Source organism: Acinetobacter brisouisimilis (genome assembly GCF_000368265.1).
Lineage (GTDB): Bacteria > Pseudomonadota > Gammaproteobacteria > Pseudomonadales > Moraxellaceae > Acinetobacter.
The window spans coordinates 1,052,326-1,109,996 of the sequence record NZ_KB851219.1; the positions used below are offsets into that span (position 1 = coordinate 1,052,326).

Sequence of the window (57,671 nt, forward strand, 5' to 3'; positions counted from 1 at the left end):
CAAGTTAGGATATAACTGAGCAAGCTGCTGATATTGCGCTTGTGAAATGAGCGGATTTTTAAAGAAACTTCCGACATTTGGAAATTCTGCTGGATCGGGTAACTTGCTTTGGCGAATGGCAATGACCTGTTTTTGCAGATTTTCTGCGGTTTGTTCTTCGCCAACTGCCTGACGTAAATCACCATATGCCAGTTGTAAATCTGGTATTTTACGTAGCTTAAACGTCACACCAACAATTACATAACGGTTTGGGTGCTCTTTAAAAACACTATGGCGATAAGAAAAATGACACTGCTCGGCAGCAAGTTGCGTTAATTGTTGTAGCTGACGGTCATATACATGTACCTGCTCAATAAATTCACCAACCTCAACGCCATATGCACCAATATTCTGTACAGGACATGCGCCAACCAATCCAGGAATCAGGGCTAGATTCTGTAAGCCAAACCAGTGATGCGTCGTGCTATACAATACAAACTCATGCCAGTTTTGCCCTGCTCCGACATGTACAGAAATATGTGAATCGGTCTCTGCCAGCACCTCGATTCCCTGAATATCCATATGAATAATCAAGGCATGCACATATTCAGGCAATAAAATATTACTGCCGCCAGACAAAATCAGCACATTTAACTGCTGTGAACTGGCATAGTTCAAAGCGTCTTGTAACGCTTGCACAGACGTCACTTTGACATAATGCGAAGCAACTGCCTGTAAATGTAATGTATTGAATGCTTGTAGTTGAAACTCTTGTTGAATTTGAATCACTGACACAGAACCTTATTGTTTTTGTGAAGATTTAAATACATTTACCCATGCCTGACTAGCAATTTCACACTGATCGAGCACACGTTCAAACCCTTCTGCACCACCATAATATGGATCGGCAATCGCTTGGCGCTGTAGCTCGGCTGCATGTTCAGTCATCATATAAACCTGAGCACGAAGCTGAACAAATTGCTGTTGGGCTTGGTATTCAATTTTCTGAATATTTTTTAGATTTTGTTCATCCATCGCCAGAATTAAATCAAAATCCAGAAAATCGTTGAGAGATAACTGCCGCGCACGTAACACTGACAAATCGTAACCGCGCTGACGTGCATATTGCTGACTACGTGAATCAGGCGCTTCACCAATATGGTAGGCTGCTGTTCCAGCAGAATCGACATGTACATTCAATTGATGCTGTTGGCAAAAATGTCGCAATACAGCTTCGGCAGTGGGAGAACGACAAATATTTCCCAAGCACACACACAAAACCTTATAAGGCTGTTGCGAAGACATGTCTGACCTCAATAATGGCTTAAATATCAATTGTATTCTTTTCATTTCCACGATGAAATACAGCTTGATAGACTTTATTTAAACAAATGCTATTTCTTGTAAAAAAACCAACAAGACTATTCATGCTTGAGTTCAATCTGTTGAATATTCCCGTCGAAAGTACTCAACAGTTGCTGAACCACCTGATCCTGATGGATGAGTTCGGCTGCTCGCTGCTGTGCTTTTTCACGGCGCAAATGCTGCATGGCATAAGGCGTTACCTCTGTAACGTCACCATACTGGACTGAAAAGCGGGTATTTGCCCACTGATCTTTCAATGCCTGCTCTAAATTGTGCTGTTGCTGGGTTAAAAGCTGTTCATACTGCTGCGGAATATGAAAGGTACTCACACCATCAATCTGACCATGCATTAAGCCGTATTGCGCCAGTTCCTGCACCGCAGGTGATAATGCACTATTTCTAAACCAGTATTCCCATTTTTCAACCGTCCATTCCCCTTCAAGTTGTTGCTCAGGCAACTTTAAGATGTCCTGCGGCATCAGGTTTTGTGTAACAGATGGCTCACTCGCGGTCAACTGCTCAACAGACAAAACTGTTTCGGGAGCAGGCTCTGCAAATAAACTCAATGCCTCGCGTTGATCTGGAAAAACGGGTTGTTGCTCTACAGCCAACTGCGGTGCTGGATCAGCATATTCAGGTTCAAACGGAAACAGATTATCTTCAGCATAAATATCTGCGGCAATCACAGTTTGCTGAGCGGAAGGTAAATCCACTTCGATCAAAGTACTTTCATCAAGTGCATCAAACTGTACCAAGCCTTGTGGCAAATCGGCTTGTGACTGTTCTTCATCAATCAGCTCAGGCTCAGGCTCAGGCTCAGGCTCAGGCTCAGGCTCAGGCTCAGGCTCAGGCTCAGGCTCAGGCTCAGGCTCAGGCTCAGGCGAGACTAGCGCATTCGTTTCAAAAGCTACAGTCACAGATGAAGCTTGTCCTGATTCAACCGTTTGCATCACTTCATTGTTCTGTAAAGGTCGAAATGCCAGTAACCGCAAGATGCACATTTCAAAACCTTGCTCCTGAGTCACCGCCCATGTCAGTTCAGAACGTCCTTTACAGGCAATCTGATAGTACAACTGCAAATCCTGAGCAGAAACCAGTTGAGAAAGATTTCGAATTTTTTGATTAATTTCTTGGCTGTATTTCAAGCTCAAGTCTGGCAAATACTGCATTAATGCCAGTTCATGCAACGTTGAAATGAGCTGATCCAACACCAGCGCCACATCCAGTGCTTGCTGACGAAATTGCAGCAAAAGCTGACTGACTTGTTGAGGCTGGTTTTGGTGAATTGCCAAAATCAGATCATAAATAATCGAGCGGTCAATCAATCCAAGCATGTCTTTGACATCTTGGTGTTGTACCTTACCCTGACCATAAGCAATCGCCTGATCGGTTAAAGACAACGCATCACGTAATGACCCCTGTGCAGCTTCGGCAATTTGCCAGAGTGCATCCTGCTCCGCCTGAATCTGTTCTTTAACTAAAATATGGTCCAGATGGTGATGAATTTCACTGGCATCGAGTGGGCGCAGGGTAAACTGCAAACAGCGCGAAATTACGGTAATCGGCAGTTTTTGTGGATCGGTAGTCGCAAACAAAAATTTGACGTGTTCAGGCGGTTCTTCGAGTGTTTTTAATAACGCATTAAAAGAATGCGTAGACAGCATATGCACTTCATCAATCAGATAGACTTTGAAACGCCCTTGTGTTGGTGCGTAAGGTACGTTGTCGAGTAGTTCACGGGTATCTTCAACTTTGGTACGCGATGCTGCATCAATCTCAATCAGATCAATAAAACGACCTTCATTGACCGCGCGACAAGTGGCACAGGTCTCACACGGTGTTGAGGTTACCCCTGTTTCACAGTTCAAGCATTTAGCAAGAATCCGCGCAATCGTAGTTTTACCCACTCCGCGCGTCCCAGTAAACAAATAGGCATGATGCAAACGTCCACGTTCTAGCGCACTAATCAGTGCTCTAGCCACATGGTTTTGTCCGACCAACTCATTGAAATTACGAGGACGGTATTTTCTAGCAAGAACTTGATACATGTATGCTCCTTTCCACCTCGCTAAGCATACTGTTTTTTTAATCAATAGTGAATGCAACTGTATTTATTCGTTTAAATAGCAACTCATTCTGCTCAAGATTTAAATCAAGCGCATTAAAATGCTTAGACTATTTAAAAATCAGGGTATTCCTTTACCCGCATTCAATTCCCATAGAAAAATTTAAATCGTTATAAACTGCTAATTTGTCCAACTACATGTGGTTTATGTGATTTGGCGCTACGAATAAGAAACTGACTCACTGTCTTGCTTTGTTGATGTGTCAATAACTCAACATCCGAAGGTAAAAAGACAGGCAACTTAAAACTGACATCTGCCTGATATTTTTCAGGTAAACTCAGTGCAGCCAGTGCCTTGGCTTTGGTCCACATGCCATGTGCAATCGCCTGTTTAAAACCAAAGGCTTTTGCTGTCAGTGCATGCAAATGAATCGGATTTGCATCGCCTGAAACCAGCGCATAACGGCGCCCTGTATTTTCATGGATTGACCAGTGATCTTGTAACACCCATTCCAGATTGGCTTTTTCAGCAGCTTTTTCAATCACTGTCTGAGTGTTTTTTTGTCGTGCCAGATAAGTACTGACACCTTGCATCACCAGTTCATTCCCCATATACACTTCGGTAATAAACTCAAACTGCTGACCTTTATGATGCGGTTTCAATTCACCAAAACGACAAACTAGTCGATACTGAAAATTTGCTGCCAACGGTTTGTGCTGCGTCACCTGATTATGGATATGCACCAGACCTAAAACTGCAAATGGAAAAGCTTCCTGCGTCATCATCTGCATTTGCAGGCTCTGCGACAGCACCGCAAAATAGATCGCAGGCACATAGCCATTATTGGCAAAACCGCAAATCTGGTTATAAGCACGTAAATGTTTGGCATCGACATGGAACGCATCGACCACATATTCCACTTCAGGCAAACGCTGCTCTAGTTTTTTATTTTTTAAGATCAACCCCTGAATCACTTTTGGATACGCAAAATAGGGTTTCGGAAATTGGCTAAAATGGCGTGTTCTCATGATGCACCTGTTTTGATTATAAAAATGGGGGATGATTTTGATCCCCCAAAGTTCGCATGATTTTAAGCGCCAAGCAAGCTTTGTCCGCATACCCGCACGATATTGGCATTGACTCCAGACGATGCTGCTGTGGCAAACCATGCAATAGTTTCAGCAACATCTACAGGTAAACCGCCCTGACTCATGGCATTCATACGGCGACCTGCTTCACGAATTGCAAATGGAATCGCGGCGGTCATTTGCGTTTCAATAAATCCTGGCGCGACTGCATTGATAGTCATACCATTTTTTAAATGTGGTGCTGTATATTTGACCAAACCAATCACACCCGCCTTGGAGGTCGCATAATTGGTTTGCCCCAAATTACCTGCAATACCGCTAATGGATGACACGCAAACAATTCGACCATGCGCATTAAAGGCATCATGCTCAAGCAGATAATGGTTAATCTGTTCAGCCGCAGACAGGTTAATGTTAATTACCATATCCCAAAGCTGTTCTTTCATATTGGCAAGAGTTTTGTCGCGTGTGACCCCAGCATTGTGCACCAGAACATCCAAACCACCATGTTGCTGACAGGCCTCTGCAATTTTTTCACCTGCATCAGCAGCGGTAATATCCAGTGCCAGTGTCGAGCCACCAATACTTTGCGCGACCCGATCTAGGTCTGCCTGTTGCTGTTCGACATCCAGACAAATCACATGCGCGCCATCACGTGCCAGAACATGTGCAATCGCTTCGCCAATTCCACGACTAGCACCTGTCACCAATGCGGTTTTCCCTGCTAACGGCTTGGTCCAGTCCACGGCGACCACATCTGCTTTTTGTACCTGTACCACCTGCCCTGACACATAAGCCGAACGCGGTGACAAGAAAAAACGTAAGGTCGATGCCAAGTTATCAGTCGCGTCTGGGTCAGCATAAACTAGTTGTGCCGTAATGCCTTTTCGTAATTCTTTGCCTAAAGACTTTACAAAACCAACCAGTGCACGCTGGGCAATCGCTTGTGCCACACTGTCTGCCTTATCAGGGTTTAAGCCTAAAATAATCACTCGACCCGAGAGCTGGATTTGCCGCATCAGTGGATGGAAAAATGCATAGACAGCTTTGAGTTGCTCAGTGCTACGAATCCCTGATGCATCAAAAACCAGTGCTTTGAATTTTTGTGTGTTATCTTCTGCTGAAAAAATACTGACGTCCAGATCTGCCTGCTTGGCTTGGGTGATCAGCTCTGCGTCATCGGCAATATAAGTATTGGCATGGATTTGTCGTAATGTATCCAGAATGGAAGCTGTAAATACTGCCTGCGGCGTTGTTCCCAATAAAACCGCACCTCGCACCACTGGCGTAGCCGTCTGATAACGCTCTAGAACGACTGGTGCAGGCAAACCCAAATGCTTGATGACAAATTTACCAATTGGTGTTTTAAAGAAATGCTGGTATTGATCAGTCATAATTATGTTCTCTTCACTTCGGTGAATCATATAGATACAGCATGAAACACATTTGAATGGGTAAATAATACTGAAATTATCATACTGAAATTGCGTATAAGATATGTTGACTTGAATCGTTGTTATTGTGTCATTTCGGTCAATTGCCCGAGTTGTATTCTATGCTATGGTAAACCAAAATTATCTCTAATTTCACTTTATTTTCCATCCAGTATTTTTCAATTTTTTGCATAGGAACACCGTTATGAGTCAGACTATTCGTCGTGTTGCAATTTTGGGTGGCAACCGGATTCCTTTTGCCCGTTCCAATGGCCCATATTTAAAAGCCAGTAATTCTGACATGCTCAGTGCGGCACTCAATGGATTGATTGAACGTTTCCAGCTACAAGGGCAACGACTCGGGGAAGTTGTTGCTGGTGCGGTCTTAAAACATAGCCGCGACTTTAACCTGACCCGTGAATGTATCTTAAATACACAACTTGCAGCAGAAACGCCCGCTTATGATTTACAACAAGCCTGTGGCACTGGTCTACAGGCAGCCTTTGCCGTTGCCAATAAAATTGCGCTTGGGCAGATTGAAGTCGGCATTGCAGGTGGTGTAGATACAACTTCAGATGCTCCTGTTGCACTTGGCGATGGTTTACGCAAGGCATTGCTTGAACTCAATATTGCCAAAACTGCAAAAACCCGCTTACAGGCACTTGCCAGCATCAACTTTAAGACCCTGATTGAAGCTCCGAAAAATGGCGAACCACGTACAGGGTTGTCTATGGGTGAACATGCAGCTCTCACTGCTTTAGAATGGGGAATTTCCCGTCAGGCACAAGATGAACTCGCGGTTGCCAGCCACCATAAACTGGCAGCAGCATTCGATGCTGGCTTTTTTAATGACCTGATTACACCATTTCTAGGGTTAGAACGTGATCAAAATTTACGCCCTGATTCATCTTTAGAAAAACTGTCAACCCTGCGCCCTGCATTTGGTAAAGGTGACAATGCCACCATGACTGCAGGCAACTCAACCCCGTTGACCGATGGGGCTTCATGTGTACTCCTCGCATCGGAAGAATGGGCAAAAGCAAACGGGCATGAAATTCTTGCTTATTTAACTTTCTCTGAAACTGCGGCGGTTGACTTCGTCCATAAAAAAGAAGGCTTGCTCATGGCACCTGCTTATGCCATGCCACGCATGTTGGCACGTGCCAATCTGACCCTTCAGGATTTCGATTTTTATGAAATTCATGAAGCGTTTGCTTCTCAGGTTCTCAGTACCTTAAAAGTATGGGAAGATCCAGAATTTTGCCAGCAACGTCTAGGTTTAGCTCAACCACTTGGGCGTATTGATCGCAGTAAGCTCAATGTCAATGGTTCGTCTTTGGCAGCTGGGCATCCATTTGCAGCAACAGGTGGACGAATTTTGGCAACCGCTGCCAAACTCATTCACAAAAAAGGTTCTGGGCGCGCACTCATTTCGATCTGTGCCGCAGGTGGGCAAGGTGTGACTGCTATCGTTGAGAAATAAACCTAAAAATAATCTTTATACAAAGTAGCCTTATGTGACACGCAAGGCTACTTGTTTGTTTTTTATAGCAAGCTTATTATTTTAAAATAAGGATAGATTGAAAATATAGGATGGAATGATAGCAACGCACAGGATGTGTCAGATAAACAGCAGATAAATCATAATAATAGAAGAAATAATGCATTTGTTGGTTTGAAAATTGCACTATTTTAGAAAAATATCAACAACGAGAAGGATGAGATTATATGTATAAAACTGATCACGTTGTTAAAACTTGGAAATACAGTGCGAGTTCGCATTATTTAAAAATTTTTTATACTGATGGTACGGCAGTGCTGTTTTATTCAGTGCCAACTTTTGTTTATGACAACATGCTCCGTGTGCAGAACAAAACTGATTTTATAGAAAGATATTTAACTTATAATTTACATTTTTCAAGTGTTGCGCTTGCTTGAACACTTGAACACATGATTCTATTCAAAGAGACCCATCTGCATCGCTCGGCAGATGATTGATTTTAAAGTTGGTGTCAGCTTTTATTATTTTCCGATAAATTCTGACACTGACCAAGCAATCCATCCCATTTAGGCTAGACTTTGCACCAATGCAAAACGTGGGCACACCGTACCATCTTCTAAGGTCACCTGTTCTATAAACATCTCCAGTGGGCGAATCCACATCGAATAATCACCATATAGACATTGATAAACTACATGCGCTTCTTGCGTTTCACTATGCTGTGCAACCGAAAAAACCTGATACAGTTGCCCTTTGTAATGTCGGTAAATTCCACGTTGTAACTGCATTGAAGCCTCCTGAGAAAATCAAAATGAATGTTGTGGTTGGTGGCAAAGTTCGATCACGATACTGGCAAAATTAATCGCCAATTGTGACGGGTTTTCCATCCGATATGCTAGCGCTAAACTGACATGCGGAACAGGTGCTTGCAAACGGCGATGTTGAATACCCGCCAATTGCACCTGCATGGCTGACTCAGGTACCAGTGATACACCTAGATTTGCTGAAATTAAAGACAAAATTGAAACCAGTTGTGGCGCTCTCTGCCCTATTTTCGGATCAAAACCTGCCTGCAAGCAGGCTTGTACAATCGCATCGTACAACCCCATGCCCGAAAATGATTCAGGAATCATAATAAATGGATCATCTTTAAGTTCCAACAAGGCCAAATCACCCTGTTGCTGTGCAACCCGATGATGATGTGGCACAACCGCCACCAAAGGTTCATCAACTAACTGCTGGATTTTTAATGCTTCAGGTTGTGGGTCAGAAGAACGTAGAAAAGCGATGTCGACCTGTTCATTTAACAGTTTATGAATCAGCGTGGCAGAGTTGGCTTCTTCGATTTTAACCTTTACTTTAGGGTAAGTTTTCTGAAATTCACGAATCGCCGCAGGAATCAGCGGATTGAGTGCGGCTGTTCCTGTAAACCCCAAATTAAGCTGCCCCTGTTCACCGTTGGCAACCTGACGCGCGATCTGAATCGCTTCATCTGCACGTTGCTGCAAAGGTTGCACCGCCTGTAAAAATGCCTGTCCTGCTTCTGTTAAGACAATGCCATGTGCATTTCGATGGAACAGTGCTGCACCAATTTCATTTTCCAGATCACGAATTTGCATACTCAGCGGTGGCTGACTAATTTTTAAACGTGCAGCAGCTTTGGTCAGGTTTTTTTCTTCTGCCGCCACCAAAAAATAACGAATATGCCGAAGTTCCATATATAAAACATATCAAGGTACACATTTAAATATATTAGAAAAATACCCATCAAATTGCTAGATTAAATGTTACTAACTTCTCCCTGCAAAATCCCAGCAATCGAGCATTCATCATGGCGAGCGATTCCTCATCCAAATCCGTTCAGGTTTCAACAACAGAAACCTGGACAGATTCTAATCACACAACTTCTGTGTCTACGTTACGTCCTCCATTTAAAAATGTCTGGATTCAGCAAGGCTCAAAAGACTACTATCGCGCAGGCGGTGCATTGTTTTTACTGGGCTTTGCCAGCTTCTCCCTGATCTATTGCGTGCAGCCACTCTTACCCGCTTTTTCACATAGCTTCCAGATTAGCCCTGCAACCAGTTCTTTAGCACTCTCTTTGACCACGGGTTTACTGGCTTTTTCGATTGTACTTGCCAGTGCGTTTTCACAAGCCTTTGGGCGTCGCGGCATTATGTTTGTCTCTATGGCTGTCGCATCGGTATTGAATATTTTGGCTGCATTTATGCCGCAGTGGCATGCTTTACTGATTGCCCGCGCACTTGAAGGTTTGGTACTTGGCGGTGTGCCTGCTGTAGCAATGGCATGGCTGGCAGAAGAAATTGATCCTGCACACTTGGGTAAAGCCATGGGCTTGTATGTTGGTGGTACAGCTTTTGGCGCGATGATGGGGCGGGTTGGAATGGGGCTGGTCAGTGAGTTTTATTCTTGGCGTATAGCACTTGGCGTATTGGGCGTGATCTGTCTGCTGTTCTCTTTCGGGTTTTATCAACTGCTGCCAAAATCCCGAAATTTTGTCGCTCAACCAGGTTTTCGGATTGGTTTTCATCTTCGTACGTGGCGCAAACATTTGGGCAATATTGGTCTAATTCGCCTATATGCTATCGGTTTCTGCTTGACCAGCATTTTTGTCACGCTGTTTAACTATGCGACATTCCGTTTGTCTGATGCACCGTATTCATTTAGCCAAACCACGATTAGCATGATCTTTCTGGTGTATGCCTTTGGCGTGGTGTCATCTTCAATTGCAGGAAGTCTTGCTGACCGTTTTGGTAAACGCCCACTTATGCTCAGTGGCTTCATGATTATGGGTTTAGGCGTGGCATTGACTTTGGCAAGTTCGATTTTTGCGGTAATCCCAGGGATTATTTTGGTAACCACGGGCTTTTTTATCAGTCACTCGGTGACCAGTGGTTGTGTTGGCCCAACCGCAGGCGAACATAAAGGTCATGCCGCATCGCTCTATCTTTTATTTTATTATATGGGTTCGAGCATCATTGGTTCTGTGGGTGGCTGGTTCTGGCTACATGGCGGTTGGCTCTCTATTGTTGCTCTGACTTTGAGCTTTGCTATTTTGGGCAGTATTTTGTCTTTACTGCATGTAAAACGTTAATTTTAGGTTGTTTATGCTTTCTCCTCTCCCAACTGTAGTTTTTATTCCAGGCTTACTTAACGACGAAAAACTGTGGCAGCATCAGACTGATGCCTTGTCACAGCATATGAATGTCATGATTGCTGACCTGTCTCAAGACGACAATTTACCAGCTATGGCAAAACGGATTTTGACTCAAGCACCAGAAAAGTTTGCTCTTGTTGGGCTATCAATGGGTGGTTATGTTGCTTTTGAAGTGCTGCGTCAGGCACCTGAACGTATTACAAAACTCGCGCTTTTTGATACCAGTGCTCGCCCTGACAGCGTGACCTCAGCAAAACATCGTCAAGCGACCATTCATTCGCTTAAAGTCGGGAAATTTATGGGGGTCACTAATAAATTGCTCCCACAGATTATTCATCCTTCTCGCGTACATGACCCGATTGGCGAAGAAATCAAGGCCATGGCTCAACGTATTGGAGGCAGCGGATTTATCAATCAGCAAAAAGCCATTTTAGGGCGAATAGACTCTCGACCATTTTTAGCCGATATTCACATTCCAACATTGGTGGCTGTTGGAGAAAATGATTTGGTTACACCCGTCAAACTGGCTCAGGAAATGCACGAAGGCATTCAGAATTCACAATTGCATATCTTCAAACACTGTGGACATTTGCCACCACTCGAATGCCCAGAGGAAACCACAGCATTGTTACAACGCTGGCTTGCCAGTTAAATGATTGGCATTGCAGGTTTGAAAAGGCTTGCAATGCCTTTGGCTTACTCTAAAGGTCGTATTGTTCAATCCATCAAAATGTTTGAGGCTATGCTAATCCCGTTCGAAAAATGTAATTTTCACTTTTTCGCTGAGGGAAATATCTACACTGAATTTCAATACAAAGACAAATCAGAGGAACGCAGAATGAAACATAGTGTTGTCATCAGTGCGGTTATTGTTGTGACGGCGTTAATCGGTTGTACAAAACAACCTGATCCAGTGTCAGGAGCACACAACGAGCAAGCACAAAATCAATATAAAAAGACCATTGATACCGTGAAGCTTAAAACTCAACAAGCTAACGATCATGTTGCAAGCTCCATTAATAATGCAGACCATCAGTAATCTTTCTCTCTCACATTTGATAAACAGTTGACCAATATGTCTATTCTTCAACAGCTTAACCTAGAGTATCCTATTTTTCTGGCACCGATGGCAGGCGTTTCAACGCCACAACTGGCTGCACAAGTTTCCAATGCAGGTGCATTAGGTTCACTTGGACTAGGCGCCAGTGATTTGGAAAGTTGTCGTAAGCAAATTCTAGAAACCCAAGCGCTAACGGACAAGGCATTTCAGGTCAACTTTTTCTGTCATCGCAGTGAGACTGTCGATCCACAGATTGCACAGCAATGGATCGAATATCTACAGCCACATTTTGCGCAGTTTGATCAACCTGTACCACAAACATTAAATTGCATTTATCCAAGTTTTTTAGATTCAGATGACTACCTGAATCTGGTGCTTGAGTTACGCCCTGCTGCGGTCAGCTTTCATTTTGGCATTCCACATCAGCATCAGATTCAGGCACTCAAAAATGCGGGCATTGTGACGATGGTGACCGCCACCAATTTGAGTGAAGCTCAAGCGATTGAGCAGGCAGGCATTGATATTATTGTTGCTCAAGGTGTCGAAGCCGGTGGACATCGCGGTATTTTTAATGCAGATAGCGATGCTGCAATGACGACTATTCACCTAGTGCAATTGCTACACAAATATTGTTCAATTCCAATTGTGGCAGCAGGTGGCATCATGACAGGTCAGCAAGCTCGTTATGCATTAGACTCAGGTGCATCTGCTGTGCAGTTAGGTACAGCATTTATTCAATGCACGAGTTCAAATGCCAGTACCATGTACCGAGAAGCGCTATTTGACGAACCGATCACGCAAATTAGTGCTGCAATTTCAGGTCGCCCCGCTCGTGGGATTATCAATGACTGGCATAAACAGATCGACAGTATTTACCGACCTAAAATTCCAGCTTATCCATATACTTATGACTTAGCAAAACAACTGCATACTGCTGCAGCAAAGCATAATCATCATGGGTATGCTGCATTTTGGGCAGGCGCTCATGTAGCAGAAATTCGACAACTCGAAGCACATGAACTGGTGCAAACCCTAGTCAAAGAAATGCACTATGCTTAGGGTCTGTTAACATTTCACAGTTCTAATTAATGTGTCACCAGTAAATTGACCGATTCAATTTGGACATCATCCATATTTTGCCCTTGATCAAGCAATAAGTTGAAATAGTCTTCAACCACTTTGGCTTGTTCAAGGGTTGATTCTACCTTATACATATTTTGTCTAAACTCATTGCTCGAATGTAGTCCTTTGGTGTACCAGGCAATATGTTTTCTGGCAATACGGCAACCTGAGTACTCACCATAAAATTCATATAGCTCACTCAAATGCCCGAGCAAAACAGTTTTCACTTCCTCAATGCTTGGTGCAACCAAATGCTGGCCTGTTTTTAGATAGTGAGCGATTTCACGAAAAATCCATGGTCGCCCTTGTGCTGCTCGGCCAATCATTACAGCATCTGCACCTGTATAGTCCAGCACGTATTTGGCTTTTTCAGGGCTGTCGATATCACCATTGGCAATCATGGGAATGTTGATATGTGCTTTGACTTGTTTAATCAGCTCATAACGGGCTGTATTTAAATACATATCTTCACGAGTGCGCCCATGCAAAGCAAGCGCAGCAATACCCGCCTGCTCTGCACGTTTGGCAACCCGCATGATATTTTCTTGCCCGTTTAAATAACCAAGACGGGTTTTTAAAGTCACAGGGACATCAACTGCAGCGACCACCGCATCCAAAATACGCGCCACCAAATCTTCATCTTGCAATAGCGCCGAGCCTGCGAGTTTATTACAGACTTTCTTGGCTGGGCATCCCATATTAATATCGACAATCTGTGCACCATTGGCAACTTGATAGCGTGCCGCCTCAGCCAGTTGCTCTGGATCTGAACCTGCAATTTGTGCAGAAATTGGGGCAATTTCACCATCGAAGTTAGCACGGTACAGGCTTTTTTTGCTCATGCGTAGCGTTTTATCTGCAGCCATCATTTCACTGACAGCATGCCCCGCACCAAAGTACTTGCACAGTGTTCTAAAGGGCCTATCAGTGACGCCTGCCATCGGCGCAACCCAAATTTGGTTACGCTTTGTCTTATCAAACAATTCTGTAATTACTTTGTTTTTACTCAATTTTCCAATTCCTATATTCTCAATCATTTTCCAACATTCTTGACTATTCTTTTATATTTGTTGCACCATAGTTGCACCATATTTTTTATATGGTGCAACTAATATTCTATGGTGCAAAAAATATGGGAACAATTACAAAGCGAGAAGACTCCAATGGCAAAGTACGATTTCGAGCGCAAGTACGTGTGCAGCGGAAAGATTTACCTGTGTTCCAAAAATCTAAGACATTTACCAAAGAATCATTAGCAAAAGAATGGATCAAAAAGCTAGAAGCAGAAATTCAAATTAACCCCGATATTTTAAACCCAGAAACTAAAACTGTGTCAAAAACTTTGGATCAATTCATAGAACGATATATCGAAGAAATTGGGAACGAATTTGCTGGGACGAAGAAGTCTGCACTAAAAAATATCTGCAACTATGATATTGCCCAAAAAGACGTGTACTCTCTTTCACGTCAAGACTTTTCAACTTTTGCAATTGAACGACGTAAAGGTAACCCAATGGAAATGCTCGATGGTGTTAGCCCATCGACTACATTAAAAGATCTTTCACACATCTCCAGTGTTCTTGGCCACGCCGAACTTGTTTGGGGTGAGAATGTTGTAAATGCCAAAAATGAATTATCTCAGGCAATCATCGGTTTAAAAAAAGCTCGTATCGTCACAAAATCAAAAGAGCGTGATCGGCTGATTACAACAGAAGAGCTTTTCACACTCACAAATCACTTTTATAAAGGCTGGAAGCGCGTCCGTAATGCCATTCCAATGCACTTAGTGATGTGGCTTGCAATTTATACTGGTCGCCGAGAAGGTGAACTGTGTGAAATGCGGCTTGAGGATTTTGATCGTAAAAACAATCAATGGAAGATCCGAGATGTTAAAAATCCTGATGGCTCCAAAGGCAATCATAAGTTTGCACATCTTGAGCCAAATGCCCTATTAGTCATTGATGAATTACTTGAACCATCAACGCGGAGACGAATGCTAGAACTTGGTTATAGTGACGAACTTTTACTACCTGTTAATGTTCAAACTGTTTCTGATTACTTTCGTAGAGCCTGCAGATTAAATAGCATTACAGATCTCAGGTTCCATGACTTACGACATGAAGCAGCAACTCGTTATGCTGAAGATGGATTTACCATCCCCCAGCTTCAAACGATTACTCTTCACTCATCCTGGGGAAGCTTAAAACGCTACGTAAATCTGAAAAAACGTGGAAAACGTATTGAGTATCAGGATGCTATTAAGTTTGCTAAAGAGCAATATGGCGAAAACTATTCAAAATTTGCACTTAAACAACGCTATGTATCGGCTGCTGATATTGCTGATGCAGAAGAAGTATATGCAGCGATTGAGTCACCAGATAATCTAAATACTGACTATCCTTTTGTTGAAGATCTACTAAAGAAATTCACAAAATCATTCAGGCCAACAAAAAGCGTGATTGATTCATATAAAGAGAAATCAAATATCCAGAATATTTTTTCATGGAATGAGCTGCAGCAGAGCTTTATTGTACCTTACATTCAAAATGCCTGGGAGAACTGGCTTTCAGAAAACTCTAATATTCCGTGGGATCTATTACCTGATGATGCAACACATTTTGGGATCAGAGGTTTAGATATTTTAAGGATAGACGACAATCGTATTCACAAGTGGGAACAAGGCATATCCACATGGATTGATATAACTCGCTATTATAGTTTCGACACAACAAACCTTATTCAAAGACCTTAATAATTTATATAGGATCAAGACATGCTACCTAAACACTTATCAGACCAAGGACTCACCCAAAAGTTAATTCCTGAACGCTTTATCCCTGAAAAACCAGAAGAACTAAAAGACAAAAATGTTGAATACATCTTTGATAGCTCAGATTCTTTCAACTTAACTTACGATGAATTAGTTGAAATCGTAAGTAAAGCCCGTAAAGCTGGACCAAGAATGGTTCCAGTTTTAGGTACGGTAAAATAAAGGCTTTTAAATTTTTTAAAGAGTTCATACACAATGTATGAACTCTTAATGATAGATCGACATTAGAATCAATTAACCCGCTCATACTTGAGGGTTTTCTGGTGGATCTATTAGTAATGGAATTTCAAAAGCATTATCTTGAAAATCCGTTAAAAACATTTTACATGCTGTACAGCGCTCAGCATACTTTAAGCAAACGTAGGAAATCCAAAGTGAAATTGCAGGCAAGGCAATCATTAAAAATATGCTTACCAGCATGCCGTTTTCATAATATTTTTCCATCCAATCAATATATTTATTCACCATGATAAATGGAATTAGACCAAGTGAAGCACAAACAAAATATCCAACAAGCCTAAAAAAAATCCCCCAATTAGTATATTTAGGTGTAAATCCTATAACTTCCCCTAATGAGTTTCTCTTTCTATTTAATAACCCCCTGATTTTGGCATATTCTCGTACCCAAAAATCAGCATTCTCATAATTAGAAAAATATTTTGCTTCATGATAAGTTAGATTATCGTTATTAAAGAGTGATTGAGCCATTCTATCTTTATAAAGTATAGGCTTTTTGTTCAGATCGCTGTTATCAAAATCTTCAGCCAGTTTCAGAAGCTCACTTCTTATTTCTCTACCATTTTTTAAATGTGCTAGCTTATTATTTAAATATGCAATGATTATTGGTAAACAAAAACCAGTAACTGCAGCAACAATTTTTAAAAAAATCTCTAACATATTTTATTCTTCAAAATACTTATGACAGCCCTGCATAAATTCTTCACTGGTTTTAAATTCGGAAAATGCTGGATCCTTAGCATACTCACATTGGCCTTTTAACTTCAACTGATTGTACTTAGCAAACATATAGCCAGAGTAACCGTCAGTTCCTTCTATATAGCCTGCCTTAACATCCTTATGAGTAGCTTGAAAGTGCAGTGCCCCAATAATGATTACAGTCGAAATGACCATGATGGTAATAACGTCTTGTGTAAATGTTGAAATTTTCAGAATCTTACTCATTTTTTATTCCTGTTTTTATAGTCTTGAATCATTTGTTTTGTTACATCTTCTTTATAGCAAAGAGTTTCATATCCCCCTGCTCTCGAATAAGCACTACGCTTCCCACAACGACTACCATTTCTAGCAGAATTATACGGGCAAGCACATGGGCCAGGATACGAGTCTATTGAATCCTGAATGATTTTTTCTTTAATCAGATCATCACTCACTGAATGTATTTTTTTCGCAGAAACTTCAGATGAGGTAAAGATGAGAACTGTAGCAAGCAAAAAGAGTATTTTTTTCATTGTATGCTCGACTTATAAAGAATCTTCTAACTTATAATATTATAAATTTTCATAATTTTTACATTTAATCCTATAAAGTTAATAAGGAAAAATCATGCAACTTTGCCATGGCGGAAAAACACTTGATAAGAAAATTACCGAATTAGTAACTGCTCATGAGAACCTTTCATTCGCTGTTGCTTGGGCAAGCACTGATACAATGGCATTCAATACTATCTATGAAAATAGAGAAAAAATTTCAAAGGCTGTTATAGGTACTCATTTCTATCAAACACATCCTGATGTAATTGATAAGTTTATTAACTCTGAAAAATGCCATTTTGTACTACAACCAGATGGAGTATTTCATCCAAAGGTCTTTCTATTTTGGTCTCAAAATTCTTGGGATCTTCTAATTGGTAGTGCCAATTTAACAAAGGGTGCTCTAACAACTAATACAGAACTTTTAGTTCATATAAATTCCAGTGATTCAACTAAGGAGTTCCGAGACGAAGTCGAACACACTATTTCAAGTTTTTGGGAACAAGGTAGTGTAGTTACTCGTCAAGAAGCTCAAAACTATAGAAACTTATGGAATACACAGAAGAATTATCTAGTCAGAGTATCTGGTAACTATAATAATGAATCAGATACTAATAAAGTAAAATCCCCTTTACTTTCAGATATCATGACAAAGTCATGGAGCGATCTTTTTACTGCTATCAAAAATGATCCATATCCTAATGGTTTTCAAAATCGCTGTGGCTTACTCAAGTTAAGCAAACAAACTTTTGAAACAAAGAAAATATTTAGCTATATGAGCAAAGATGAAAGATTAGTCATTTCAGGACTTCCTAATCAGCTTTATCCAGAAGCTGGTTGGTTTGGGAGTATGCGAGGATCAGGATCTTTTTTTCAGGCAATCAATCAAAATAATCAACAAATTTCAGATGCATTAGATGAGATCCCATTAGAAGGTGCAGTGACTATTGATCATTACAATGCTTATATTCAGAAGTTTGAAATTGCATATGAAAGAACTGGTATTGCTACAGCTACCAGATTACTTGCACTAAAACGACCAGATATCTTTATTTGTGTCGACGGTAAGAATAAAAAAAATCTGTGTAAGGATTTTGGAATATCTCAAAGCAAAATAAATTACGATACATATTGGAAAGAAATCATCTGTCGCATTATGGATTCAGTGTGGTGGAACTCTCCTAAACCAACCAATGAGATTGAGCAACAAGCTTGGAATGGGCGAGTAGCGATGCTAGATGTTTTATTTTATGACTAATAAAAATTCCTAAGCCCTCAATTAGAGGGCTTCTCTCCACTTGCTACAACGTCCCACGATTCCTCTAGTCGCTCTGTATCAATTTCGTGGCCATCAGCCGATTTTGCGATTTCTCCACCTGCTGTTGCCATTTCTTCGAGTACGAGATTGCAGGTTTTGGCGTACTCCGCAATGGCTTCGCTGGAAGCACTGGACATACGTTCGTTTGCACGACTGATTTGCTGTGACAGCCCGCGATTAGCCACATCAAGAGCACTAGCGGCAGCAGCCGCATCTTGTATTTTTTTACTCGCATCCTGTTCTACCTTTAAAAGTTTTTCAGCCCATTTTTGCTGTTGTGTAGCAACCGTAGTCTTTGCTGTTTCAATTGCTTCTTTTTGGTCTGCTTTGTACTGCTTTAATTCATCTTTGGCCTGATTCACCTTTGTTGCACATTTAGCATCAGCACTATTCAAGTCATTTGCCAAGCTGTTGCTCTGCCATGTTTGGAATACACCATAAAGTGCAAGGACAATGATCAAAGACCAACGCTTATTTGACATGATCCAAATAAAAACTTTGACTAGAAAATCCCAAATCACTTTTATAATTAAAAGAGCTGTTGTCATGTATTTGCTCCCAAGCATTTCTCCATACGGGCATGCTGACGATGCCAAACCCCAGCACAGCCACGATCTATACGACAATCAACTTTTTTCCCACCGACACGACTAAAGCGCCAGTTTTCCAATGATTTACAGGCTTGAATGTATTTCCCTTGTTTTAAGTTGCGTAACATCGCTGAAGATGTCCATGCAGGTGTCCCGAACTGGTATGAGAAGTCGGCATAGAGATCGTATTCATCTTGAGAAAGCTTTATACCCTGCAACGATTTGTTAAAGACTTTGGCATCACGTGCATAGTGTGCCGTTAAATATTCAATGCCTTGTTTTTGGGTAATTGGCTTGTCTGTAATTTTGATCTTTGAACCATCAGGTTTTAGGGTAGATCCAAATCCTTGTGTCACAACACGACCTGTATCGTAGTACGGCTTTGAACGCCATCCTTCATAGCCTGTTGTAAATAACACACCACTTGTACCAATAACAGATGTGAGTAAAACAGCAAATTTAGTCTTGTTTGACATCACACTCCCCTTTTTCTTTCATTACTTCAATTTCATGTAATTCTTGTGCTCGTTGGTCTGCTTTGTATTTGTAATACCAGGTTACGAGGAACCCGAAAAAACTCACGACTAGACCGCCTATTGCTGCCAAAATACTGATTAATAAACCAATATCTAAACCACCAACCGATGTAATTACCCCTGCTGCGCCACCTGCTACGGCAGTCTTTGCTGCTACTGCTGTCATGCTGGCAGCCGTATCAATTGCTTGTTGATCTGCCACGGTTTCCCCCGATTTCTGGCAATAAAAAAAACTCCACGTTTGAACGTAGAGTTTTATGGAGTAGTGAATATTTAGCGAGGCTTACAGGGGTTAGGACTTAATTGTCAAAAGCAAAACGTCCCTCATCTAAGATCTCATGATGTTTTTTCGGAATATAAACACCATTTTCAGAATGATTGATACGGCGCATACGGTTACGATAACTTTGCATCGCATTTGGCTTGGTGATACGGCGTGATGGATTCTTAGCATTAAAATTCTCAATATCTGCCCATACCTCAGATAATGTTTCTTCATCATCATTCATTTTGGCTCGAGAGAATTGTGCAAGTAGTTGAGAACGTCTAGCCTGTAATCGCTGATTCATCTGATAAATAGCGGATTTTCCTTCTGATGCAGTACGGACATCGGATGGAGAAAAGCCAAGTGTCTGACCTACAATTGCCATTGTTCCGACTTCATCCAAAATACTGATCCCTGTTTTATCTTGAGCACCTTCCATTTGGTAACGCATAGATTTTAAAGGTGATTTTAAAGCAACAGGCAACATATCTTCTAATCCACGCTCAAAATTGCCATCACTAATATTGTTCATGCCTTTTAAAATACCAGTCCCAATTCCTGCAACTGGTCCAAGTGCGCCAGCCATTGCTGATTCAGCCCAACGCTGTCCCTCTAGCCCTTCTTGTACATCGGGTAAAATCAGGCTACTGAGTCCAACACGCCCAGATATATCCCACGGCGTAGCACGTGATACCCCTTTAGCGATCATGTTCGATACTGTGTCACCAAACATATCCGCAAGCATATTGCGTAATGCAACCTCTGCATCCCACGGCTCATCATCACTGCCACCAATCATCGAGGCACCAGCCAATAGCATACCGACCAATGGTAAACCGAGTACACCCAATGCCAAGGCATGAGTCATCAATAGACCTGCCAAAGTTTTTCGTGCTTGCATCCGATCTTCGGGATTTTCGGCTTTAATTGCTTGATATGCTTGGCGTGTCAGTAAATAAACCATGTTCTGACCAAACTGTTTAAACAAGAAAACGACTTTGGCCACATTGCCTTGCATAAGACGTGGACGGTTACCCGAACTATAATCAAAATGGCTTTGATAGGTTACATCGGCTGCCTGATCGAAAGCCTCAGCATGACTTGCACCACTTTCTTTAGCCAAGCGATAACTTGCCATAAAGGTTGCAGATCGGTTAAAGCGTTCTGCATGATGGAATAGAAAACTTGCCCAACGCATAATCGGACGTAATTTCCACATCACACCACTATCTTCACCCTGAGCAATACCAGCTAAATCATGTGCTTGTGTTACATCAATCACACCACGGCTCACAGCTTCATTGTATGCCTGTAGCTCATCACCAGTGAGAACTTTGGACATATCATTCTTGGCTTTAACTGCTTCCTCAGAAGCTTTGATTAATGCCTGACTAGACTTTTTCAAATTCCATTTGGCAGCCATCACAGGCAATGTAACCAATGGTGTTTGCAATAAATTGACAACTGCTGATGCTGGAGATAAACCAAGATAATATAAAAAACCGACACTGGTGAGCGTACTTGAGAGTGGATTCGATTTTGGGTTCATCAAGTTTTCATGGCGCATGTTCATTTCATTAATGACACGTTGCGCGGTTGGCTGGTCATACTCAGGATTATCTTTGGCTTGTTCATCTGCATATTTCTGCATATCCGAGAGCTGCTCATCGAGCAGATCCGAGTAACGCAGTTTTGCAAGGTATCCTGCACCATGAAACATGTTCTGAGCGAAGGCACGACGAGCATCTTGGCTAAAGCCAGCAGTACCCTTACGATGAATGCCATGTTTTGCCCAAGATAAATCAGGTAAAGAAGCTAAATAAAGCTGTGCCAAAGTATCTTCCAACTGTGCTTTTTCACTGGCTGAAATGCCTAAATTATCCAACTCATTGTAAAGATTCGACATAAAGCCACGACCTACCATGTCACGGCTGGCATTGTAATCTTTATTTAAAACGACTTTATCGACTTTACTATTTGGGTACTTATTAATAAGTTCCTCACGTAAAGCCTGTGCTTCCGCCATCGTTTCGGCACGGCTCACACTTTCAACCTGATCCTTGGCATTCCGTACAATCACTACATATTTACCGAAACGTGCCAATGGGAAATACACGCCTTTCAATTTATGGAAAAAGTCTGCATCCATTTGTTGCAGTAATTCAGCCTTACGCTGATTGCCCATACTGGCACGAAGGATCCGTTCACGGATGGCATCACGGATATTCCGATGTTGCTTAGAGTAAGCATCACGTGCATCTGTGTAGATTTTCTGTGCTTCAGGAGTTAATCCTTCAAAACGCTGTCTTAGAGCAACATATTTCAGGTAGTTATCGCCATTTTGATGTAGTTTTGCAGGATCAATCTGTGCCAAAGTTGAATCATGCATCAATTCAGCCAAGGCTTGCTCATCACTCAATTTAGCCCATTCACGGACTAAGGTGTCGGCTTCGGCACCAGCATCATTTTTATCGGCATCCATTTGAGCAGCCAAGTTATTGTACTTGGTCAACTGCGGCAAAATCTTATGATAGATTTCAGTCAATTGACGGCGACCTAATGCCTGTAAACCAATGCCTAGCCAGTCTTTAAATGTGTATCCCATACGCTGTTGAATGGATTTCACAGATGCATTCTTAATACTTTCACTCAGTTTATTAAGTGACTCATTAATATCAAAATTACGGCTATAGAGTTTGTCATTTTCAGCTTTGGATTTCTCAAAGAAATTGACAACATCATCAGCGGTGAGTACACTTTGATCAGAAGCCTTACGGTCTACTACTCCCCGCAATTGGAGCGGGGGAAGCGTCAGACCAGTGAGGCTTTTCTTTTGATTAAAATAAATTACATTCCCTTTCTCATCTTGGTTTTTAATCCAAGTCACAAAGTTATTTTTACTATATACACTAGCAATTTCATTAAAATGATACTTACCTTTTCGCTTATCAAGATGAATTGCGGAAATGAATGGCTTTCCATCTGTATCCTGTAGATTTGTTACGATAACCAATCCACCTGCTGTATCTGATTCCAATACCATTACAGGATTGGTAATTTCACCAAATAGTTGTTTTGCTTGCTCTCTTGTTAATTGATGTGCAGAGTCCTGTTTACCATCAACACGCCCCATAATTTTTCTTAAAGTTTGTTTATCCAGTTCTAAAGGCAAATTCTGAATATTCAAACCTTCACGGACAGCATTTAAAGCAAGTAATACTGGTGGCATTTTCATCTGTACAGGCTGTGGATAGCTTTGTATAGACTCCGCCAATCGGTCAATTTCTTTAGCTATACGTTGCTGTTCTGACTCAGTTATTGAAAAAGCATCTGTAAATACAGGCGACTTGTCCTTTTCACTAAAGCTAATATTTTGCTGATCAGTATGGTTAGCAGACTTGTTGATCATGCGCTCAGCCAGTGCCACCATGTCATCCTGATTCAGATTGATATTCATACCAAGACGATCAAATAGCCATGCTTTTACATTTGAGATCAAGTTACCGATAAATGATTTCAGTGCTCCCTTCTGAATCGCATTTCTAATCTGCATGTGGCTGGCAAGTGATAGTAAGTAAGGGAGATATTCAAGCTTTTGAGTTTCAGGATCTGATTCACGCTCAGCCAGACGTTTTGCTTCAGTAAAAGCTGGATGACCACGGCGAACCATTTCATCAAACTGTTTCATTAAGTTTGCATATTGTTCCTGGTTCATCATGTTCTGAAAACCGCCATGACCACCTAACTCATGCAAGAATGTCGGAATGATGCTTTCATCTGTCAAAGCATCTGCAATTAAAGTGACTTTGCCATTTTGGTAAAACCCTTCGATTCCTTGCTGATCATAGGTTTCAAGAATTTCTAGTTTGCCTTGACGTTCAAGATCAGAAATTAATTTTTCACCATATTTTTCAACAAGCTTAGCGCGTACTTGATTTGTTGTAGTAGCTGTTCTACGTTGGTTGCTTGCTTCACGGCTATATAATTTTATATTTCCTTTCTCATCCTGTTGATATTCAATGGTACTGAACAAGTTATCAAAGGCTTCAATAATCGGAGATTCTTCATCAGGTTTGAGGTATGGATAACGGTCTTCATTCTTACCATCACGTTTCCATGCTTCCCAGTTTTTAACATTGGCAAGGTAATCATTGGACATACCATTTAATGCCATTTTGCTAATCACATAATTTTCAAATGACCTTGCGCCCATCTCAATAATACTGGACCAATACCCTTTCTCTGCACGATTGTCTAATGCACTGGCACGCTTTTTCATCGGAGAACCATTCAAGGTTTCTACCAAATTAGCAAATGCTTTTTCAACTACAGGGCGCACACCTTGTGGATGATTTGGATCTTTTTGCCAGTTTTCAGGGTTAAAGTATCCAGATTTTGGATTTTGCTTGTGTTTTCTTTGTAGTTCGGCATACGTTAGTCCCAAAGATACTTGTGTCTTATGCCGATACATGGCTTCAGGTTTATAAGTGATGTAATGATCTTCACGGCTAACCGACTTACTCTCACCACGTTGACGACTAAAATAATGATCCAAAGCATGAAACCATTCATGCGCCAACGACCCTGCACCTTGGGTTTTAGTAAGATTAATCACCACTTGGTTAGGCTCATAATGTGCCATTGCTCGACCACTACCACGAGCGCCGAATGCCAAACCTAACTCACCGTTTAAACTAATAGCCTTGGTTGGAATATTCAGTATTTCTGCTAAATCATGCAAAGCATCATAGGTTTCATTCAGCGATTGCTGCCTTTCTTGTTGATGTACCCAATTACCAAACTGTACTCCACGAAAGCCAAATGCATCCATGAAATCCTGATTGCTGGCATCACGTCCCTTACGCCAGTCTTTACCTGTGCGTCCGCTGTTCTCATGATTACGTATATCGCCTTTACCAACATTATCTTGAGCTTTAATGTCTTCCCAAGCTTGAGACAATATCTCAAGATTATTATGAATATATTGTCGTACCTCAGTTATAGGCGTATCAGATAAAAATTCTTTGAGAGGTCGCTTCTCTTTGTCCGCTTTACGTGTAATAAATCGAGAACCATCTACTTTACGGCGATAAATATAGAAATCTCGGGCTTCAAGCTTCGTTTTAACCTTAACTTTCGGTTGCTCAGAACCAAGTTTTTCCAGAATTTCTGCTTTGGTTACAGCATCAAGAATACTGCCAGTGGTAAACCTTAGTGTTTTGCCATCAATCTCAATGTTGGATTGTGGGATTGTGATTTTATGACCATCCTTGTCATATTGATATGCATAAGGATATTCAGAGACTTTGCCAACTCTTGACCATTGCTCAATAGGAACATCTTGCAACAGCATAACTTTATGAAAGCTGCTACTTAATATCTTATTGCTATCAGCTATGGTTGATAATTCATCAAGGCTCAGGTTACCAAATTTACTCACTGCATCTCTTGCAGCAATAACTTTGTTTACCCATGACTTAACCTTGTACGATACTCTTGGTTTAGATGGCAATTCACTACGCATCACAAAATTAAGTGCAGCACGGACCTTATTATCATCTTTTTTATAGGTATCCTTATCCCAAACTTTAGACAAAGGCTGTTGTGCAATATCATCTGCAGATGTTTCGGTAGATATACCAATCCCTATATCTTTTTTCGCTCCTTCAATCTTCTCACCAAAGTCTTGGATCACTTCTTTTAATTTTTGACTAGGCTTATTATTTTTATCTTCTGAAAGCTTTTGATTTTCTATTATTTTTGACTGAGTCGGCGATCTTGCATCAGGCTGGCTAGGTGTTTGTCCTTCTCCTGTTGTGCTGTTTTCTCCAGCATTTGAGTCATTAGCTCTCTCGCTTGTAAGGAGGTTTTGTTGCTGTTTACTTTTTTCTTGGTTAGAGAGTTTTTCATTTACGCCTCGAATCAGTTCTTGCCCTGTAAGTTCAGGTTCACCAAAAATATTTTCACCAGCTTTGGTTTCTGTCGCTAAATTAACATAGTATTTCAATGCACTCGCAACAGAATCTCGGCCACTGGCACGGTTGTAGTTTTCACCACGGAAAAATAAGCGGATAAAATCCTGAGTCACAGGATCAATCTCACCCTCAAAAATATCACCCTGCTCAATCACTTCTGAAATATGTGTATCAGTTACACGTGCATGGCGCACCAAATGCACTGCTTCAACCAAGTTAGGTGTCACATCAATACGGCGTGAGATTGTGCCATTTTCTGATTGTTCACGCATGAGCGCCCAATCACCCGATACATCAAGTAAAGCGTTACCAATCGCCTTAATATCGCTATCGGTATTTTCTAAAATTTCATGTAGTAAGCTTTCATCACTGTAGGCTTTATATAGTAAAGCCCCTTGAATGCGACGCACCCCATTTTGGGATAATGAGCCATCATCCAAGATCATATTACCAACTTCCGTATGACCAATAATCTGGGACATGAATTGACGGACGAAACCTAAGTTCTTTGAGAGTGTTAAATCACCACCCTGATATTGACTCAAGATTGCATCATCAAGTTTTGCTGCATCACTTTGGGCCTGTTCCGTAGCACTCAAGCTTAATGTATTCGATGTATTGGCTTCTTTAGTAAATGCCATGCGGTCTTGCATAGACATTGGAGTCATACGCTCACGTACCAATACAGGATGCTTCATTCCTGTGATGTCATGACCTTCGGATTTTAACCAGTTACGATAATGCTCTGCCTTACCTTGAGCATAAGCTTGAGTAATGGCCAAGGTACGACCATTGCCACTTTCAATAATGTTGTCACTCGATACAATTGGTGCACCATTAGATGCACTTGGGCTTTTACCTAATAGATTAGGTTTAAGATCATTGGCAATTGAATTGATTTGATGCAGTGATGCCAAGCGTGTACGGTCACGTGGTTGTAATTCTTGTGGGTAGGCTTCATTCACCGCACCTGCCGATGTATTAGAAGCAATTAAATCTGATGCTTCAACCACTTTAGGGCGTACCTGAAGATCACGACCTGCTGCCGTTGTAACGGTTTCAGTTTTATCATCAAACTCTGCTGAAGGTTTCGTAGTATCGCCTTCTTTCAACCATTGCTTAAAGCCATTCATGGTCATTGCACGAATGTGTCCAACATTCCAATTTTTATCGAAATTCGCTTGATATGCCTTGGTTGCCGTATCCTGATCATTAAAACCAAGCATGACCTTATGCTCATCAAACTTTCCAGTTTTCTGATCAATTTGGTCTACGATATATACATGCTGTGATTCCAGATCAGGGCCGATATAACTATCAACGTGATCACCGTCCGCCCCCATGGTCTTTTTAATATAGCCGTAGTGGTCAGTCATGGTATGCCGCCACTCTGTACCATCAGGACGTTGCCCTGTACGGTCAGATCCACGTGGGTTTTCAATCGAAATATCTAAGCCATGAAACTGGACATGCCCTTTCTTATAATTTCCAGCTTCCTTTTGTGCCTGTGTAGGTTCAGGTAGGTTATTTTCAGGGCTAGTTGCTGCTGCATGTGCCGAAACATCTAAATTATTCGCAGTAGATGCAGAAACATTTGCTTTTAATTCATTGATTTGCTTTCTTAGCTTGGCTTTCTGGATGACATTTTTTTCATTGGAAAGCTGATTCTCTAATGCGCTTATTTGATCTTGAGGATCATATACTGTCTGACTAGCAGCTTGATCCATAGATTGGTGAGCATCACCCAAAGCCGCTTGGCTTTCACTTGTTGCTGAAATTGCTGTCTTACTATTTTGTAGATTGTCTTGCGTGGATTTTGAAACATTATTATTTGTTCCTTCTAAGAAATTATTAAAATCAATCAATGAACTTGGGTATTCACGTTGTTCTACACGTCCTGTTTTGGCACTGGTGAGCTTTACAATCGCTTTATCACCCGAAGCATCAGGCCCGACCTGAACATCGCTAAATGAAGGGGAATTTTTGTAGTAGATAAGATCTGTTGCAGATCCTTTACCAGTTAAAGATGCTTTGGGATCTTCTAAGGTAGATTTATCGCCCTGATATTGCTGAACAGCTTGTTTAGCAACATCTTGGGCATAGCCCACTGAACCCACAGCTTGATTACTACTGAAGATTGGTTTTACTGTAGCTGGAGTGGCAGATTCATTTTGTTTAGGTGTGATTTCAAAGCGTGATTTATCTGCTTGAGTAATCTGATAATCATTACCAAGTTTTTTCTTATCAATAAATGCTTGTGCTTTTTCTTGGCTACCAAACCATTTGTTTTGACCATCTGAACCTAAAATTGGCTCTGCAATTTTTGTTGGTGCTGTCGTTGCTGCACTTGTTTCAGTGCTTCCGACCATTGTATTCGCTGTATTGGTGTCATGCTGTTGAGGAAGTGATTTGCCTCTATCGTCAGTTTGTGCATTTCCTTGCTGTACTGCTGCATCTGTAAAGCCTGTTGCAAAGGGTTTTTCATTATTTTGAGTCCCCATTAGTTCTCGGTAATCATTCGGCACTACATTACCAAGTGGAGTAGTGGCTTGATCTTGCGTTTGCAGCTCTTGTGTAAAACCTGTTTGCAATGCTGGTGAAGCACCAGAATCCACTGCCAAAGCTGCTGCCGATGACATGGGACCATCATTTGGATTAATGCCCATTTGCTCCGATGGTTTTTGTGGTGCATTTAAATATGTGCCATTTGGCGCAGGTGGTGTATTCGGTCCATTCGGTGGAGTATTAGAAGGGTTTGTATCTGCAAAACTATCAGGTGCACCAAAATTAGAATTATTATTGTTATTTCCTAATAAATTTTCTGCATCAGTAGATTGTTGATCATAGGTATAGGCTTCGCGTTGTGGATTATTTTGTGATGGCATATCTTGGCGTGGAATATACTCGCCATCAATTGCCTGATCTCGCATACCAAGCTGAGGAATATCAGAATTTTGAGTCTGGCCAGAATTTCCCTGTTCAACAGAATCAGAATGATTACTATGTCCACCATGCATAGGGCCAGCCGCAGCACCCATTGCCATACCTGCCAATGTACCCATGACTGCAGCATCTTCAATGCCATCACTCCAAGGTTTGCTTAGAGCTAAATTTTGTAGGATCTGCTCAGATACAGACTGCGGTAATTCTTCTAATAAGCCTTCATGTAATGCACCTTCAATAATTTTACGAGGTACTGATTTGGCTGGCATACTTGCAATTTCACTGGCAACATCAGTTGCACCAGCACGTCCACTTGCTAAGAGAGTATTAGCATCACCGATACCCAGCTTTTGAGCTACTCGCCCACCAGCCAAACTGAATAAACTTCCTAATGCACCAGTACCAACAGAAGCTAAGCTTTGATTTGCCGTAAGGTTCCCATCTACCGTATTTTGGCGGATCTGTTCAGCTTGTGAACCAGCCATTGAAAGACCTTCACCAACCGCACCAGCAACTACAGGGTTGGCAATACCTGTCGCTCGGCCCATTGCACCACTGGCTAGAATAGATGGAACAGACTCAACAACGGAGTTAGCGATTAAAGATGGATTCTTTAGAGCAACCTTAGTCTTATCAACGACCTTATCAACCCAATTCCCATCCTTACCTGCATCAGAAAACTGCTGCTGTTGTGCTTTATACTGATCGGTATGTAGGTTGCTTAAAGCCTGTTTCGCCTCATTTGGGCGGAAACCAATTGCACCATCTTTATTTTCTAAGGTTTTTCCGACAGCACCATAGGACATGGTATCCATGATACCAACCACTGACTCAGGTACAGCGATAGCACCCTTTAATGCAGATACCCCCAAATCTTTAGCTTGTCCAAGAAAGCCTTTTTTTGCTTTTGTTTCACTTAATGGGGGAGAAATTTCTCCTTTATCCCAATTGATCTGATTGGGTTCTTGTATATTTCCTTTTTCCCAATCGATGTTTTGATTCGACATGACATACTCCTACTAGGTATGTCATCTATAATTCTTATTTTGGTATTAAAGGTCATGCCTTAGAGGGGGTTGAAACAATCCACCCTGCACATTATCATAATATTACTTCCCATAATATATAGAAAATACAAACAATCTAATGAATAAGCCTATACTTTTAAATATTTTTTTCTTAATAATCGCAATCCAATCACCTCATATTTTTGCTCAAGATTTTTATAAATGGATAGGTAAAAATGGAACAACCAACTACACAAAAACACCTCCACCACAAGGTGCAAGACGTGTAGAAACAGTAAAAACATATAGTTCAAAACAGAAATCGGTAGTTTTTAATCAAAATTATAGTTACAGTCAAGTTAATACCTATAATAAAAATTATAAGCAGCTAAACAATTCTGATCGCAACATTACATCAAGAGAACGGACACGATCCGCTGAACAAGAAGCCATTATACGTAAAGCTATAGCTGTAGCATTATTAGCAGAGACTCAGTAGATATGAATATCCTGATCTATATCAAGACATAAAGAAGCTATACTTTTTTAACTAAAATAGCATCAATTGATCTATTGCCTGTTTTTGATTCTCGATGTGGTTTAACTTTTATTCCTAAAATCAAGCTATTATCATCTAAAAAATCATTTAACTCATCAAATTCACTCGGTGTATAGTCCTCAAAGAATTTCACACCATTTGAATGTAAAGCATCTAACTCTGCAAAAATCATTTCGTAGTTGATCACTAGCTTATCTCTTATTATCTGGATATATCATCTTCACAAGATCATCACTATTATTCAATATACAAGCTAAAGATAAACGACAATATGTGTCGTTTATCTTTATATAAATTATTCCTTATTGAGGGTTCCATTTTGTACCATCCCAAACGGCTATTTTATCCCCTACTTTCGAGATAGTCCCAACAGCTCTTCCAGATGATGGGTTATTCCCAGTATTCACATATTGCTGTGTCTTAGTATCAAACAATCTTTGTGGTTGAGTGAGTGTCCCTTGCGCCTTATCGTCCCACTGTTGTCCACCACCAACAGTAATAAAACGATCTTTACCAGAAACTGATTGATCACCGCCGCCTGAATAACGCTGGATCTTCTGCATAATTGACTGGCGATCTTGATCGGTTTTCGCTGCATCATATTGATTTTGTAATGACTCTATTCGAGCAGCATTTCGGATACCAAAGCCTTCCTTAGTTTCAGTTAAATTCATTTGACGATTTTTTAAGCCATAATCTGCATTAAATTTCTGTGAATCTTGCGCCAAACCAGCAAAGTAACGATTATTTTGTCCTCCTTCTTGCAGATCTGCACGGTAGTTAGCACCCGACTGCCCCATTGCTTCACGCTGTAATGCTGCTGCATTATTCGCATCAGTCTTATAAACATCGTTGGCGCGATTATCATAGCCATTTTGCAATTCTACGATTTGATTCCGTTGGCTTGCTGTTAACCCTCTTGATCCTTGTATTGGTTGACTTACATCATCAATTCTCTTTTGCAATGTATCAGCAGCTTGACCACTATTTCCCAAACTATAAACACGTGCACCAAATCCACCGCCATTGCCAACAGAAGCTTCACGCTGTGCAATTGCATTTTGAATCTGTTGTTCACTTGGTCCCATTTCACGAGTATTGGCAAACATATTGGCAACACCACGCGGATCATTAATCGGTTTTACATTGGCAAAGCCACTTGTAGCCATTTCAGCGACTCCATTTGCATGTGCCTGAGCTGCTGCATTTGGATTCGCGTAGCTAAAACTATTCCCTTTTTGTTTGATGGCATAAGGATCTGCATTTTGCTGTACTGCAGGTTGAGTTTGTACTGGTGCTGCTTGTGTCTTTGGTGCTGCTGAAGTATTTCCACCAAATGGGTTATTTATAGTTTGTGACTTATTGTTTTGTTGTTGGTTAAATGCTGGTTGTGCTGCATTGGCTTCTTGAGCAATACGTTGTTTATCTGCATAAAAATGCCCTGCTTGACCAAATGTCATAGCATTTCCTAAGTCTGATGCATACCCCAAAGCACGTACCCCAAAATCTTTAGCAAACCCTTTCATGGTACCTAAATCTTCTGGTGACTGATCACCTAAACCAAAGCGTTCTCGATATTGCTCGCTTGGTGTAGCAGCATTAGCAAATAATGCTGATGCTGCGCCTAAATACCCAACCCCTTTAGCCATACGTCCATTTGCTAGATCACGTGCTGATGATGCCATATTTGAAATACGTGCACCAAATCCACTACCACCTTGTTGTGGCGCGGCAGAGGTATTTGCTGTTGGTGTAGATGATGCAGCAGTATTTGTATTTACTGCTGGTAATTGTCGTTCAATAGGCGTGACATCACGCATTTGAGGACCATTTAAGCGATTTTGTTGAGCACGGCGAATGTCATCAGCCGATGGGTATGGACTGGATGGTACAACACCGCCATTCGCAAAAAACAGTTCTGGCTTTAAACCAAATCCTTGCTGATCTGGAACATTGGTATGTGTTGCATTCTTCATTTGGTTTAACACTTGTACACCAATGGCATGTACCTGTTTTGGTGTTAATTCAAACTCACCATTGCTAACATTAACTGGAATCCCTTTACCTTTACCTTTACCCTTTGGCATACCTTTAGCCATAGGCATCATTTCGCCTTCAGCTATATCATCAGCTTTCATTTCTGATTTTTCATCAGCTAAGCTTTCTTTTGATTCTTCTGCTTTAGGTTCACCTATTTCTTTTAAGACATCTTCACCAATATCATTAGTTGAGTCGGCTGGCATGATGTAGCTGCCTGCTGGAACCTGTTTTTTAATATCATCAGAAGTGCCTGTTCCAGTACCTTTAATCAGTCCTGATCCATCTTTCTTAGAACGCTTTAAACCATACATGAGTAATCACCAAAAATTGCAATATCATGTATGGTTTAGTTTTTATGCTTTTTTCTCCAGCCTTACAGGGATTAGTAACTGTAGTTATAACTGGTACTCGTACTGGTACTGTTACTATTACTGTCATTAATTGATCCACTACCGCTAATACTGGCTGAAACATGCATGGCTGACATTGCACCTGAAGCAAGTTGTGCATGTACCTGACCTGTTGCTTTTACTGCTTCAATCGCCAGCTGCGCTTTTTGAATGGCGTTTTGCATCTTAGCTTCATATTCCTTGAGCATCATTTCAGCATAAGCAATATTAGTACGGACGTTCATATCCATATACCGTGCCTGTGTTTCGGAGTTTGCGATTTGCGTACGCAAATTCATATCAACATATCGAGCATGTGTTTCAGCATACGCAATATTTGTCCTAGCATTCATATCAGCATAACGTGCTTGCATATCAGCATTGGCAATATTAGTACGCATCTTCATATCGATATACTTGTTATAGACATCTGAATTTGCAACAGTAGTGCGTAATGCAAGATCTGCATAGCGTTGATGGGCTTCTGATACCGCAATCGCAGTACGTGATTTCATATCCGCAAAACGTGCCAAAGTATCTGTATTTGCAATACCAATACGCATACGCATTTCAGCGTACTTAGCTTGGGCATCGGCATAAGCAATTTTAGTACGCGATGAGGAATCAATAGCACTCGCCTGAGTGCTCAGTTTTGTGGTTTCTACACTGGCTTTCGCTTTGAATGCTTCAACCTGTGCATTAAAAACTGCTGTCTGATTCTGTGCTTCACTCATCTTCGCATCAATGCCAGTTTTATATGCCTCAATATTGGCTTGATACTCAGATAGGCGAATCTTTGCAGCTTCCATGCGTAGATCTGCTTCTTTACTCTTAATATTAGCTTTGGTTGAAACACCTTCAACCGTTGAAGCATACATACGCGCCAGTGAATCATACATTCCTGCTTTGGTCGCTTCTGCTTTGACCTGTGAATCATATGCATCGATCTTGAGTTTTTCACTGTTGACCTGTTCAGAATATGCCTGAACTTCAGTTTTATAGGCATCAAACTTCGATTGAATCAAAGCCGCCTTAGCAGTTTGCCCCTGTACCAATGCTTTATAAATCTCAATATTCGATTGTACGGCTTCGATTTTTGCTTTAAAGACATCCACTTTTTGTTGATTAATCTGACCAATCACGGACTGTGCATCGAGCATCGTTTTATACGCCGTGATCTTAGAAATTGTTCCTTCAATTTTGGTTTTATAGACATTAATCAACGACTCAAACGCCGTATTCTGTGCATTGAATAGACTGATCTGAGCATTCAAAATGCTGATCTTGCTATCAATCTGAAACTTGGCCAACTGCATGATATTCCCAACATATGCCAGCCATAGATCTTGTTTCATTTTTTCCAAGGCAATGCCTTGTTCTGTCAGAAAACGGATATGTTCAAGCTGCTTGTCAAAAGCCTGAATCATGATGTCACGATTCAACTCAGCCGCTTTCAAACGACCTTGCTCACGGATTACGGCGATCTGTTTATCTAATGCACCTTGCGGCAATGAAAAACCACGGCTTGCCCATGTTTCAGTGATTTCCTGAACCGACTTTTCAGTTTCAGCATTATCACGTTCTCGCGCCCGGTTAAATAGCGCGTCTTCCACCGCTTGTGGCAAGCCTAAACCGACGTGGGAACCTTCTAACCATTGGCGGATCTCAAGCACTAATGGCTTAATAGCATTGTCCACGTTTGCCTTGTAATAATCCTGAGTCACTACCCCTTTAGCATCTGCCAAGATTAAATCCAAGTTGTCAGGCATCGTGACATTAAAAACTGGTGCAGTTCCTTCAAAAATTGGTACTTCTTCATACTTGAATGTTGGTAGGTTGACCTTTTCCAAGACACCCATATCAGGCAATACCACCTGTGGCACATCAGGAATGACCACATCATCTTTAATGACTGGACGAAGTGGTAAATCAAACTGCGTTAATGCTGGTGCTGTTGGTAAATTTAAGATTGGAAATGCTGGTGCATCAGGTATATCAAAATCACTTAAATCTAACGATGTCAGCAAGTTATCTAAATTAACTTTGTCAGGTAAATTACCAGTATCAATGTTACCAACGACTAGATTTGGTAATGTTGGTAAATTAATCGTGGTATCAAGGTTTGGGATTTGGCTTACATCTAAGAATGCTGGTGTGCTTAGATCATTCGTCAGTATGGGTGCATCAGGAATGGTAATATTTAAGCCATCAAATGTTGGTGCTGACATATCCTTTGGCTGCTGAATATCAACACTAATGTTTGGTACAGTAGGAAGATTGGCATTCAGATCAGGAATAGGAATACTTGGCATCGGTGTAAAGTTGCTACTACTTGGCGTAGGTAGATTTTGAGGTTCAGCAACAGCATCAACCTGAATATTGGTTAATTGTGCTAATACTTTCGATACTTCTGCGGTAAATCCATTGGATAATTGTTCAAAATAAGCCATCTTATCTTGAACTTGAGTAATTGACTCCTGATATGCATTTTGATATTTACTATCTGCCATGACTTATACTCTCCGCTTGGTTGCAGCAAGATCAATGTTTAAGTCATTGATATAACCATGCTCACCACTGATATTAATTTCAAAACTAAAATGACGGCCACGCAAGCCACGCCCAAAGAGCACTCGCCCATTGGTTAAATAGTCTGCTTTTTCTGAAGGTAAAGAATAAAAATAGGTCTGCTTTGACCCTGTTTGAGTTGTACCAACCCCAACTTGAAGCTGTGTTGTAGTACCTGATAATTCATATTCAAGGTAGGCTGCAACAGGATGCACCAATTGACCACGCCCTAAATCAATCTTGCCTGTGACCAATTTACCTTGTACTGGCATCTGTGCATCCAAACGATACACACCATCATCAGCCACGCCATACAGCACACCGTCAATCACTGCTAGATCTCGATAGTTATATGCGTCATAACGGCTCATTGCCCAAGTATCAGCATTGGCAGTCCACGCATAACCATCTGTTGGCTGGTTTAAGAGAAGATCATCAATAAAGACATAATCTTGAAGATGTTGCTTTGCTGTTAAACTGCCTTTGGCCACATCACAAATGATCAGTTTATCTGTAATATGTTGTGAGAAAGTAATTGATGATTGAAGCTTATCTGTAATCGCAATACGCTCATTAATATGCTCAATAAGTTGCACATATTCAGTCGTTCTATCGGCAACTTGTAGTACATCACTGATAGTATCTAACTGAACAAGCATACTTTTATCAGCTATATGAGCCTTATCTGTGATCAAGACTTGTGCCTGTTTAAAGCTTCTGTCATGGTCAGTAACATGTACTTGATCAACTATCATTGTGCGGTTCTTATCAATGATAGTATCCGTAGCGGTCAAATGATCAGTAATGACATCGGAACGACTTAAATGGTCAGTTATGCTATCTACAATAGAACATTGCTCTATAGCGAACTGAGTGCGATTAACCACCTGTATCACTTGATCAGCAATGACACATTGCTCCCTAACGACTTCAGTATGATTAATCGTTTGATTTAAATGATCACTAATCCTGAAACTATCTTCGACAAGTTGTAATATGCTGTGTGTGGCATTCTCAGAAATATGAACTGACTCTATAACAAAATCATTATTCTCAGTTGAAGAATTATTATCATCACTTTTAAAATTAAAATTGATTAAATCTTTAGAAGTTAAAGAAATATTCGCTATTTCTGGAAATTTAAAATTCAGTAGGTTTATATCATTAATTTTAAAATTAAATTTGATTAAATCTTTAGAGGTTAAAGAGGTATTTGCTATTTCTAAAAATTTAAAATTAAGCAAATCTGAATCATTATATTCACTCATTGATCACTCCAATAAATTGCTGATTTGTATTATCAGCAGAAAAAGCGGTTACATCTTGTGATTTAAATACATTGGATGATTTTCCAAGTCTAATACTGGCATATGATTTAGTTCCAAAGACAACCCTACAGCTATCAACATAATATTTACCGTTTTCATTCTCAAAAATGTCGCCTGAATCACCCTCTTTATATGCAATCTGACTTGCAACACCTAAAGTGTCACCACGAACGGTATATTTTTTAGGAGAGTATGTGGCACTTATAGGTACGTTTTTATAGTCACTTGTAGGTGGCTTATAACCATCCATCGTATAAGGAACTAATTCAACTTCATCACCAACTTCTGCCAATGGTCCACCCGATGTATAATTTTTATTACCACTGTCACCCAATCCACTCACTACAGCCTTATTACCAACTGTTCTAAATGAATATGTATAACGATCAGACATTTCTTGAGTTGCTGTTATATACCCGATGCTCTCTCCACGCTCTCTCTCCATTTTCTGATGAACAAAACTATTTCGATCAAAATAAGGAATAAGTATGGTAGATGCTTGGCTAAAGCTTTGATGTGATGTGATATATAGCTTTGGTTTAAACTGATATCTTTTATTGAAGCCATCTGACACAACCAACTGAATCTCGCCAGGAACAAGATTACATATTTTTTCAAATTGCGGTTGAATTGATCTAAAATCAAAATCTGTCGTATAAAAAAGCCCAACTTGATATGACCAACCATAAGTTGTTGTCTTTTCAAAGGGAATATGTAGTTTTGTATAGCCTTCAACCATATCAGGTATAGGCCATGCCACTGGCTTTTGGAATAAAGACCAGTCAACGGCATATCTTATGACTTTTAAAGTATTGCCAACATAGTAGCCATACATGATGGTATTGCAGTTTTTTCTTTTATCAGAACCAGTAGGTCCACTAAAATCAAAGTATTTAAAAGGTACGTTACTATCGCTTGGATCAGGAAATGCAATCAATGCACTACTGTTTTCATGGGAATAATTATTTCCATATTCTACATAATCACTACCATACAAACTATTATTACCATCTGATATTCGTGGAATTCTAATTGCCGTACTGCCATAGAAATCGATTGAGTAGTCATAATATAGAAACCCTTTATCAACCATCGTGATATCTGCAACATGGTTTGCTATAGGTTGAAGTTCTAAGTCATTCCAAAATGTAATTTCATTATCTACAGAAATTATTTCTAAATTCGCTCTCTCTATTACGATGTCAAGCGATGCTCTCAATTTGTAGAATATTGGCTTTGCTTGTATTGAATCATCTTTTAAAAGATATAAAGCTGCTTGTAGATTATTTAAATATTCTGAAACCTTAGCAACATCATCACCAGTAATAGTTACTTGTTCAGCCCAACCAAACTTAGATAAAGTAGGCTTTAATGAAATATTGATATGATAAGAATAACCGACCTTATATCCATCTTCTATATTGTAGCAGGTGTTAAAACATTCACTTCCTTGTTTATTGAATGACCATCCACAAGCATCACTGTACGCACTATTTTTATAAAAATCATCTGTATCACATAGTCTTATAATGACACCTGCTCTACGCCATGCTTCAAATTCTTTTTCATCAGTAGGGAAAGATTCCCCACTTGGTAATGCTCCAAATCTATCTAAAATTGTAATTAATTCAGTATCACCCTTATCAAAAATATAATGTTTAAATGCTTTTGTTGCAGTCGCAGGGATAATAGGAAATGGCATTGCATATAAACCATCCTTAGATACTTGTAATAACCACGGCGACTCATCTGTATCAAATCCTACGGCATGAGTTTTAGAAAATTTATAATCATATTGGTATTTCCCTGATGCAATTGGAAAACCCTTATATGCTGGCATTCTTACACCATTAAGTTCTTTTTTTATATCATTCAAAATACTATTGGGTAAAAACATCTGAATATCTTCAAGGGTTTTATCCTTAAAGTTAGTTTTCTTTGGCTGCTTTCCATACCCACCTACAATTTGCATAACTTCAGCCATTGCCCCACTATACCAAGTTGGGCGCTGTAACTGGTACTGTATCGATGCTCGTTCAAATTCAGGCACGATATCTTTATTTATACCGATATTAAATCTATTGAGTTCAATTTGTTGTTTTGGTAGTTCAGCATCATCACTGTAATGGACAAGTCGTTTTCGAGTTAATGAACTGATTTTTAGTGATACTTTATTTCCATTTACTAACTCATTATTAATACTTCCACAAAACAGCATAGGGATATCTAGTTTTATAATCTCATCTAATTTTTCATCCGTATCACTCGGATTTTTATAAATAATAACTTTAAATATTCCACCCATATATTGCACGATAAAACGCCCACCATTTGGTAGGTCATAATATCTACGCATACTTTCAAGTTCTGATACTCGTTTGAAGTTCAAAAAACGGCGAACGACTGCATCAACATAAAGGCTATCTTGAGCAGTCAGTTTTCCGCCACCTTCAACAACAAGACCATGTGGCTGAGGACTATACATCGCTAAACTGTGAGATCTAACTCATAACCAATTTGGTAAACATCACCATTTTGGAAAGTACGAGACGCTGCATATTTCGTTGCAGATACCAACACACCACTTGTACCACCACGTGTACTATTGGTTAATAGTGCTGCACCTGTGACGTTTAAAGTTGCTGCTGTTGCAATCGTTAAAGATGCTGTTGCTGCCATATTGCTAATTGAACCACTTGAAGCTTCACTTGGTGTCCATACAGGACGTTTGGCATTGGTATAGCCTTCAGTTAGGCTGATAATTTCGGATGCAACTGATGGAAAATTTTCGGCTGTCCAGTTGGCTGCTGGTGCTGCTGCCCCACTAAACAGCGCCAAGTAATAACCTGCAGGTTTAGCAGTATTACCTAAAGCAACATTTAAAATATGAGCTAAACCTTCATTGACAACAATGTTTAATGTATATGACCATTCACCGTCATTGATGCGATCAAAGTATTTACCTTTAACCTGAATGCCTTGTCGTGGGAAATAAAGTCCATTTTCTGTAACATCATAAAGGTCTTTATCTAAAGATTTCTGAAGTTCTTTGCGTAGTCCGTACTTCATATTCGCAACCTAAGTCAGCAATAAAATTGCCCTTAGGTTACTGTAGTTATAATTCTTCTCCCTAGCCTTACAGACCTACTGAGTTTTGCAGTAATTCCCTGAAGCTTTCCAGCATGGTATTGGGTGATCTGCCCTGTTGCTGTACCCAAAACAAACCCATTCTCAGCAAGCCATAGCGCACAGTTGGCATTCTGAGAAACATCATCCCCAACTAAGTCAGCATCCACTAAAATACAGCTATCATAAATTGGGGCTTGAGTTGATTTTCGGGTATAAGTCATATCCTTGGGTTGAGATCCTGTCAGAAATACAACATGGTCCGTTTGCCCTACCCAAATTCCACCATCTACTGGCTGGATGAAGGTAATCCGCTGCGGCATCATCATATAACCATGACGTTCATCATAGAGGTGATATGCCATGGGTTCAGAAAACTTAATTACATTTCGATCTGCGGTAATCAGGCGACCATTCCAATACTTCATAAACTTACCACTTGGCATAGGTGATAAGTGCTGAAACTGTGCCATTTTCCCTAATCGGCTAATCTCATGGATAGATACTTGGTTGGTCGATACTGGATAAGTCCCAAACTTGTATAACTCTCCGCCATTACGCTGTGTCACATAGATAGCAACGTCTGTCACAGTATCATCAAGGCAAAAAGGCAAAGTAACATTGATGCTCAAGTCATTGGTCTGGTCATAATCACTCTGGCCAGATAATTCGATATGAGTCATTGCTGATACTGCTGATTCAACGCCATTGCGTAACCAGGAGATAGCGACACCGTATTGACCTGTTTTAAGCGTACCATTGCCGTCTTGCTGTAATAACGCCGAGGCTGGCGTATCAATAGTTAAAGGACTGATAGTAAAACCATTATAAGAAAATAGACCTCTTGAGCCATTGATATAAACCAAGTTATTGATCACTTCAAATCGGACATTTTTCCCAACAAATGCCAGATTCTCAGAGGTCCATGTTTGTGGATTAACTCTAACAAGTTCGCCGTTGAGTGTTGCAAATACATCTTGATGTAATGGACTTTGCCAAATATTCTCATATTTTAACGGCGTGACAAGTTCTCCACCTTTACGCAAGTGCAGCTTACCTGTTGCTGAAATATCAATATTCAATGCATCACGTACAAACAAAGTAGGTGAATCACCACCACGCTTTAAGGCATCATCATCCTGAACATTATTCATACCAGCCAGTGGAAATAGTTTCTCTGCCACGACTAAGCTCCTTTTCTGAATTGCATCACTGGTACTTAAGCAAGATCAGGGCTAACGATGCAGCCCTGATTATTATTAATTGCTTAACCGTTACACATTGGATTCACCGCGAGGGCATGTTCCCCAAACTGGATAATGCTGTGAAGTGAGTGGACATAGATCACCAGTGAAGTTATCAGGCAATACAGTCACATTTGTCATACACCACTGTGATAAGTCTTGGTTAAATGCTCTTGCACCAAATAACATCTCAGTCAAGTTGTGAGCATTTTTCATATTCCAGCCTGAAATATCTTGGTTAAATACTCGGTTGCTTACAAACATACCATTGAACATATAACCATTAGACATATCCCAAGACTTGATAGAGTCATTATTAAATCCTGAGCTTGCAAACATACCTATGAAGTCATTAACCTTACTTACATTCCAGTTAAGTGGTTGATTAAATGCGTATGCTTCACTAAATATAGAGTTAAGACCTGTGATATTAGATACATCCCAATTTGAGATATTCGGGTCATTGAATATGCTACATGTGCTAAACATGCTATTTAGTGTCTTAACATTAGGACATTGTGTAGGTACATGTACGAGATGGTCAGTAGGGTATGATTTAACAACTTTACCCATCTCGACATATTTACCACCTGAGTGATTAATATTTAACAATGCTCTTGTAGGATACGAAATAACCTCTATCAATGCAGGTCCACCAAATTTAACCGTATCATTCTCACCATAAGCAGGGTCAATAATACAGAGTGCTATCCCTGCTCGTTCAGAAGAAACATTTACGTATGGAGTACTGAGATTAAAAATATCGCCATTAGCAAATTGGATTTGCTTAATGCCTGATGTAACCGCCATATCAGCATTTAATAGCACTTTAAGAGTATTCTCTGCTGTGGAGGTTAGTTTAACTATTGAGATTGGATTCATACATGCGGTATAGGTAGATCCAAACTGTACGGTTGTGCTAGGCATCTCAACAGATTCAACCGTCGGGTTATAACCATCGTCAGAATTAGATACAAGAGATACATTCGCATATTCGCTACCATCTAATGTGGCTGCGCTGGATAATGCTTTAACCTGTATACGTAGTGGTTGATTAGAAATGTTTTCAAGCACAAAGAAATAAGCAGGGTCATAACCAAGAGCAGGGCTGTGCGCTTCATATGGACGTACAGTGAAGTAATTGCTTAAGTTTGCTTGAATATAGTTATAGACCGTATCGTGGAAAACTTCATCCTCCACCATATCAATACGGAATACTTGCTCATTTACTGTTAGTTCTATATACAATTCTGGAACATTTAACCCAGCGTCAACCATCATCAAAACCTGATTGGTTGCATCGGCACACGTAATACCCATGAGGCTGTAGCCTTTCAATGCAAATACGACATTTCCGTTATCTTCATCGTAAGATAGTGTTGTGTTTTCATTTTTAAGGCTTAAATCATTAATATCACCTGTATATCCTACAAGTTGAATTAAATGATCTTTAGTATCCAAGTTCTTAAAGTTGATATAGTAAATGCCATTTATGCGATCTGCTGAGAACGAGATCATGCTATGAGGGAAATTTTCAAAATCCCCAGAACCTTGTTTAGTACAAGTAATACCATCAATGATAATGGCCGAAATGCTGTTATAAAGCATGTATTCGCTGTCGTTCATCAACTGAACTGTGTTAGTTGCACCATCAAAGCTAATACCCTTAATATTCCCTGTTCTGACATTCTCAGGGCTTAAATATCCAGATAATTTGCACTGAATTGTACCATTATCAAGAATTTTGGCTGTTGGGTTGCCATAAAGATTAATTTTTCCCACATACTGCATATCAGGAATTAACTCAATATTTCGTGCTATATCTGCATTTGTATAGATATATAAACCAGCATCACCAAATTCAACAATAAGGCCATAATTAATCAGGACATTTGCAAAATCTTCTAAGAAAGTTGTATCTTCAGAAGCACTAATTCCAATGTCCACACCATCAACCTTCATGCGCCAAGTAATTTTAGTGTTGTTCACCGCATCGGTAAGTGAGCCAACTTCATACTGCAAATCAGGCGCGATCAAAATGTAAGATGTTGGCTCAAGAATCACTGTCTTAGATAAACAGAAATCAGCAGCCCTAAACATAACCACATAGTCTTTATCGGTTGACGTATTATCAAGGTATGATCCACTATAGTCGTGGCTACTCTCAAGTGTAGTATCAATTACATTACCATCGGCATCATATAGCACATACGATTTGTTTTTTTGCTTAACCTCATCAATAGTTCGGGTTGGGTCAACATATAAACATAGGTCAGAATCAGCTCTAAGTTTTACTCTTAAATCTTCATCTATGTTCATTCCAATAACTAAAGATGCACCAGTAGCTGCAGGTTGGAAAATGATATTTAGCTCTGGAAAATCATAAATACCAAGCCAATCGCCACCATTAATACTTGCTTCAATAATCCGAGGATTGAAATCAGAGGTCATCTTAAATTCTGTTGAAGCACCTACACAACTAATAGGTATAGAGCCATTATTTATCGTGATTCTATCGTGAACAATTCCCTCAAAATCTGGTGCATCATCATTATCAAGGCAAACTAGAAATACCTTTTCACCGTCTTGTGCAGTATGTATTAATTCATAAGCACCATTCTGATCACTAATAGCACTGCCTAGTAATGCACCATCAGTTCGCCGAAACATAAATAATTGGCAGTTTGCCAATACTTTACTATCAGGATCTACAACATTACCTTTAACAGTTTCACTCATGTGTTACCTCGCCCAAAAAAGAATATTTAAAAATTTATGAATAAATTCAAGGCATAAACGGTTGTACGACTTGAGGTACATCTTCACGGGTAATACGGCGTAGATCACTGTCAGGACGTTGGCCAAAGTAATCCGTAAATGCTTGTTCAGCGATTGCCGCCCGATTCGCATCAAAAAACTCTGCATCAGGTACACTAAATGCCTGAGATAAAGCCCACTGAATTAGATGAACATGGTGAAAACCATTAATTTCAGGTTCATCGGTATCATCCTGCATATCAACCAATGGCACACGATAGCCTTCTAATTGCAACTCACCATCAATATTAGGATATGGCACTAGGCGGATCGCCGTATCATCTTGAATTAAAAAGCGTGGAAACTCTGACATCGACTTCCAATCTCGATAATAAGTACGATCAAGATTTTCAGCCGATGTGACAGAAATAAAAGAACCTACTTGACCATCCGCAGGTTCAAACCAAATACGGCTTAATTCATATAAAGATGGGTGCAATGGATAATGTGCAGTACCTGCTGTGACAGCAATCTTACATACAGCATCATCTTGGCTTTCATGCAGCAAACGCCCACGAATACACGCCTCTTTGACCGCATCATTCAGCCATGCAATCACGTCCTCATCTTCATTGAAGTAAGGTTCAGCCTTATCATTGGCTTGAACGCGGAAACGGCGAATCAGTTCTTTGAGTTGCATTACACCACTCCAAATTGATGAATAAACTCAGCTACTTGTGTGCGTAGAATTGCAACGCTGTTTTGTTTATTGAGTTTTTGTTGATACTTATTCTGAGCATATTCAATCAAAGCATCTTTGGTCATTTGATTGACGACATCAATTTCATCAAGCAGTGCTGTTTGTTCCTGGTCTTTCTGCTCTTGTTGAATTTTGGCATTGGCAAGAATCTGTGCCGTATCATCAATGGGCTGTGTATCTGTGGAGCTGCTGCTTTCTGTACGTTCACCCTCATAAATCTTAAATTCAGGATGCTTGAGGAATAAGGTAGCCAAATCACTGGATACTGTACGCACCTGCCCTGCCGTGAATGTCAGTGCTGAGTTATAGAGATGATCTTTAAATAGTGATTTATTGCCAACGTATTGAATGGCAATACCACCTGATGTTGTGCTGGTCGTTGCTGTTGATAGAGTCGCCATGCTAATCGCTGTATGCTTTTGCTGTTCGGCTTTTTGGCGCAAGCTGACTACTTCAGCACTCAATGCTAGATAATTTTCTGGATCAGGTAGGTTTTTAACGAGATGTACTGTAGCGCGGAACAAGTAATCTTTGGATTTTTGTGCCTGTGGCAATTCTTCATAAGGCAAGAAACATGGATGCAGTTTATTTTCAGGATCTAGTACCTCGCCGTATGCCCAGCCTTCAGCTTGCTTTTGCTGATACCATACTTCATGGTTTTGCTCAGGAGTCACATCAGGATTAGCAATATACATTTCTACGCCTGAAATGATGCCTTGCTTTTGTGCATCAGGTGCATTGTCCCAAGTTGGTTGGCTATCATCACCTAAAGACTGGCAGTAAGCCGCATTAATCGTATGGCACATCATTGCAATCGAAACAGTTTTCATCTTCTCATCCTTCTTATTTTGAATAAAAAAAAGGTGATGTAAGCGGCTTTGAAACTTACATCACCAAAATTTCCAATTATTTTGGACCAGTCAATTCACCTGTTACGGTGATCTTAATGTCACTGGATTTTGCATTAGCTGCACCACCAATGGTTAAAATCAAACGTGCTGGCTTAGGTAATGTCACCAGTGTTGAACCATCTGCACGTTTACGCCCTGCGGTTGCTAATGATGCGGCTGCCAAAAAGTAATCATCATCTTGAGGTACTGCTTCAACATCTACACCATCGCTATATTTGAAGCCGAGCTTGCCTGTTACCGATGCCGTCATTGGCGTGGTAATCAAAACCTGAGCATCATCAAGACGCATACCTTCAGGCAATTCACCAAGATCAATTACGTCACCAATCGCAAGTGCTGCGGTGGCATCTGAATCAATCACTTGTCCAGTTGGATTAGTTTCCAATAAAAAGGTCAGTACCGTTGCATTACCATACGGCGATAAACCACCAAATTGCCCATAACGTGATGCTGTACGCTTAATCGTTGCCATGTTTTAAATTCCTTCCATCAAATTGTAAAAATCGCCTAAATCCTTATGGATTTAAGCGAAATTGAATTACTTACCACGACCCAAGCAAGGTACAGCCGTATCTACGACAGTTACGCCGTAATCAGTGAACTCATTGCTATCACCTGTATTCACATCAAAACGGATCTTCGATGTTCCCATGATCGAACCAATCAGCAATTCCCACTTATCACCATGATCCATTTCTTTTTCAGACCAGAAGAAAGGAACGCCTGATTTATCACTGGCTGCCATTGCTTGTGCAAGTGCTTGACCACCCAAGATTACAGAACGATCAACGGCAAAATTCTTACCATTTTGGCTAAAGCTATCAGGAACAATGATGTTTGATTCAACCTCACTGTCATGTGAAGCACAGTATTTGATGGTATCCCCTGCATAGAAGCGGATCGGACGCGGCATTTTTCGGATAATAAATCCATTCCATAAACCAACATCACCTAAGAACAACGGATGCTGTTTTGCTTGGCTTGCTCGTGCCAGTGACGCAGATTGGAAAGTACGGAAACCTGGTTGAGCCGCAAATCGGTTGTACTGTGCTGGAGAAACTAGCCATACACGAATTGGGCTATCTTCAGCAGCTACGTCACCTTCAAACTTACAAATCGGAGGCGGCAGTGGCATTTCATCCATGACTGATTTCATGGAATCTACGGTATCCATCGTAAAGAAGTCAGTCGTTGATAGATCAATTTCACCTGCATTGGTGTTAAACAATTGCACTCCTGAACCATCTACGATGTAGTGACGGTTTTTGGTTGGTGCTTTAACACGGTTGATCATGATCTCATCGAAATCTTTATGAGAATCAACAGGGACAACCCATTCCATATTGTTGTGATAACCACGCGCACCACACATATGCACAAGCGAAGATTGATCCATATAGCGATCCATCAAGTTTTGTGCAACAGGACGGCCCAGCTTACGCAGATCCGCAGGGCTACGAATCTGTGACATGACGTTGCCCAAATCCACAGGGAAACGTGCCTGATTCACACGTAAGCGGTCTTCATTCAAAGACATTCCCACACCACGACCTTCAGCATAGGCACTACCCATAATCGGATACGCGCCTACAGGGTTCAGTAAGTGGAAAGTGACTTCATCACCTTTGGTTTTACCCAAATCTTGCACACGGACAATTGGCATGTCAGAACTGGTTTGCTTACGTAATGTGTCTTCAGCACCAGCTTCACCTTTTGGCATTTTCCCTGCCAAGCGGTTTAAGGTGCTGTTACGCTGCATGTTAGTTGCGAACAAGCCAACGGCCTGTGTCACCATATTGGTTTTATCGCCGTAAGCGGCATTAGTTTTTGGCATGTTTTATACTCTCTACACGTTGGTTTTACACACGGCGATTCATAAATTGATCAATCTGTTCAGGTGTCCAGTTATCCATTTCTTCGAGCATTTGTGCTGGTGACATTGCTGCCACGCGCTCATCACGAGAAACGCCTGAAGGTGAACCTGCTGGCAAATCAGAAAGGCTATGTGGTACTTGTGTTTGAGCTTGTTTTACAGCTTGTTGCGCTGCTGCTTTGACCGCATCATTCGGTTGTGCAGCTTGAGTTGATTGGGTTTCGGCTTTGTATAGTCCCAAAAGTTCTACGACTTGAGCCGCACTTCCCTGGTTCACAACATTGTTATACGCAGATTGAAGAAAACTAGGTTGCTTGCCAATCCATTTGCCAAACTCTTGTGATTCCACAATAGATTCAGCATCAGGATGCGCCGTAAAGATTTCGTTGAAGTGTGCTTGCTCTGCACTAATCTGCTGCTGTTGGTGCAGTGGTGATAATGCAGCATTGACACGTTGATCAACCATTTGTGCTACACGACTATCAACAAGCTGTTGAATGCCTGCTGCCAAGTCTTTCTCGCTAAAATCACCAAAGATTGCAGGATCTATACCCTGATTAATCGCTTGCTGAGCGATACTGGCTTGATTGTCTTGTAGTGTTGCTGCTTGACCTTCTTCTTTACGTTGCTGTGCTTCCGCTTGAAGATGCGCTAATTGCTGCTGCGCTTCATCATACTTCTGCTTCCATTCCTGTTCGCCTTTACGTGCATCTGCAAGACGATCATAAGGAATGGTGTGTTTCCCATCTTTTGCAAGAAGTACGGCGTTTTCAGCGTTTAATTGACTTTCATCAATCTGCTGCTGTGCCTGTGCTCCTCCAGCATTCTGCGTATTGCCTTCACCATCGGTTGGAGTTGTACCTTCTGTCTGTACTTGGGTCGTGCTTGGCACACCACCAGTTTCCGCAGGTGTTGCGGTTTCGCCATTTAACGCTTGCTCTAAAAGCTGCGCTGCAAGTTCAGGTGTTGGTTTTCCACCGTTAGCTTCAATCAACTCATTTTGTTGCTCTGTAATATCCATGTCTTTCCTACTACTTATCGCTGTAGCCGCTAAAGGTCTGAATGGCTAGAGTTATCTAGCGTTTAGCTGCTGATTGCTCAACATGAGGAAAGTTTCAAGGATTTTGGAAAGGAGGCGTTAGCCTTACAGGGGGGAACTATCTAGAGGATGAGGATAACGATGAACTTATACAACCATCATATTTCTAATTTTTACACTACTAATTTTAATAAAAATAGGATTTATTTTTAATATATATAGAATAAAATAAACCATTTGTTCAATAAATTATTTTTTTATAAAAAATATTGAATAAACTAATTTAAAAGTTTAAAAATAAATAGACCTAAAATATATTTTGAGGTCAAAATGAAAATTAAAATAATGCTATTAATTTGTTCTTTATTATTAGGTTGTACAACAAATGATAAAGTTCTTAGAATCAGATCACTTAAATCACCAACTGATCCATCAGCTAATCCATCATCAACATATTATAATAAAGGAGATATTATTGGTCTGAATGCTTTAACTTCTAATGCTAAAAACACCAATATTGTTCTTGTTCATGGAATGGGCTGGACACAAGAACAATCAAATAAAAGATTTGGAGATGATTTAGTCAATGCTATCCTATATGAATATAAAGGCTCTGAAAAAATTAAGGATGAGGAATGCCCTACATCTACTATTGATAAAGCTCCTACGTCCAATTCAGGTTTAATAATACATAGTCTTAAACACAATCTCTTATCTACAGATGATCCTCAACTTAGCCTAGACCCATATAAGTTAGGATGCCTTGAAAAAACAGTTATAAAGTTACGCCAAGATAAGACCATAACTATATATAAGTTTCTATGGGATGATACCATGTGGAATTATATCGAATGGGAACAAATTGGATATGATGATGCATTACCATCGAGAACTATTGGTTATGACGACCCAAATAAGCTTCGTGCTAAATACAATGGTGAACTTAAAAATTCAATTGTGACTTATGGTTTCACTGATGCAGCTATGTATATGAGTCCTGCAGGTCAAGCTTTGCGTGAAGGTGTGGAAGCATCATTATGTATTGCCTTATCTAATTCATATGAATCTTATAAGAATCAAGCAAATTCTAGTGAAGCTTGTAGCAAGCAACCAAATACAAAATCACCATTGCTACTTGTATCACATAGCTTAGGAAGTCGTATTATATTTGACACATTAAAAACTGATCTATCTGATAGATTAGCTAAACAAATTGAGAATGGCACAAGTAATAATACAATTGAAATTCATATGTTAGCAAATCAATTACCATTATTAGGTATTGGTAGAATGGGAGCCAAACGCTCAGAAAATATAATTTCAGGAAAAGAAGTTAATATTATTGCATATTCTGAAATCAATGATTTGCTTACTTTTGAATTAGTACCTTATTTTGAGCAAATGTGTTATTCACGTCAAGGATGCAATAAAAAATACTCTAACAACGATCCACTATATAAACAAATGCAAAAAAATTTAGGATTTGATGTTGTTGATGTACGTCTACAGTTTGCACCAAATTTGATAAAGCCTTATTCAGGATTTAAAGATCCTAAAATCGCTCATACTGGATATTTAATGAGTCGATCTGTATTAGATATTTTTTTCTGTGGTGCTAAAGATGGGAAATCTAATGGTCATAATGGTAAATGTATAACTAAATAATAATGGATAGGGATATTCAATCTGCTTAATTTTAGAATCGATTAAATACGCATTACTCACAAGCATTTCCTCAATAATGAAGACGATCATTTGATCGCCTTCATTATTTCTATGCACGTGATACTGGTCACGCCTTACAGGGGGGAATAAACGGAGTGTTCCTGAATAATTTTCATCCTCGATCCGACATGTTTTTTGTAGATATCTATTAAGTTACAGTCATCACTAACAATATATTTATTAGCATTTTCAGCCATTTTTTTATTCATTTCTTTAACAAAGTCAAGAGAAACATAATTTATCTTTTTACTAAACCGATCTGACTTATTAATCATATATGCAATTTTGGGAGAAATTGGATAAAAGAAGTCTGCCTCATTTTCTTCTGGAACTCTCACTGTTTTACTGCTAAGTGATTGATGAACATTAATAATAGGATGATCAGATGTAATAAACCCTTCCTGAGTTTCATTAATCAGAAGGCAATGATTATCAATGGTTCTACTTATATAAAAACTTGCTCCAATATTCATACCAAAGACATAACCAATAAACCACCAATTTTTATCAAGTATCATTTTCATTCTATTATTAGAAAAACTAGCTATGATTTTGTTCTTGTGGTTTGATGTCCAAAGAAATTCATAAATATCATCATATTCTCATTATCATCAAGTATTGTTAAATCTTTATTTTTTAAATACTTAATTATATTATTTACGTGTTTTTCTTGTCCTGTATATAGGTTTTCTATAGCATTACTTTTCCACGCTTTTAAATGGTCTTCAATTTCATTATTTTTTTTACCACTCTTGTTGTATAGATCTTCAACTGATTGGATTTTGAGAAAATCACTTAAATAATATTTATGCTGTTTTTGTAGTTCTTTAGATGCTAGATTAGATATCTGAAGAATAATCTCAACATCTTGTTTTTCTAAATATGTAATTTTATAGAAATCCCGTTCCATAGCAATTCCTCTGACACTATCAAGGCTACTTTTTCCATTACTTGTTGAATACCAAACATCACGATTATTTAGCGACCAATTTCTTAGATAGTTTGCCCAAACATAATGCTGGCTTCTCTTACATTCCAAGTGTTTATTAGATCGTGGCTTTATCATTATTCACTCAATTTTTTAAATTTTAATAAAAAATATAGTAAGGGTTTTATTGGATGTTTTTTGATATAAACTAATAAATTTATAGCTACTATTTTTTACAAAATTTTATTCTTGCACATTGTCACGGACAAAGCTAACCTCATTTTGATTCACTTATCAACCCACCACATAATGCAGGAAAACTAATGCAAGCTCCGTGTCCACATTGCGATAAAACCCTACCTCTTACCTACCTTAACAAGGTCATGGATGAAATGGCTGGAAATCAACACTTCGCATACAATATTGAACATTCTTGCCCACATTGTCGTAAAAAAATTATGTTCTCAAAAGAACTTTATACTTACTATATTATTAATAAAAATAATGAAAAAGATGTAATAGGTATGAAGTGAGAATTACTCATCGAATGAAGCACCTTAAGGTGCTTCATTCGCAATATTATCACTCGTCCTTTCCGTTTCAATCCCTCGCATCCCTGTACCTGCATGCTGTGGTACTGGTGGATTCATTGGACTGGTATTCTCATGCACCTGTGGCATCTGCTGATTAGGTGCAACCTGTGCGTTGGTTGGCGTAGGATAGTTTGGATCATCACCCATTGGATTCGGGCGTTGATACCCTGCTCCCATCATTACCTCATCTGCAATCGGCGCAATCTGTGGCATTTGAGCGACCTGAGCACCTGCTTGCATTGCAGCGAAAGCTGCTTGTACACCGATCTGTAATGCACGTGCATCAATTTCCTTAATTTCACTACCCGATTTACGCTCTTTAAGCTCCAGCTCACGCAATTTAATGTCATTACCTGCATTGGCCAGTGCTTGTTTAACCGCTTCTTGGATCTGCTGCTGGATCTGTTCAGGTGTCTGTGCTTGGGTTGCCTGTTTAATCGATTCAATGATCTCTCGCTTGTACGGAATATCAGTAAGCGCCATAAGATAAGGCAATACCGCCGTCTGAATGTTGGCAGGTAATGATTTAGTGACCTCAGATAACGAGTTAAGCTGTTGTTCCTTAAAGGTACTTGTACTTGGTACGTCATCGAGTACGACTTTCAAACGAATACGCTGTACATCATTCGACACGTATGGATAACCATGCTCGTCCACTTCGGGTTTATTGATAATGATCTGGCGTTCATCACGTACTGCATCCCCTTTGATCGTGATTGTATGTGGACGTGTACCAAAATCTTCAACGATCATCGACAAAAGCATTTCACCCATGAGTGTTCGACCTTCACGGAAATTATCCATGATCTTCATGAGCGTCTGGTTAGATTGCTCAATCTGCAGCTGCTCTTGCTTGCCAGAATTAGCATTGCCCTTCTTACCCTGAAAACCAGATGTGATATTGCTGACACGCTCAATAGCCGCTCGGTTGTCATTGAGTAATTGGAAATGCTGCTGGGATAAATCAAAGTCACGCTTTACTTCAAAACGTGCACCTTGTTGCCGCATGTGCGTATGATCCAACACAATATCAGCATCAGGACGTGCAACTTGACGGCGTAACTGCTCGTCAGTCATTGCTACAGCGCCTTTGGTACGCTCGACACGGGTAACACTCATGCCCCAACGAAGCTTAGAGATACCGCTATTGATACTGTCTTGGTTGTACTTCATACGGCGTACAAAACCGTAAGGAATACCAGTGTTATCTTCTTTGAATCCCCAAAACGGTACGTATGGGAAATAATGATGCGAATATGGCGATGGACTATCATTCAAACAGTGTGGCCCAAGCCAGTATGAACGCCGTACCTTAGAGATAGTTGCCTGTTCTACTGTAGCCATACCCTGAACAATAGCTATGGAATGGGCAATATTGTCATCATCGTACTCGACTACACGACCATCTTGGAATTTTAGGACTGGCACATTCACCCAACGGCGATACCAAACCTCGGCGATATTCATTTCTTTAGATGTTGGGTTATACCAATATTGCTCACTAATGGTATATGAACGTGCTTCAAGCCATGCATTGTTTAGGTTGGTACTCATACCACCACCATCCAATAAAGACAGATCTTGCTGCCACCATGAGCCACCATAGCGTCCAACTGTTTCAATCAGTTCCTTATGCATAGGAAATGCTTTGATTAAACGCTTAGGATGAACCCAGCGTGTACGGCGTAACCAACGTGCATCGCTCAAATCAGGCTCATTAGCTTTCATATCCCAATGAATCTCGTTACGGCGCACGACAACACAACGATATGGAAACTTAAACGGATCTTGCTCGCGCTTCACTTCAACCCAGCCAATTCCACAACCTATCTGCGTATGGAATGCATCACTACAGGCTTTATCTGCTTTGGACTGCTTCTCAGCCAAGTTAAGTTTGTAGTTCAGTGCATCGGCAACGTCATCACCATCATCACCATTGGCTTTGACACGCCAATCTGTACGTGTTTGTAGCTCATAACCCTCAACCGACAATAATGCTGGGCCAATCATGTCCTCAATCGCAGGTGGTATGCCAATCTGCTGCATACGCTTGAGCAATTCACTATCAAGCTGGTTGCCATCGGCATAATCCATCTCTTTATCAGCAATAGATCGCCAAATCGGTTGCTCTTGGATCTCGTACATAATCTCAGTCAACTCATCGACTGTGAGAAGATCCTCAACATCATCCTGATTCTGTGTGCCTTGTTGTTCTTCAATCATGCTAAAAATCTCTCTACATACAACGCCAGTCAGTAGGTGGTGCTTCTACATAACCGTGCTGGTTGGTTTGGTTGCTGCTATTTGTACTTTGGTCATAAGGATTTTGGCTAGCCGTATAGACGTAATCACCTAACATGCCTGCTTCTTTGGCTTGTGCATGCTGTCGTAAAGCATCTGCACCCTCAGAACAACCATTGGCTTTATTGGGTTGGTCAATAAAGCGTTTTTCTGATTTAGAAAATTTCTTTTGATAGCCTTCTATACGCTTAATACCTAAGTCACATCGCTTTTCATCAAACCAGTAGTTTTTCATGCACTTGCGAGTTAATTGAATGCCTGTATTCAGCAATGTGATACGCGGCACTACAACAAATGTGTGACCAGGTAATAATTCTTCTAATTGCTCACGGATAGACTTATTGAAGTCACCTAGTCGCTTATGATCTGCATCATGTGGTAAGAAATGAGTATTGTAGATATAAGGCTTACTCTTGATCAGGTCTGCGTAATATCTTAAATCTTGACCATGTGCTTCATCGCAATCAATAAACCGATCCTGTTGATTCATCATTTGATGATGCCAAATAAAACAACCGTCACTATTTCCAATATCCCAAAAGGTGTTTACTGGTATATCTAGGACTTCAACAGCACACACGCCACCACGCTTTCTTAGTTTCAACATATCTTTGGCATAGTAGTTGCCGTCTTTGGCAACTTGGAATGCTTCTTCAGGAAATGATGGATATTCCTGCCACATTTTTGATTGATCTGCTTTTAGATCGTTATCGCGAGTAATGACGTACCAAGCACGTTGATCGGGATCAATATGCATCTCGATACCCATCTCTTGCTTAATTTTTTCCTCTATTTCATCAAAATACTCATGATCTTCATGTGAAATATTAATGCTGGATGCATCAAGACGATATTTGGGTTCTTGCCACCAAGCATAGAAATGGAAACGATAGTCTTTCGGGCCGAGTTTCTTGCGTATTGAGTAGTTTGCTTGTGCAATTTGAACCATCTGATAGAACGAACCATTACGTCCTTCCGCCGTTGATTCGATAACAAGCACACCATTGGTTGGTACAGTAGGTATAGAACCTGTAATAACCTCATCATCTTTATTTGGATCAATGGCACAAATCTTACCAAACTCAGAAATATGCAGACGGTGAATGGTACCTGAACGAAATGATGTTGCTACACGAATGGTTGAGCCATTATGTGCAAACTCGATCTCTGATTTATTGCAGGTTTTAAGTGGAAAACGCTCACGAATTTCAGGCGGTAGATTGTCGTACGCAAATTTGATCTTATCTTTAAAGATGCTATATACGGTTGGAAGATCCTGAGCGATGATGCCGCAATTCTGATTGGCATTAAATAAAGCATGATCGAGCCAAAGTACACAGATCAATGTGGTAAAGCCAAGCTGCCGCGCTTTCAGAATAATATTGCGGTACCACAACCGATCCAAGAATCGAATCTGTGCATCATTCGGCTTAAATGGTAATTCAAACGTATCTGCTTCTTGCAGTACGCCATATTCATCACGAAAGTCATCACCTTTAATTTTGATCTTATATAAGCAACCGCTGAAAATACGCCATATTGGATCAGCCAGACAGCGTTCCAGTTCTTGAGCATTGGATGGTAAAGGTTTGAGGTCTGTATTATGAATCACGCCATTTCACCTCAGTTTGTGCAAAACATAGGCAAAATAGGCATGTGTACGTGCATGAAATTATTTTGAGCAAGGTAATCCATCAGATTGACGTACATGTGCTTAATTCTCATAGTCTTTATCCTCCGCAACAGGTGAAAATGCAGAGTTATTACCTTGAGCAATACGGTTAAGTAGTGATTGAAGCGGATCGACTGTAGTATTTTCTTTATCGTCTAATCCAAATGCCTGACGTTCTAACGCAATTAGATTTCTAAGCGTATCGCTCAGATCCTTCATAGATTTAACGCGACCAGGTAATGAAATGATCTTGTGGTAAATATCGTTGAGCTTATCCTGACCTTTCTCATCTTCACTGCGCATCAGGTCGCCTAATGCTTCAAGTAGCTCTACATTCGCAACACCAACTTGATGTTCAAGCTCATCAAATAACTGCATGGCAATTGAGCGTGAACGCTGGATGTCTTTACGCTGAGAGAGTCTTACAGCAGCTTGTTGATGTGCATTTGCATCAATCGTTTCTTTTTCTGAAATAGCGGTTTGGGTGCGTACTTCACTGCGTACCAAATCTTTGCGTACCAAATCTTCCGCTTTTGCATTAATTTTTGCGGATAAATCACGGGACCAATCATCGCGCTTAGCTCGCTTACGAATTGCACCATCGCTAATCTCATGCTCGGCTGCAATTTCGCGCAAAGACTTTACACCAGCCCGATAATCAAGCTCGATTTTTTCCCAATCAATTACTTTCTTTTCTGACATGATCACTAAACCTCATTTGGGCTTAATGATCATGGATTTATGGCACGGCGGTCACGCCTTAGAGGGGGTATTCATTGCTTGATACAATCAATAATTTATATCAATATAATTTTTATACTTTCAAAGTAAACCAATCTAATTAAAATTTTGTATAAAAGGAAAATTCTATGTTTGTAATAACTCAACAAATAGTCCAACAAACTGCAGATTATCTAAAACAGCACTTAGCTATAAATAATCCTTATTATACAGTTTCATATAAAAAAATAGTTGAGGACCTCCAATTACCTGAATTGGATGGTAATTGGAGCAATCATCCACTATGTAAAATATTTGATCAATTAGATCAATTAGATGCTAAATTAAGTCGCCCATTACGTACATCTATTGTTATAAATAAATCAACAGGAAAACCTGGACCAGGATTCTTTAAGGCTCTTGGTGAATATACAAAAAAATCCATTCCCAAAGATGATATAAAGCAACTAGAGCTTTGGGCGGACCAGCTTGAGCAAGCTAAAAAATATAATTATTAATACTTTAAAACGCACCTCTATATTATAAATTATAGAGGTGCATTGGTTACAACAATTCCCCTTGCTTCCCACTACCCACCAAATCCTCAACCTTCCGTGATAACTTTCGCACCTGACCTGACACCTTACTTACTCCGTCTCAATCACGCTGGTTGCAGTTTAATTAACTACATCAGTGCGTTAAATGATGTCGCGCTAATGCAAAACCACCTTTATTTTGGATAAGTAATAAGCAAGATTATAAACTCCTAAATTAAAGAGGGTCTTCTATGGATTTAATAATCAGATTTTTTGATTGGGCATCTAACTGCTTCTTAAGCGGAAAGGCACAGGCATTAGGCATTGCTTTGATTGGTGTCTTATTATCATTTGTTTTTCTTAAACTTGCTCCAATTATCATAAAAGGAGTTATTTTCCTCTATCCAGATGTTGGTCAATACTTAGAAGAACATTTTACTGGGTTCCAAATTGGTCTTTTTGCTGCTTATATGACGCCTACTCTAATCTGTGCATATATTGCATTTAAACAGTTCCAATATATTTATTACAAAGAAAGCTGCCGCGGCTTCTAGACTTCAAGCCCTTTCTTCAAAAAGGGCTTTTCTCATATAAGTAGCAAATTCATTAGCATCAAACAGATAACACAAAGCTTCATTATTCTATTTGGTAATTAAACGTGTTATAAAACCCTTGTTTCTATGGGGATTTATAATGAAAAAAGTATTTACATGTTTCGCACTATCAATTCTTTCAATTACTTGTTTTGCAAAAGGTGGTGGCTCATCCCATTACTCGTCGTCAAGAATGACGGGGTCAGGTTACACCAACCCATCTCATACAAGAGTTTCAGGGTACACTAAAAAGAATGGGACTT

General features: G+C 40.1%; 45 protein-coding genes and 1 pseudogene (1 of these 46 running past the window's edge). 13 read left to right on the forward strand and 33 right to left on the reverse strand.

What is annotated here, in order from left to right; genetic code table 11:
* The 5 genes from murB to F975_RS08710 form a co-directional block, all read right to left on the reverse strand.
* Nucleotides 1-765: the 5' portion of a UDP-N-acetylmuramate dehydrogenase gene (murB, locus tag F975_RS08690; RefSeq protein WP_171063174.1), read on the reverse strand. Its footprint begins 273 nt before the window's first position; 765 of the gene's 1,038 nt are visible here — the first part of the coding sequence; its start codon is at nucleotides 763-765; its stop codon lies off the left edge, out of view.
* Between the two features lie 15 nt (nucleotides 766-780).
* Nucleotides 781-1,284, reverse strand: coding sequence for a low molecular weight protein-tyrosine-phosphatase (locus F975_RS08695; RefSeq protein WP_004752378.1), 504 nt, complete (start codon nucleotides 1,282-1,284; stop codon nucleotides 781-783).
* A 116-nt stretch (nucleotides 1,285-1,400) separates the two neighbouring features.
* Nucleotides 1,401-3,392: a DNA polymerase III subunit gamma/tau gene (dnaX, locus tag F975_RS08700; protein ID WP_004752380.1), complete on the reverse strand. Its 1,992-nt coding sequence runs from the start codon at nucleotides 3,390-3,392 to the stop codon at nucleotides 1,401-1,403.
* A 188-nt stretch (nucleotides 3,393-3,580) separates the two neighbouring features.
* On the reverse strand, nucleotides 3,581-4,438 hold the full coding sequence (locus tag F975_RS08705) for a MaoC family dehydratase (RefSeq protein ID WP_004752382.1): 858 nt from the start codon (nucleotides 4,436-4,438) through the stop codon (nucleotides 3,581-3,583).
* Between the two features lie 62 nt (nucleotides 4,439-4,500).
* Nucleotides 4,501-5,892, reverse strand: a complete 1,392-nt coding sequence (locus F975_RS08710; protein ID WP_004752384.1) for a 3-oxoacyl-ACP reductase — start codon at nucleotides 5,890-5,892, stop codon at nucleotides 4,501-4,503.
* A gap of 244 nt (nucleotides 5,893-6,136) precedes the next feature.
* Between F975_RS08710 and F975_RS08715 the strand changes: the two are divergent.
* Both F975_RS08715 and F975_RS08720 read left to right on the forward strand, forming a co-directional pair.
* Nucleotides 6,137-7,414: pseudogene (locus F975_RS08715) on the forward strand (acetyl-CoA C-acetyltransferase); the annotation flags it as partial.
* 245 nt (nucleotides 7,415-7,659) lie between these two features.
* Nucleotides 7,660-7,869 carry a KTSC domain-containing protein gene (locus F975_RS08720; protein WP_004752389.1) on the forward strand — a complete coding sequence of 70 codons (210 nt, stop codon included), beginning with the start codon at nucleotides 7,660-7,662 and terminating at the stop codon, nucleotides 7,867-7,869.
* 129 nt (nucleotides 7,870-7,998) lie between these two features.
* Here the strand turns inward: F975_RS08720 and F975_RS08725 are convergent, their stop codons facing one another.
* Both F975_RS08725 and F975_RS08730 read right to left on the reverse strand, forming a co-directional pair.
* Nucleotides 7,999-8,220: a DUF1653 domain-containing protein gene (locus F975_RS08725; protein WP_004752390.1), complete on the reverse strand. Its 222-nt coding sequence runs from the start codon at nucleotides 8,218-8,220 to the stop codon at nucleotides 7,999-8,001.
* Nucleotides 8,221-8,238: 18 nt separating this feature from the next.
* On the reverse strand, nucleotides 8,239-9,150 hold the full coding sequence (locus tag F975_RS08730; protein WP_004752393.1) for a LysR family transcriptional regulator: 912 nt from the start codon (nucleotides 9,148-9,150) through the stop codon (nucleotides 8,239-8,241).
* Nucleotides 9,151-9,263: 113 nt separating this feature from the next.
* Between F975_RS08730 and F975_RS08735 the strand changes: the two genes are divergently transcribed.
* Genes F975_RS08735 through F975_RS08750 form a run of 4 tightly spaced genes read left to right on the forward strand, consistent with a single transcriptional unit; the run spans nucleotide 9,264 to nucleotide 12,729 of the window.
* A complete protein-coding gene (locus F975_RS08735) occupies nucleotides 9,264-10,547 on the forward strand; it encodes an MFS transporter (protein ID WP_004752395.1) in 1,284 nt (427 codons plus the stop codon).
* 13 nt (nucleotides 10,548-10,560) lie between these two features.
* Nucleotides 10,561-11,262, forward strand: coding sequence for an alpha/beta fold hydrolase (locus tag F975_RS08740; protein WP_004752397.1), 702 nt, complete (start codon nucleotides 10,561-10,563; stop codon nucleotides 11,260-11,262).
* Entirely contained in the window at nucleotides 11,263-11,649 is a 387-nt protein-coding gene (locus F975_RS08745; RefSeq protein ID WP_034425907.1) for a hypothetical protein, read from the forward strand.
* 36 nt (nucleotides 11,650-11,685) lie between these two features.
* Complete coding sequence (locus F975_RS08750; RefSeq protein ID WP_004752401.1) at nucleotides 11,686-12,729, forward strand: NAD(P)H-dependent flavin oxidoreductase; 1,044 nt, start codon at nucleotides 11,686-11,688, stop codon at nucleotides 12,727-12,729.
* Between the two features lie 26 nt (nucleotides 12,730-12,755).
* Here F975_RS08750 and dusB read toward each other — a convergent pair whose 3' ends face one another.
* On the reverse strand, nucleotides 12,756-13,802 hold the full coding sequence (gene dusB / locus F975_RS08755; RefSeq protein ID WP_034426246.1) for a tRNA dihydrouridine synthase DusB: 1,047 nt from the start codon (nucleotides 13,800-13,802) through the stop codon (nucleotides 12,756-12,758).
* A gap of 122 nt (nucleotides 13,803-13,924) precedes the next feature.
* Here dusB and F975_RS08760 point away from each other — a divergent pair, with 122 nt between their 5' ends.
* A complete protein-coding gene (locus F975_RS08760; RefSeq protein ID WP_034425910.1) occupies nucleotides 13,925-15,544 on the forward strand; it encodes a tyrosine-type recombinase/integrase in 1,620 nt (539 codons plus the stop codon).
* Between the two features lie 21 nt (nucleotides 15,545-15,565).
* The gene (locus F975_RS08765; RefSeq protein WP_004752406.1) at nucleotides 15,566-15,784 is read left to right on the forward strand and encodes a hypothetical protein; all 219 of its coding nucleotides are present in this window, start codon (nucleotides 15,566-15,568) and stop codon (nucleotides 15,782-15,784) included.
* 81 nt (nucleotides 15,785-15,865) lie between these two features.
* On the opposite strand, the gene F975_RS08770 is transcribed toward F975_RS08765, so the two are convergent.
* The 3 genes from F975_RS08770 to F975_RS08780 are packed head-to-tail and all read right to left on the reverse strand — an operon-like array spanning nucleotide 15,866 to nucleotide 17,091.
* Nucleotides 15,866-16,519, reverse strand: coding sequence for a hypothetical protein (locus tag F975_RS08770; RefSeq protein WP_004752408.1), 654 nt, complete (start codon nucleotides 16,517-16,519; stop codon nucleotides 15,866-15,868).
* A gap of 3 nt (nucleotides 16,520-16,522) precedes the next feature.
* On the reverse strand, nucleotides 16,523-16,804 hold the full coding sequence (locus F975_RS08775) for a hypothetical protein (RefSeq protein ID WP_004752410.1): 282 nt from the start codon (nucleotides 16,802-16,804) through the stop codon (nucleotides 16,523-16,525).
* The gene (locus F975_RS08780) at nucleotides 16,801-17,091 is read right to left on the reverse strand and encodes a hypothetical protein (protein WP_004752411.1); all 291 of its coding nucleotides are present in this window, start codon (nucleotides 17,089-17,091) and stop codon (nucleotides 16,801-16,803) included. Before F975_RS08780 ends, F975_RS08775 begins: the two co-directional genes overlap by 4 nt.
* 94 nt (nucleotides 17,092-17,185) lie before the next feature.
* On the opposite strand from F975_RS08780, the gene F975_RS08785 reads away from it, so the two are divergent.
* Nucleotides 17,186-18,370 carry a phospholipase D family protein gene (locus tag F975_RS08785; RefSeq protein WP_004752413.1) on the forward strand — a complete coding sequence of 395 codons (1,185 nt, stop codon included), beginning with the start codon at nucleotides 17,186-17,188 and terminating at the stop codon, nucleotides 18,368-18,370.
* A 17-nt stretch (nucleotides 18,371-18,387) separates the two neighbouring features.
* Here the strand turns inward: F975_RS08785 and F975_RS08790 are convergent, their stop codons facing one another.
* The 4 genes from F975_RS08790 to F975_RS16010 form a co-directional block, all read right to left on the reverse strand.
* Nucleotides 18,388-18,978, reverse strand: a complete 591-nt coding sequence (locus F975_RS08790; protein ID WP_004752415.1) for a hypothetical protein — start codon at nucleotides 18,976-18,978, stop codon at nucleotides 18,388-18,390.
* Nucleotides 18,975-19,496 (reverse strand): glycoside hydrolase family protein, encoded by a 522-nt coding sequence (locus tag F975_RS08795; protein ID WP_004752417.1) that lies wholly within the window; start codon nucleotides 19,494-19,496, stop codon nucleotides 18,975-18,977. The genes F975_RS08790 and F975_RS08795 overlap by 4 nt, the downstream gene beginning before the upstream one ends.
* Nucleotides 19,480-19,758 (reverse strand): holin, encoded by a 279-nt coding sequence (locus F975_RS08800; RefSeq protein WP_004752419.1) that lies wholly within the window; start codon nucleotides 19,756-19,758, stop codon nucleotides 19,480-19,482. The genes F975_RS08795 and F975_RS08800 overlap by 17 nt, the downstream gene beginning before the upstream one ends.
* Nucleotides 19,759-19,855: 97 nt before the next feature.
* A complete protein-coding gene (locus tag F975_RS16010; protein ID WP_004752421.1) occupies nucleotides 19,856-29,746 on the reverse strand; it encodes a PLxRFG domain-containing protein in 9,891 nt (3,296 codons plus the stop codon).
* A 139-nt stretch (nucleotides 29,747-29,885) separates the two neighbouring features.
* On the opposite strand from F975_RS16010, the gene F975_RS08815 reads away from it, so the two are divergent.
* Nucleotides 29,886-30,245 carry a DUF4124 domain-containing protein gene (locus F975_RS08815; RefSeq protein WP_004752423.1) on the forward strand — a complete coding sequence of 120 codons (360 nt, stop codon included), beginning with the start codon at nucleotides 29,886-29,888 and terminating at the stop codon, nucleotides 30,243-30,245.
* 37 nt (nucleotides 30,246-30,282) lie between these two features.
* Here the strand turns inward: F975_RS08815 and F975_RS08820 are convergent, their stop codons facing one another.
* The 13 genes from F975_RS08820 to F975_RS08880 all read right to left on the reverse strand — a co-directional run bounded on the left by F975_RS08820 (nucleotide 30,283) and on the right by F975_RS08880 (nucleotide 48,322).
* The gene (locus F975_RS08820; protein WP_004752425.1) at nucleotides 30,283-30,492 is read right to left on the reverse strand and encodes a hypothetical protein; all 210 of its coding nucleotides are present in this window, start codon (nucleotides 30,490-30,492) and stop codon (nucleotides 30,283-30,285) included.
* Nucleotides 30,493-30,607: 115 nt separating this feature from the next.
* Nucleotides 30,608-32,656: a hypothetical protein gene (locus F975_RS08825; RefSeq protein ID WP_004752427.1), complete on the reverse strand. Its 2,049-nt coding sequence runs from the start codon at nucleotides 32,654-32,656 to the stop codon at nucleotides 30,608-30,610.
* A gap of 71 nt (nucleotides 32,657-32,727) precedes the next feature.
* On the reverse strand, nucleotides 32,728-35,244 hold the full coding sequence (locus F975_RS08830; RefSeq protein WP_004752429.1) for a hypothetical protein: 2,517 nt from the start codon (nucleotides 35,242-35,244) through the stop codon (nucleotides 32,728-32,730).
* A 3-nt stretch (nucleotides 35,245-35,247) separates the two neighbouring features.
* Complete coding sequence (locus F975_RS15285; RefSeq protein WP_004752431.1) at nucleotides 35,248-36,570, reverse strand: hypothetical protein; 1,323 nt, start codon at nucleotides 36,568-36,570, stop codon at nucleotides 35,248-35,250.
* Nucleotides 36,563-39,115 (reverse strand): hypothetical protein, encoded by a 2,553-nt coding sequence (locus tag F975_RS15290; RefSeq protein WP_004752433.1) that lies wholly within the window; start codon nucleotides 39,113-39,115, stop codon nucleotides 36,563-36,565. The genes F975_RS15285 and F975_RS15290 overlap by 8 nt, the downstream gene beginning before the upstream one ends.
* 2 nt (nucleotides 39,116-39,117) lie before the next feature.
* Nucleotides 39,118-39,699, reverse strand: a complete 582-nt coding sequence (locus F975_RS08845) for a phage tail fiber protein (protein ID WP_004752436.1) — start codon at nucleotides 39,697-39,699, stop codon at nucleotides 39,118-39,120.
* A gap of 32 nt (nucleotides 39,700-39,731) precedes the next feature.
* Nucleotides 39,732-40,940: a hypothetical protein gene (locus tag F975_RS08850; protein ID WP_004752438.1), complete on the reverse strand. Its 1,209-nt coding sequence runs from the start codon at nucleotides 40,938-40,940 to the stop codon at nucleotides 39,732-39,734.
* A 90-nt stretch (nucleotides 40,941-41,030) separates the two neighbouring features.
* Nucleotides 41,031-43,739, reverse strand: a complete 2,709-nt coding sequence (locus F975_RS15295) for a BspA family leucine-rich repeat surface protein (RefSeq protein ID WP_004752440.1) — start codon at nucleotides 43,737-43,739, stop codon at nucleotides 41,031-41,033.
* Between the two features lie 46 nt (nucleotides 43,740-43,785).
* Nucleotides 43,786-44,457 (reverse strand): phage adaptor protein, encoded by a 672-nt coding sequence (locus F975_RS08860; RefSeq protein WP_004752442.1) that lies wholly within the window; start codon nucleotides 44,455-44,457, stop codon nucleotides 43,786-43,788.
* On the reverse strand, nucleotides 44,457-45,347 hold the full coding sequence (locus F975_RS08865; RefSeq protein ID WP_004752445.1) for a RyR domain-containing protein: 891 nt from the start codon (nucleotides 45,345-45,347) through the stop codon (nucleotides 44,457-44,459). Before F975_RS08865 ends, F975_RS08860 begins: the two co-directional genes overlap by 1 nt.
* Nucleotides 45,348-45,423: 76 nt before the next feature.
* Nucleotides 45,424-45,900, reverse strand: coding sequence for a hypothetical protein (locus F975_RS08870; RefSeq protein ID WP_004752446.1), 477 nt, complete (start codon nucleotides 45,898-45,900; stop codon nucleotides 45,424-45,426).
* Between the two features lie 66 nt (nucleotides 45,901-45,966).
* Nucleotides 45,967-47,262, reverse strand: coding sequence for a phage capsid family protein (locus tag F975_RS08875; protein WP_004752448.1), 1,296 nt, complete (start codon nucleotides 47,260-47,262; stop codon nucleotides 45,967-45,969).
* Between the two features lie 25 nt (nucleotides 47,263-47,287).
* Nucleotides 47,288-48,322 (reverse strand): hypothetical protein, encoded by a 1,035-nt coding sequence (locus tag F975_RS08880; protein ID WP_004752450.1) that lies wholly within the window; start codon nucleotides 48,320-48,322, stop codon nucleotides 47,288-47,290.
* 348 nt (nucleotides 48,323-48,670) lie between these two features.
* Between F975_RS08880 and F975_RS08885 the strand changes: the two genes are divergently transcribed.
* Entirely contained in the window at nucleotides 48,671-50,005 is a 1,335-nt protein-coding gene (locus F975_RS08885) for a hypothetical protein (RefSeq protein ID WP_004752452.1), read from the forward strand.
* A gap of 134 nt (nucleotides 50,006-50,139) precedes the next feature.
* On the opposite strand, the gene F975_RS16015 is transcribed toward F975_RS08885, so the two are convergent.
* The 5 genes from F975_RS16015 to F975_RS08910 form a co-directional block, all read right to left on the reverse strand.
* Nucleotides 50,140-50,583 (reverse strand): DUF4238 domain-containing protein, encoded by a 444-nt coding sequence (locus tag F975_RS16015; RefSeq protein ID WP_004752457.1) that lies wholly within the window; start codon nucleotides 50,581-50,583, stop codon nucleotides 50,140-50,142.
* Nucleotides 50,584-50,609: 26 nt separating this feature from the next.
* Entirely contained in the window at nucleotides 50,610-51,131 is a 522-nt protein-coding gene (locus F975_RS16020) for a DUF4238 domain-containing protein (RefSeq protein ID WP_228127416.1), read from the reverse strand.
* A gap of 419 nt (nucleotides 51,132-51,550) precedes the next feature.
* Nucleotides 51,551-53,809, reverse strand: coding sequence for a portal protein (locus tag F975_RS08900; RefSeq protein WP_004752462.1), 2,259 nt, complete (start codon nucleotides 53,807-53,809; stop codon nucleotides 51,551-51,553).
* A gap of 13 nt (nucleotides 53,810-53,822) precedes the next feature.
* Nucleotides 53,823-55,499: a terminase large subunit gene (locus tag F975_RS08905; RefSeq protein ID WP_004752464.1), complete on the reverse strand. Its 1,677-nt coding sequence runs from the start codon at nucleotides 55,497-55,499 to the stop codon at nucleotides 53,823-53,825.
* 102 nt (nucleotides 55,500-55,601) lie between these two features.
* Nucleotides 55,602-56,261, reverse strand: a complete 660-nt coding sequence (locus F975_RS08910; RefSeq protein ID WP_004752466.1) for a hypothetical protein — start codon at nucleotides 56,259-56,261, stop codon at nucleotides 55,602-55,604.
* A gap of 167 nt (nucleotides 56,262-56,428) precedes the next feature.
* Here F975_RS08910 and F975_RS08915 point away from each other — a divergent pair, with 167 nt between their 5' ends.
* Together F975_RS08915 and F975_RS08920 are read left to right on the forward strand one after the other, a co-directional pair.
* The gene (locus F975_RS08915; protein WP_004752468.1) at nucleotides 56,429-56,797 is read left to right on the forward strand and encodes a hypothetical protein; all 369 of its coding nucleotides are present in this window, start codon (nucleotides 56,429-56,431) and stop codon (nucleotides 56,795-56,797) included.
* 269 nt (nucleotides 56,798-57,066) lie between these two features.
* Entirely contained in the window at nucleotides 57,067-57,369 is a 303-nt protein-coding gene (locus F975_RS08920; protein ID WP_004752471.1) for a hypothetical protein, read from the forward strand.
* The last annotated feature ends 302 nt before the right edge of the window (nucleotides 57,370-57,671 follow it).

What these genes read in the sequence shown, in the direction of transcription:
- F975_RS16010 (WP_004752421.1), bottom strand. Translation starts at nt 29,746, where the DNA reads ATGTCGAATCAAAACATCGATTGGGAAAAAGGAAATATACAAGAACCC.
- F975_RS08870 (WP_004752446.1), bottom strand. Translation starts at nt 45,900, where the DNA reads ATGGCAACGATTAAGCGTACAGCATCACGTTATGGGCAATTTGGTGGT.
- F975_RS08695 (WP_004752378.1), bottom strand. Translation starts at nt 1,284, where the DNA reads ATGTCTTCGCAACAGCCTTATAAGGTTTTGTGTGTGTGCTTGGGAAAT.
- F975_RS08790 (WP_004752415.1), bottom strand. Translation starts at nt 18,978, where the DNA reads ATGACAACAGCTCTTTTAATTATAAAAGTGATTTGGGATTTTCTAGTC.
- F975_RS08815 (WP_004752423.1), top strand. Translation starts at nt 29,886, where the DNA reads ATGAATAAGCCTATACTTTTAAATATTTTTTTCTTAATAATCGCAATC.
- F975_RS08710 (WP_004752384.1), bottom strand. Translation starts at nt 5,892, where the DNA reads ATGACTGATCAATACCAGCATTTCTTTAAAACACCAATTGGTAAATTT.
- F975_RS08885 (WP_004752452.1), top strand. Translation starts at nt 48,671, where the DNA reads ATGAAAATTAAAATAATGCTATTAATTTGTTCTTTATTATTAGGTTGT.
- F975_RS08765 (WP_004752406.1), top strand. Translation starts at nt 15,566, where the DNA reads ATGCTACCTAAACACTTATCAGACCAAGGACTCACCCAAAAGTTAATT.
- dnaX (WP_004752380.1), bottom strand. Translation starts at nt 3,392, where the DNA reads ATGTATCAAGTTCTTGCTAGAAAATACCGTCCTCGTAATTTCAATGAG.
- F975_RS15285 (WP_004752431.1), bottom strand. Translation starts at nt 36,570, where the DNA reads ATGAGTGAATATAATGATTCAGATTTGCTTAATTTTAAATTTTTAGAA.
- F975_RS08795 (WP_004752417.1), bottom strand. Translation starts at nt 19,496, where the DNA reads ATGTCAAACAAGACTAAATTTGCTGTTTTACTCACATCTGTTATTGGT.
- F975_RS08775 (WP_004752410.1), bottom strand. Translation starts at nt 16,804, where the DNA reads ATGAGTAAGATTCTGAAAATTTCAACATTTACACAAGACGTTATTACC.
- F975_RS16015 (WP_004752457.1), bottom strand. Translation starts at nt 50,583, where the DNA reads ATGATACTTGATAAAAATTGGTGGTTTATTGGTTATGTCTTTGGTATG.
- F975_RS16020 (WP_228127416.1), bottom strand. Translation starts at nt 51,131, where the DNA reads ATGATAAAGCCACGATCTAATAAACACTTGGAATGTAAGAGAAGCCAG.
- F975_RS08830 (WP_004752429.1), bottom strand. Translation starts at nt 35,244, where the DNA reads ATGGCAGATAGTAAATATCAAAATGCATATCAGGAGTCAATTACTCAA.
- F975_RS08910 (WP_004752466.1), bottom strand. Translation starts at nt 56,261, where the DNA reads ATGTCAGAAAAGAAAGTAATTGATTGGGAAAAAATCGAGCTTGATTAT.
- F975_RS08915 (WP_004752468.1), top strand. Translation starts at nt 56,429, where the DNA reads ATGTTTGTAATAACTCAACAAATAGTCCAACAAACTGCAGATTATCTA.
- F975_RS08720 (WP_004752389.1), top strand. Translation starts at nt 7,660, where the DNA reads ATGTATAAAACTGATCACGTTGTTAAAACTTGGAAATACAGTGCGAGT.
- F975_RS08705 (WP_004752382.1), bottom strand. Translation starts at nt 4,438, where the DNA reads ATGAGAACACGCCATTTTAGCCAATTTCCGAAACCCTATTTTGCGTAT.
- F975_RS08760 (WP_034425910.1), top strand. Translation starts at nt 13,925, where the DNA reads ATGGGAACAATTACAAAGCGAGAAGACTCCAATGGCAAAGTACGATTT.
- F975_RS08880 (WP_004752450.1), bottom strand. Translation starts at nt 48,322, where the DNA reads ATGGATATTACAGAGCAACAAAATGAGTTGATTGAAGCTAACGGTGGA.
- F975_RS08735 (WP_004752395.1), top strand. Translation starts at nt 9,264, where the DNA reads ATGGCGAGCGATTCCTCATCCAAATCCGTTCAGGTTTCAACAACAGAA.
- F975_RS08825 (WP_004752427.1), bottom strand. Translation starts at nt 32,656, where the DNA reads ATGTATGGTTTAAAGCGTTCTAAGAAAGATGGATCAGGACTGATTAAA.
- F975_RS08750 (WP_004752401.1), top strand. Translation starts at nt 11,686, where the DNA reads ATGTCTATTCTTCAACAGCTTAACCTAGAGTATCCTATTTTTCTGGCA.
- F975_RS08725 (WP_004752390.1), bottom strand. Translation starts at nt 8,220, where the DNA reads ATGCAGTTACAACGTGGAATTTACCGACATTACAAAGGGCAACTGTAT.
- F975_RS08845 (WP_004752436.1), bottom strand. Translation starts at nt 39,699, where the DNA reads ATGAAGTACGGACTACGCAAAGAACTTCAGAAATCTTTAGATAAAGAC.
- F975_RS08865 (WP_004752445.1), bottom strand. Translation starts at nt 45,347, where the DNA reads ATGAAAACTGTTTCGATTGCAATGATGTGCCATACGATTAATGCGGCT.
- F975_RS08780 (WP_004752411.1), bottom strand. Translation starts at nt 17,091, where the DNA reads ATGAAAAAAATACTCTTTTTGCTTGCTACAGTTCTCATCTTTACCTCA.
- F975_RS08920 (WP_004752471.1), top strand. Translation starts at nt 57,067, where the DNA reads ATGGATTTAATAATCAGATTTTTTGATTGGGCATCTAACTGCTTCTTA.
- F975_RS08740 (WP_004752397.1), top strand. Translation starts at nt 10,561, where the DNA reads ATGCTTTCTCCTCTCCCAACTGTAGTTTTTATTCCAGGCTTACTTAAC.
- F975_RS08770 (WP_004752408.1), bottom strand. Translation starts at nt 16,519, where the DNA reads ATGTTAGAGATTTTTTTAAAAATTGTTGCTGCAGTTACTGGTTTTTGT.
- F975_RS08785 (WP_004752413.1), top strand. Translation starts at nt 17,186, where the DNA reads ATGCAACTTTGCCATGGCGGAAAAACACTTGATAAGAAAATTACCGAA.
- F975_RS08745 (WP_034425907.1), top strand. Translation starts at nt 11,263, where the DNA reads ATGATTGGCATTGCAGGTTTGAAAAGGCTTGCAATGCCTTTGGCTTAC.
- F975_RS08730 (WP_004752393.1), bottom strand. Translation starts at nt 9,150, where the DNA reads ATGGAACTTCGGCATATTCGTTATTTTTTGGTGGCGGCAGAAGAAAAA.
- F975_RS15295 (WP_004752440.1), bottom strand. Translation starts at nt 43,739, where the DNA reads ATGAGTGAAACTGTTAAAGGTAATGTTGTAGATCCTGATAGTAAAGTA.
- F975_RS08860 (WP_004752442.1), bottom strand. Translation starts at nt 44,457, where the DNA reads ATGCAACTCAAAGAACTGATTCGCCGTTTCCGCGTTCAAGCCAATGAT.
- F975_RS08900 (WP_004752462.1), bottom strand. Translation starts at nt 53,809, where the DNA reads ATGATTGAAGAACAACAAGGCACACAGAATCAGGATGATGTTGAGGAT.
- F975_RS15290 (WP_004752433.1), bottom strand. Translation starts at nt 39,115, where the DNA reads ATGTATAGTCCTCAGCCACATGGTCTTGTTGTTGAAGGTGGCGGAAAA.
- F975_RS08875 (WP_004752448.1), bottom strand. Translation starts at nt 47,262, where the DNA reads ATGCCAAAAACTAATGCCGCTTACGGCGATAAAACCAATATGGTGACA.